The 56,313-nt window shown below is 59.3% G+C and carries 55 protein-coding genes and 1 pseudogene (1 of these 56 cut by a window edge); 35 read left to right on the top strand and 21 right to left on the bottom strand.

Going from position 1 to position 56,313, the window contains the following annotated elements; genetic code table 11:
- Positions 1 to 145: 145 nt before the first annotated feature.
- Genes LRP30_RS41350 through LRP30_RS41335 form a run of 4 tightly spaced genes read right to left on the bottom strand, consistent with a single transcriptional unit; the run spans position 146 to position 4,390 of the window.
- A complete protein-coding gene (locus LRP30_RS41350; RefSeq protein WP_249758540.1) occupies positions 146 to 1,351 on the bottom strand; it encodes an ABC transporter substrate-binding protein in 1,206 nt (401 codons plus the stop codon).
- Positions 1,352 to 1,381: 30 nt separating this feature from the next.
- Positions 1,382 to 2,341 carry a nitronate monooxygenase gene (locus LRP30_RS41345; RefSeq protein ID WP_249758539.1) on the bottom strand — a complete coding sequence of 320 codons (960 nt, stop codon included), beginning with the start codon at positions 2,339 to 2,341 and terminating at the stop codon, positions 1,382 to 1,384.
- Positions 2,342 to 2,344: 3 nt separating this feature from the next.
- Positions 2,345 to 3,577 carry a thiolase family protein gene (locus tag LRP30_RS41340; protein WP_249758538.1) on the bottom strand — a complete coding sequence of 411 codons (1,233 nt, stop codon included), beginning with the start codon at positions 3,575 to 3,577 and terminating at the stop codon, positions 2,345 to 2,347.
- A gap of 24 nt (positions 3,578 to 3,601) precedes the next feature.
- Positions 3,602 to 4,390, bottom strand: a complete 789-nt coding sequence (locus LRP30_RS41335) for an enoyl-CoA hydratase/isomerase family protein (protein WP_249758537.1) — start codon at positions 4,388 to 4,390, stop codon at positions 3,602 to 3,604.
- Between the two features lie 78 nt (positions 4,391 to 4,468).
- Between LRP30_RS41335 and LRP30_RS41330 the strand changes: the two genes are divergently transcribed.
- The 3 genes from LRP30_RS41330 (at position 4,469) to LRP30_RS41320 (ending at position 7,636) form a co-directional block, all read left to right on the top strand.
- Positions 4,469 to 5,254, top strand: a complete 786-nt coding sequence (locus LRP30_RS41330) for an SDR family NAD(P)-dependent oxidoreductase (RefSeq protein WP_249758536.1) — start codon at positions 4,469 to 4,471, stop codon at positions 5,252 to 5,254.
- A gap of 10 nt (positions 5,255 to 5,264) precedes the next feature.
- Positions 5,265 to 5,975, top strand: coding sequence for a TetR/AcrR family transcriptional regulator (locus LRP30_RS41325; protein WP_249758535.1), 711 nt, complete (start codon positions 5,265 to 5,267; stop codon positions 5,973 to 5,975).
- A 107-nt stretch (positions 5,976 to 6,082) separates the two neighbouring features.
- The gene (locus LRP30_RS41320) at positions 6,083 to 7,636 is read left to right on the top strand and encodes an AMP-binding protein (RefSeq protein WP_249758534.1); all 1,554 of its coding nucleotides are present in this window, start codon (positions 6,083 to 6,085) and stop codon (positions 7,634 to 7,636) included.
- Positions 7,637 to 7,750: 114 nt separating this feature from the next.
- Here the strand turns inward: LRP30_RS41320 and LRP30_RS41315 are convergent, their stop codons facing one another.
- Together LRP30_RS41315 and LRP30_RS41310 are read right to left on the bottom strand one after the other, a co-directional pair.
- On the bottom strand, positions 7,751 to 8,062 hold the full coding sequence (locus LRP30_RS41315; protein WP_249758533.1) for a hypothetical protein: 312 nt from the start codon (positions 8,060 to 8,062) through the stop codon (positions 7,751 to 7,753).
- Between the two features lie 307 nt (positions 8,063 to 8,369).
- A complete protein-coding gene (locus tag LRP30_RS41310) occupies positions 8,370 to 8,813 on the bottom strand; it encodes a PD-(D/E)XK nuclease family protein (RefSeq protein ID WP_249758532.1) in 444 nt (147 codons plus the stop codon).
- Between the two features lie 74 nt (positions 8,814 to 8,887).
- On the opposite strand from LRP30_RS41310, the gene LRP30_RS41305 reads away from it, so the two are divergent.
- Positions 8,888 to 9,301, top strand: a complete 414-nt coding sequence (locus tag LRP30_RS41305) for a VRR-NUC domain-containing protein (RefSeq protein ID WP_249758531.1) — start codon at positions 8,888 to 8,890, stop codon at positions 9,299 to 9,301.
- A 67-nt stretch (positions 9,302 to 9,368) separates the two neighbouring features.
- On the opposite strand, the gene LRP30_RS41300 is transcribed toward LRP30_RS41305, so the two are convergent.
- Entirely contained in the window at positions 9,369 to 10,412 is a 1,044-nt protein-coding gene (locus LRP30_RS41300) for a helix-turn-helix domain-containing protein (protein ID WP_346016197.1), read from the bottom strand.
- A gap of 110 nt (positions 10,413 to 10,522) precedes the next feature.
- On the opposite strand from LRP30_RS41300, the gene LRP30_RS41295 reads away from it, so the two are divergent.
- The 4 genes from LRP30_RS41295 (at position 10,523) to LRP30_RS41280 (ending at position 14,320) form a co-directional block, all read left to right on the top strand.
- Positions 10,523 to 11,722 (top strand): adenylate/guanylate cyclase domain-containing protein, encoded by a 1,200-nt coding sequence (locus tag LRP30_RS41295; RefSeq protein ID WP_249758530.1) that lies wholly within the window; start codon positions 10,523 to 10,525, stop codon positions 11,720 to 11,722.
- 308 nt (positions 11,723 to 12,030) lie between these two features.
- A complete protein-coding gene (locus LRP30_RS41290; RefSeq protein ID WP_249758529.1) occupies positions 12,031 to 12,825 on the top strand; it encodes a haloacid dehalogenase type II in 795 nt (264 codons plus the stop codon).
- Positions 12,826 to 12,849: 24 nt separating this feature from the next.
- Positions 12,850 to 13,629, top strand: a complete 780-nt coding sequence (locus LRP30_RS41285; protein WP_249758528.1) for an MOSC domain-containing protein — start codon at positions 12,850 to 12,852, stop codon at positions 13,627 to 13,629.
- 217 nt (positions 13,630 to 13,846) lie between these two features.
- On the top strand, positions 13,847 to 14,320 hold the full coding sequence (locus LRP30_RS41280) for a nuclear transport factor 2 family protein (RefSeq protein ID WP_249758527.1): 474 nt from the start codon (positions 13,847 to 13,849) through the stop codon (positions 14,318 to 14,320).
- A gap of 549 nt (positions 14,321 to 14,869) precedes the next feature.
- Here the strand turns inward: LRP30_RS41280 and LRP30_RS41275 are convergent.
- Entirely contained in the window at positions 14,870 to 15,811 is a 942-nt protein-coding gene (locus tag LRP30_RS41275) for a pyridoxamine 5'-phosphate oxidase family protein (protein WP_249758526.1), read from the bottom strand.
- Positions 15,812 to 15,829: 18 nt separating this feature from the next.
- Here LRP30_RS41275 and LRP30_RS41270 point away from each other — a divergent pair, with 18 nt between their 5' ends.
- The gene (locus tag LRP30_RS41270; protein ID WP_249761946.1) at positions 15,830 to 16,510 is read left to right on the top strand and encodes a TetR/AcrR family transcriptional regulator; all 681 of its coding nucleotides are present in this window, start codon (positions 15,830 to 15,832) and stop codon (positions 16,508 to 16,510) included.
- A 274-nt stretch (positions 16,511 to 16,784) separates the two neighbouring features.
- On the top strand, positions 16,785 to 17,801 hold the full coding sequence (locus LRP30_RS41265) for a D-cysteine desulfhydrase family protein (RefSeq protein ID WP_249761945.1): 1,017 nt from the start codon (positions 16,785 to 16,787) through the stop codon (positions 17,799 to 17,801).
- 358 nt (positions 17,802 to 18,159) lie between these two features.
- Here the strand turns inward: LRP30_RS41265 and LRP30_RS41260 are convergent, their stop codons facing one another.
- Positions 18,160 to 19,059 (bottom strand): LysR family transcriptional regulator, encoded by a 900-nt coding sequence (locus tag LRP30_RS41260; protein ID WP_249758525.1) that lies wholly within the window; start codon positions 19,057 to 19,059, stop codon positions 18,160 to 18,162.
- Positions 19,060 to 19,178: 119 nt separating this feature from the next.
- Here LRP30_RS41260 and LRP30_RS41255 point away from each other — a divergent pair, with 119 nt between their 5' ends.
- From LRP30_RS41255 to LRP30_RS41245, 3 genes are all read left to right on the top strand, one after another.
- A complete protein-coding gene (locus LRP30_RS41255; RefSeq protein ID WP_249758524.1) occupies positions 19,179 to 19,613 on the top strand; it encodes an organic hydroperoxide resistance protein in 435 nt (144 codons plus the stop codon).
- A 67-nt stretch (positions 19,614 to 19,680) separates the two neighbouring features.
- A complete protein-coding gene (locus LRP30_RS41250; protein ID WP_249758523.1) occupies positions 19,681 to 20,400 on the top strand; it encodes an SDR family oxidoreductase in 720 nt (239 codons plus the stop codon).
- Positions 20,394 to 20,858: a RidA family protein gene (locus LRP30_RS41245; protein ID WP_249758522.1), complete on the top strand. Its 465-nt coding sequence runs from the start codon at positions 20,394 to 20,396 to the stop codon at positions 20,856 to 20,858. Before LRP30_RS41250 ends, LRP30_RS41245 begins: the two co-directional genes overlap by 7 nt.
- Before the next feature lie 303 nt (positions 20,859 to 21,161).
- Here the strand turns inward: LRP30_RS41245 and LRP30_RS41240 are convergent, their stop codons facing one another.
- Positions 21,162 to 21,761, bottom strand: a complete 600-nt coding sequence (locus tag LRP30_RS41240; protein ID WP_249758521.1) for a glutathione S-transferase family protein — start codon at positions 21,759 to 21,761, stop codon at positions 21,162 to 21,164.
- A gap of 290 nt (positions 21,762 to 22,051) precedes the next feature.
- Between LRP30_RS41240 and LRP30_RS41235 the strand changes: the two genes are divergently transcribed.
- From LRP30_RS41235 to LRP30_RS41225, 3 genes are all read left to right on the top strand, one after another.
- Complete coding sequence (locus tag LRP30_RS41235) at positions 22,052 to 22,453, top strand: hypothetical protein (protein WP_249758520.1); 402 nt, start codon at positions 22,052 to 22,054, stop codon at positions 22,451 to 22,453.
- On the top strand, positions 22,454 to 24,085 hold the full coding sequence (gene actP, locus LRP30_RS41230; protein WP_249758519.1) for a cation acetate symporter: 1,632 nt from the start codon (positions 22,454 to 22,456) through the stop codon (positions 24,083 to 24,085). It begins immediately after the preceding gene.
- A 725-nt stretch (positions 24,086 to 24,810) separates the two neighbouring features.
- Entirely contained in the window at positions 24,811 to 26,310 is a 1,500-nt protein-coding gene (locus LRP30_RS41225; RefSeq protein WP_276017364.1) for a CoA-acylating methylmalonate-semialdehyde dehydrogenase, read from the top strand.
- A gap of 434 nt (positions 26,311 to 26,744) precedes the next feature.
- Here the strand turns inward: LRP30_RS41225 and LRP30_RS41220 are convergent, their stop codons facing one another.
- The 7 genes and pseudogenes from LRP30_RS41220 to LRP30_RS41195 form a co-directional block, all read right to left on the bottom strand.
- Complete coding sequence (locus LRP30_RS41220) at positions 26,745 to 26,918, bottom strand: helix-turn-helix domain-containing protein (RefSeq protein WP_249758517.1); 174 nt, start codon at positions 26,916 to 26,918, stop codon at positions 26,745 to 26,747.
- A gap of 14 nt (positions 26,919 to 26,932) precedes the next feature.
- Entirely contained in the window at positions 26,933 to 27,064 is a 132-nt protein-coding gene (locus tag LRP30_RS45150) for a hypothetical protein (RefSeq protein ID WP_256477646.1), read from the bottom strand.
- A gap of 188 nt (positions 27,065 to 27,252) precedes the next feature.
- A complete protein-coding gene (locus LRP30_RS41215) occupies positions 27,253 to 28,650 on the bottom strand; it encodes an NAD(P)(+) transhydrogenase (Re/Si-specific) subunit beta (protein ID WP_249758516.1) in 1,398 nt (465 codons plus the stop codon).
- Between the two features lie 39 nt (positions 28,651 to 28,689).
- Complete coding sequence (locus LRP30_RS41210; protein WP_212239004.1) at positions 28,690 to 29,007, bottom strand: proton-translocating transhydrogenase family protein; 318 nt, start codon at positions 29,005 to 29,007, stop codon at positions 28,690 to 28,692.
- An 11-nt stretch (positions 29,008 to 29,018) separates the two neighbouring features.
- Entirely contained in the window at positions 29,019 to 30,146 is a 1,128-nt protein-coding gene (locus tag LRP30_RS41205; RefSeq protein ID WP_249758515.1) for a Re/Si-specific NAD(P)(+) transhydrogenase subunit alpha, read from the bottom strand.
- A 122-nt stretch (positions 30,147 to 30,268) separates the two neighbouring features.
- Positions 30,269 to 30,487 (bottom strand): annotated as a pseudogene (locus LRP30_RS41200) (SDR family NAD(P)-dependent oxidoreductase); the annotation flags it as partial.
- Between the two features lie 24 nt (positions 30,488 to 30,511).
- Complete coding sequence (locus tag LRP30_RS41195; protein WP_249758514.1) at positions 30,512 to 31,687, bottom strand: acetyl-CoA C-acetyltransferase; 1,176 nt, start codon at positions 31,685 to 31,687, stop codon at positions 30,512 to 30,514.
- Positions 31,688 to 32,306: 619 nt separating this feature from the next.
- On the opposite strand from LRP30_RS41195, the gene LRP30_RS41190 reads away from it, so the two are divergent.
- The 8 genes from LRP30_RS41190 (at position 32,307) to LRP30_RS41155 (ending at position 40,102) form a co-directional block, all read left to right on the top strand.
- The gene (locus tag LRP30_RS41190; protein WP_249758513.1) at positions 32,307 to 33,278 is read left to right on the top strand and encodes a LysR family transcriptional regulator; all 972 of its coding nucleotides are present in this window, start codon (positions 32,307 to 32,309) and stop codon (positions 33,276 to 33,278) included.
- Between the two features lie 181 nt (positions 33,279 to 33,459).
- The gene (locus tag LRP30_RS41185; RefSeq protein WP_249758512.1) at positions 33,460 to 34,437 is read left to right on the top strand and encodes a nitronate monooxygenase; all 978 of its coding nucleotides are present in this window, start codon (positions 33,460 to 33,462) and stop codon (positions 34,435 to 34,437) included.
- A 349-nt stretch (positions 34,438 to 34,786) separates the two neighbouring features.
- Entirely contained in the window at positions 34,787 to 35,677 is an 891-nt protein-coding gene (locus LRP30_RS41180) for a LysR family transcriptional regulator (RefSeq protein ID WP_249758511.1), read from the top strand.
- Positions 35,678 to 36,187: 510 nt separating this feature from the next.
- Positions 36,188 to 37,612, top strand: coding sequence for an MmgE/PrpD family protein (locus tag LRP30_RS41175; protein WP_249758510.1), 1,425 nt, complete (start codon positions 36,188 to 36,190; stop codon positions 37,610 to 37,612).
- A gap of 28 nt (positions 37,613 to 37,640) precedes the next feature.
- On the top strand, positions 37,641 to 37,871 hold the full coding sequence (locus tag LRP30_RS41170; protein ID WP_044999827.1) for a tautomerase family protein: 231 nt from the start codon (positions 37,641 to 37,643) through the stop codon (positions 37,869 to 37,871).
- Positions 37,872 to 37,886: 15 nt separating this feature from the next.
- Positions 37,887 to 38,072: a tautomerase family protein gene (locus tag LRP30_RS41165; protein WP_092117106.1), complete on the top strand. Its 186-nt coding sequence runs from the start codon at positions 37,887 to 37,889 to the stop codon at positions 38,070 to 38,072.
- 145 nt (positions 38,073 to 38,217) lie between these two features.
- On the top strand, positions 38,218 to 39,327 hold the full coding sequence (locus LRP30_RS41160) for an enolase C-terminal domain-like protein (protein WP_249758509.1): 1,110 nt from the start codon (positions 38,218 to 38,220) through the stop codon (positions 39,325 to 39,327).
- A gap of 346 nt (positions 39,328 to 39,673) precedes the next feature.
- Positions 39,674 to 40,102 carry an ester cyclase gene (locus tag LRP30_RS41155; protein ID WP_249758508.1) on the top strand — a complete coding sequence of 143 codons (429 nt, stop codon included), beginning with the start codon at positions 39,674 to 39,676 and terminating at the stop codon, positions 40,100 to 40,102.
- Between the two features lie 289 nt (positions 40,103 to 40,391).
- Here the strand turns inward: LRP30_RS41155 and LRP30_RS41150 are convergent, their stop codons facing one another.
- Together LRP30_RS41150 and LRP30_RS41145 are read right to left on the bottom strand one after the other, a co-directional pair.
- Positions 40,392 to 40,781: a tautomerase family protein gene (locus LRP30_RS41150; protein ID WP_249761944.1), complete on the bottom strand. Its 390-nt coding sequence runs from the start codon at positions 40,779 to 40,781 to the stop codon at positions 40,392 to 40,394.
- 147 nt (positions 40,782 to 40,928) lie between these two features.
- Complete coding sequence (locus tag LRP30_RS41145) at positions 40,929 to 42,428, bottom strand: CoA-acylating methylmalonate-semialdehyde dehydrogenase (RefSeq protein ID WP_276017364.1); 1,500 nt, start codon at positions 42,426 to 42,428, stop codon at positions 40,929 to 40,931.
- Positions 42,429 to 43,043: 615 nt separating this feature from the next.
- Here LRP30_RS41145 and LRP30_RS41140 point away from each other — a divergent pair.
- The 7 genes from LRP30_RS41140 to LRP30_RS41110 all read left to right on the top strand — a co-directional run bounded on the left by LRP30_RS41140 (position 43,044) and on the right by LRP30_RS41110 (position 48,590).
- Positions 43,044 to 43,364, top strand: a complete 321-nt coding sequence (locus tag LRP30_RS41140) for an antibiotic biosynthesis monooxygenase (protein ID WP_249758506.1) — start codon at positions 43,044 to 43,046, stop codon at positions 43,362 to 43,364.
- A 126-nt stretch (positions 43,365 to 43,490) separates the two neighbouring features.
- Positions 43,491 to 44,258 carry an alpha/beta hydrolase gene (locus LRP30_RS41135; protein ID WP_249758505.1) on the top strand — a complete coding sequence of 256 codons (768 nt, stop codon included), beginning with the start codon at positions 43,491 to 43,493 and terminating at the stop codon, positions 44,256 to 44,258.
- A gap of 126 nt (positions 44,259 to 44,384) precedes the next feature.
- Complete coding sequence (locus tag LRP30_RS41130) at positions 44,385 to 45,230, top strand: cytochrome b/b6 domain-containing protein (RefSeq protein ID WP_249761943.1); 846 nt, start codon at positions 44,385 to 44,387, stop codon at positions 45,228 to 45,230.
- The gene (locus tag LRP30_RS41125) at positions 45,220 to 46,008 is read left to right on the top strand and encodes a molybdopterin-binding protein (RefSeq protein WP_249758504.1); all 789 of its coding nucleotides are present in this window, start codon (positions 45,220 to 45,222) and stop codon (positions 46,006 to 46,008) included. The genes LRP30_RS41130 and LRP30_RS41125 overlap by 11 nt, the downstream gene beginning before the upstream one ends.
- Positions 46,009 to 46,220: 212 nt before the next feature.
- Positions 46,221 to 47,105: a LysR family transcriptional regulator gene (locus tag LRP30_RS41120; RefSeq protein WP_249761942.1), complete on the top strand. Its 885-nt coding sequence runs from the start codon at positions 46,221 to 46,223 to the stop codon at positions 47,103 to 47,105.
- 285 nt (positions 47,106 to 47,390) lie between these two features.
- Positions 47,391 to 47,648 carry a hypothetical protein gene (locus tag LRP30_RS41115; RefSeq protein ID WP_249758503.1) on the top strand — a complete coding sequence of 86 codons (258 nt, stop codon included), beginning with the start codon at positions 47,391 to 47,393 and terminating at the stop codon, positions 47,646 to 47,648.
- 114 nt (positions 47,649 to 47,762) lie between these two features.
- On the top strand, positions 47,763 to 48,590 hold the full coding sequence (locus LRP30_RS41110; protein ID WP_249758502.1) for a TIM barrel protein: 828 nt from the start codon (positions 47,763 to 47,765) through the stop codon (positions 48,588 to 48,590).
- Between the two features lie 51 nt (positions 48,591 to 48,641).
- On the opposite strand, the gene LRP30_RS41105 is transcribed toward LRP30_RS41110, so the two are convergent.
- Positions 48,642 to 49,946 (bottom strand): adenylate/guanylate cyclase domain-containing protein, encoded by a 1,305-nt coding sequence (locus tag LRP30_RS41105; protein ID WP_249758501.1) that lies wholly within the window; start codon positions 49,944 to 49,946, stop codon positions 48,642 to 48,644.
- Positions 49,947 to 50,498: 552 nt separating this feature from the next.
- On the opposite strand from LRP30_RS41105, the gene LRP30_RS41100 reads away from it, so the two are divergent.
- The 3 genes from LRP30_RS41100 (at position 50,499) to LRP30_RS41090 (ending at position 54,303) form a co-directional block, all read left to right on the top strand.
- Positions 50,499 to 51,626, top strand: coding sequence for an acyl-CoA dehydrogenase family protein (locus LRP30_RS41100; protein ID WP_249758500.1), 1,128 nt, complete (start codon positions 50,499 to 50,501; stop codon positions 51,624 to 51,626).
- A gap of 57 nt (positions 51,627 to 51,683) precedes the next feature.
- The gene (locus LRP30_RS41095) at positions 51,684 to 53,237 is read left to right on the top strand and encodes an AMP-binding protein (protein ID WP_249758499.1); all 1,554 of its coding nucleotides are present in this window, start codon (positions 51,684 to 51,686) and stop codon (positions 53,235 to 53,237) included.
- Between the two features lie 85 nt (positions 53,238 to 53,322).
- Entirely contained in the window at positions 53,323 to 54,303 is a 981-nt protein-coding gene (locus LRP30_RS41090) for a GAF domain-containing protein (protein WP_249758498.1), read from the top strand.
- Between the two features lie 74 nt (positions 54,304 to 54,377).
- On the opposite strand, the gene LRP30_RS41085 is transcribed toward LRP30_RS41090, so the two are convergent.
- Entirely contained in the window at positions 54,378 to 55,685 is a 1,308-nt protein-coding gene (locus LRP30_RS41085; protein WP_249758497.1) for a sorbosone dehydrogenase family protein, read from the bottom strand.
- A 395-nt stretch (positions 55,686 to 56,080) separates the two neighbouring features.
- Between LRP30_RS41085 and LRP30_RS41080 the strand changes: the two genes are divergently transcribed.
- On the top strand, positions 56,081 to 56,313 hold the start of the coding sequence (locus LRP30_RS41080; protein ID WP_249758496.1) for an ABC transporter substrate-binding protein. Its footprint extends 862 nt past the window's final position; the window shows 233 of its 1,095 coding nt (coding positions 1-233); the start codon lies at positions 56,081 to 56,083; its stop codon lies beyond the right edge, outside the window.

The raw sequence follows: 56,313 nt of genomic DNA, 5'->3' as shown, positions 1-56,313 counted from the left end.
GCCGTTTGCTTTCCATCGTAGAATCGGCGGCCTTCCCGCATGAAGCGGCTAACTAAACGGCGATCTTCGACCCCATCCTCGACCGGCCCGTCAACGGTCGACCAATATTTCGCTTAGCGCGGCATGCGACGCTCTCCGCAGTGCCTTACCTCAGCAGCTGGCAAGGACTGGCCAAGACCGGAAACGCTTCTTCTCCCGGCAACGTCTGAAGCAGCTTGTAGTCGTCCCATGAACCCTTCGACTCCAACTTGCGCTTCACTTCAAACAGATAGAAGTCGCGAACCGCCCGCCCATCGGCGCGCAGGCTGACGTCTTTGGAATACATGTCGTTGATTGGGGCCGCCTTCATCGACGCGGCAACAGAAATCCCCTCGGTCTTGCCGACGCTTTCGACCGCCTTCAGATAATGAAGCACCGAGCTGTAAACCGCCGCCTGCAGCATGTTCGGCGCCGCGCCCGTGCGTTCCCTGAACCGTTTTGTCCAAGCTCGGGTGGCGTCGCTCATGTCCCAGTAGAATGACTCGGAGACGACGACGCCCTGCGCAAAATCAAGGCCCAGCGCTTCGATGTCGTTGATCATAGCAAGCAGACCAGCCACCTTGATCGAATTGGTCCCCGACGTAAGGCCAAATTCAGCGGCCTGCTTCAGTGAATTGACTGCATCGGCACCGGCGTTGGCCAGCACGATAACATCTGGCTTGGCTCCCTGAGCCTGCAAAAGAAACGAGGAGAAGTCCGCAGTATTGATCGGGTGTTTCACGGAGCCGACGACGGATCCACCGTTCGCTTCGATGATCTTGGTCGCGTCCGCCTCCAACGCGCGACCTGCGGCGGCGTCGAGAGTCAGAAAGAAGAAGCGCTTTCCGCCGGACTTCATCAGAGACTTGATGCTCGTCGCGACCATCGCATGCGTGTCCCATGCCCAGCTCGAGATCGTTTCGGCACACAACTTTCCAGTTACGTCGGGCGAAACAACGCCGGAAAATGCAACGATCTTGTTGCGTGATTTCGCAATTTCCAGGATCGCCAAAGCAACGGATGAGCCGGCGCCGTCGAAGATGGCATCCACCCCCTCGTTGTCGTACCACTTTCTGGCGATGCTTGCGCCGATGTCAGGCTTTTGCATGTGGTCGGCGACGACGAGCTCGACTGGCCAGCCAAGCGCCTTCCCGCCGAAATCCTCGATCGCGAGCTCTGCCGCGACGACAGACCCCTTGCCGGTTATCGCTGCATAGGGGCCGTTCATATCTGTCAGAACACCGATTTTGACGCGATCATCTGCGGCTTGGACGTGCGCCAACATAGAGAATGTCGCAAGCGCGATTGACGCCAGCAGAACGCGTATTTGCATCGTTGATTCCTCCCCGCGATGATTTGCGTATTATTGCTGGGTGATGAGTTCGCCATGTCCTCCGACTTGGGCTCTGACAAGTCGGGTGACTCCGCTTTGGTATTCGGCCTTGAGCTGCTCGCAGAGAGTGCGGACGGACACGATTTCGGTGATCGCCCCCACGCCCTGACCGGCGGACCAATAGTCCTTCCAGACCTTTGGACTGATTTCCTCGGCCACATTGAATTGAACTGGCCCGCTCTCCGGCGGACGGAATTTCTCGATGGTTTGCTTGAGGAAGCTCGCTCCCATCCCCGAGATCTCATCCGTGAAGACGATATCTTCGATGCATGAGGAGACGATCATTTCCTTCTGGCCGCGGGAAGCCATGCTCTCCTCGGTCGCGACGAACCTCGTTCCAAGCGACACCATGTCGGCCCCCGCGGCGATCGCACCCGCGATCGCCTGCCCACTGCTAATCGCGCCGGCGAGGATGAGAGTCTTCTTCCCGACGATAGGCCGCAGTTCGCCCAGGAAGGCGAATGGATTGTATGTCCCCGCATGACCCCCGGCCCCCTGCGTGACCGCGATGATCCCATCCACGTTCGCTTCCAGCGCCTTGATCGCATGTCTGACCGTCGTCGCATCGTGAAATACAAGACCGCCATAAGCGTGGATCGCATCGACAATATCGCGCGTTATGCCAAGGGTCGTGACGACGATGGGAGCCTGGTACTTGATCGCAAGCGCCAAGTCGGGCGCTTGGCGTGGATTCGTGCGATGAATCCCGAACATGGGGGCAAACAGCGCCGAGCTCTCGTCGGGCAGACGGCGCCGAATTTCGATCAGCCATGCTTCAAACCCTTCGACCTTTCGCTGGTTGAGGGTCGGAAATGCTCCGACGACGCCGGCCTTGCATGCCTCGACGACGAGGTCCGGTCCCGACACCAGAAATAGCGGTGCGGCCATTACCGGCAGCTTCAGTCTTTGACGCAGTTTCTCGGGGATCATCCTTCATCTCCCGAGAATGGTAACAACAGCGGCAGCCTCTTCGACTCCGATGAAGCCGCCGCCGTTTTCAGCGATCGCGAGACGCGCGTCCGCGACCTGCCGGGCGCCGGCCTCGCCGCGGAGCTGCTGCACGAGTTCGTAGATCTGACCGAGTCCGGTGGCGCCGATCGGGTGCCCCTTCGATTCGAGACCTCCAGACGGATTGACCGGAATTCGGCCGCCCAATGCGGTCTCGCCACGCTCCGAAAACGACCCCCCTTCACCGATTTCGCAGAACCTCAAGTTCTCTATCTGGACGACTTCTGCGAACGCTGATGCGTCGTGCACCTCCGCGACTGACATGTCCTGCGGTCCGACACCGGCCTGGTCGTACGCCTTGTCCGCTGCACGTCGACAAATGTGTCCCTCGGCATCGGTCCATTCACGGGAGGATCCGCTGGCGAGAGCGCAACCGATAACGCTGACCGGCCGGACGTTGGAAAGTCGCTGCAGTGCTCGCTTGGTGCAGAGGATCGCTGCCGCGGCGCCGTCGCTGATCGGCGAACACATCGGCAGCGTGAGTGGCCAGGCGATGAGCTTGCCCGCCAACACGTCTTCGACGCTCATGTCGTTCTGGTATTGCGATAGCGGGTTCAGCGTGGAATGCCGGTGGTTCTTGGCGGCGACGGTCGCGAGCTGACGTTCGGTCGTGCCGAATTTGCTCATGTGACCCTTGGCAAGAGACGCGTAAAGCTCCATGAACGGGCTTGCTACCCCTGGCCCGCGCCCCGCCGGCGTCGGGAAGCCGGCCCCGATCGAGACGAGGCGCTCGGCAAGGGCCTTCGACTCGTGCACGTCCCACCCGCCATCGAAGACAGCCGCAGACTTCACTCGGTCTACGTCGTACATCTTCTCCGCGCCTACCACGAGCGCGATTTCAGCAGCGCCCGCACGAAGATGATTGATCGCCTGATAGAAGGCCGTGGAACCGCTGGCGCAGGCATTCTCGACGTTCACGATCGGAATGGATTCGATCCCGATCTCTCGCAAGGCGATCTGACCGCGGATCAGATGCTGCCCCTCGATGATCGACTGGGTCGTATTCGAGAAGAACGCGGCCTCAACGTCCGATGCCTGACAGTTGGCATCTTTAAGCGCCTGAATAACGGCCTCGGCCACAAGCGATTTCAGGGACCGATCCAACCAGCGGCCGAAGCGCGTCATACCAACGCCGACTACAAAGACTTCTTCCTTCATGACATTTGCTCCCTGGAGTGGCTGCTATCGGCCGAGGAAATTCGGCTTGCGGCGTTCGCGGAACGCCGCCAAACCTTCGCTTCGGTCGAAGCTCCTCGTGTGCAAATTGCTTAGAGATTGTTCCAGCGCGAGGCCGGCCGCCTCCGACATGTCGAAGGCGTGCTCGACGAGCTGCTTCATGCGCGAGAGCCCGATCGGACTTTTGGCCGCGATGGCGTCGGCGATTGCATCGGCGCGCGAATGAAGCTCTGCGGGCTCGACGACTTCGTTGACGAGGCCAAACTCCGCCAGTCGCTCGGCAGGCAATAGCTCGCCCGTGAACAGAAGTTGTTTGGCGCGCCCGATTCCGATCCGACGAGGCAAGCGAATGCTGCTGCCGGCACCGGGCACAAGACCGTAGTTGGCGTGACCATCTCCGATCGATACTCCACGTGCCGCGATGATGATGTCGCAGGCCAGCAGTAATTCCAGGCCACCACCGACCGCTATCCCGTTGACCGCGGCAATCGTCGGTTTCGGACTTGCTGCAATTCTCGACATGAGGGTTGTCGCGCTCAGAAGGAACGCTGCGGTAGCTTCATCACGTTCGTGATCAGGCAGTGTTTCAAGGAATTTGAGGTCCGCGCCTGCGCAAAACGCGCGACCAGCGCCCGTGAAGACGATCGCCCGAACTGACTGATCCGCCAGCATCTCGGCGAGGCCAAGATCCAGGGCCTTCAACAAGTTCGGGCTCAGACTGTTCAACTCCTTGGCGCGATTCAGCGTGAACCAGGCAGCCGCAGCGCGTCGTTGAATGGATAGCTCTTCCGTCATTTCGTTCGCTCTCCGCTATTTACTTCAGAGTAAAATAATTGTACAGAAAGTCAACCACGATCTTGAAGGAGCCTACTCATGACCAATATCCTCGACCTCAAGGGACGCATCGCGCTCGTCACCGGTGCAGGACAGGGGGTGGGCCGGCAGGCCGCGCTGCACCTGGCTTCCAGCGGCGCCGGCGGCGTGGTGGTCAACGATTTCCATCTGGATCGGGCGCTGGCTGTTGCCGAAGAGGTTCGCGCGATGGGCGGCTCCGCCATCGCCGTTCAGGCGGATGTCACGGCGCTCGAGTCGGTCGCGGACATGTTCGCGCAGGCGCAGGAGGTTTTTGGTCCTGTCGATGTCCTCGTCAACAATGCCGGCAATGCCGGCCCGACGCAGGATGTTGCGGACATCAAGCCGTTTTGGGAGACCGGCCCGCAAGACTGGGCCACCTGGCTCGGTACCAATTTTTACGGCGTCTTGAACTGTTGCAAAGCGGCTTTGCCGAATATGATGTCGCGACGATATGGGCGGATCACCACAGTAATTTCGGATGCGGGCCGCGTGGGCGAACCCCACCTCGCGGTCTATTCCGGCGCGAAGGCGGGAGCTGCCGGCTTCATGAGAGCGCTTGCCAAGGCCGTTGGACGGTCGGACATCACCGCGAATTGCGTTGCACTGTCGGGAATCCGTACGCCCGGAGTGTCCGGCCTCATCAGTGATGAAGCGGTGGCCCGAATGCTCAAGAGCTATGTCATCCGCCGCCTGGGTGAACCGACCGATGCCGCCAACATGATCCTCTTTCTGAGCTCCGATGCGGCGAGTTGGATCACCGGCCAGACCTATCCGGTCAACGGCGGGTACGCCGTCTCCTCGTGAGGACGCACATATGCACCGGATCGCCCCCCTAGCTGATTGTTTAAGTCAGTCCCTTCTGGTAATCGCGGGACGAAGGGAGACAAAATTGCCTGCACGAAGGGCTGACGCCTGGAAAGACGCTGGTCAGAGTCGCGACGACCAGTTCGCAGCGAAGCGGGCTGCCCTGATCCGGAAGGCTGCCAGAGCCTTCAGTGCGCGCGGCTTTTACAATACCTCGCTCGACGACATCGCGGCAGAACTCGGCGTCACCAAGCCGGCCCTCTACTACTACGTCAAGAACAAGGAAGAGATCCTCTACGCCTGCCACCAGATCTCGAACGAGCTCGGCGCCCAGGCGATGACCTACGCGGAGAGCGTGCCCGGCAACGGGCTCGATCGGGTGGTGGCGCTCGCGCGCCGGTACGTCGAACTCCTGACGGGCGAATTTGGCGCATCCGCGGTGTTGATGGAGTTCGATGCCCTCCAGCCCGAGAACAGGAAGACGATCGTAGCCGGCCGAAACCGCTTTGATCGTCGTTTCCGGGCTCTCATTGCAAAAGGCGTCGACGACGGATCCATCCGCAAAGTCGATCCCAAACTCACTGTCTTTTTCTACATGGGATCGGTGAACTGGATGACCCGCTGGTTTCGACCGGATGGCGCCTTCAGCGGACAAGAAATGGCGGATCGGTTCGCCGACTATCTGCGAGAGTCCATAAGGGCGCGCTCGGACCAAACCTGACATACTAGAACCACAGGCCGCGCTGATTTCGCGCATCACAAAGGCTTGTCGACCATTTTACTTTGAAGTCACTTTATAGCCGACAAAGACAAAACGGGAGGACTGCGATGAACTTGTCGATCCACAGCGGCCTGACCATCGCCGGCCAGACACTTCGCGCCCTGCGCAGATATCCCGACCGGATAGCGTTCTCATCCGAGATCGGGACCCTCAGCTATGCTGGGGCGGTAGACTTGATCGGACGTATTCAGTCGGTGTTTTCGCGCGGTGGGCTTAAGCGAGGCGAGCGCGTCGCCCTGCTCTCCGAGAATTCGGCGGAGAGCTGGTGCACCGCCGTTGCAGCTCAAGGGTTGGGACTAAGCGTCACATGGCTCCATCCGAAGGGTTCACTTGCAGACCATTCCTTCCAAGTGGAGGACAGTGAATCGGCCGCCATCGTCATCTCCACTGCGACGCATTCCGAGCGTGGCAGAGATTTGGCCTCCAAATGCGGGAGCGCTGTCAAACTGTTCTCTTTGGGCGCCTTTGACGCCGCCCCCGACCTGTTGCAACTCGCTGCGGATAGCGGCGCGACCACGGCGGTCGATCTGGCCGAGCCCGATGATATCGCACTTGTCCACTATACCGGCGGCACGACTGGTCGAAGCAAAGGTGCAGTTCGGTCGAATCGAAACGCGGTCGCCTTCGCGTGCGTGAGCGTTCTGGCCGATATCGAATTGCCGGAGCTCCCTCACTATCTGGCTATCGCCCCGAACAGTCATGCAGGCGGAACGATGCTACTTCCTACCTGGCATCGGGGTGGAACCGTTCATACGGTATCAAAGTTCGAAGCCGACCGGGTTTTCAACGCGATTGAAAAGGGACGGATCAACATAACATTCCTGGTACCGACGATGCTGTACGCGTTGCTGGACCACCTCGAACTCGCCCGGAATGACATCGGGTCGCTTCAGTGCATCTATTATGGTGCGGCACCGGCATCGCCGCAAAGGCTGCAGCAGGCGATTGATCGGTTGGGGCCGATTCTGTCACAGGGATACGGTCAAACCGAGTGCTACCCAATTTCAGTGCTCCGGCGCCAGGACCACTTGGTCCCGGAGCTCTTGACGTCTTGCGGATTGCCGGTAGCGAACTGCGAGGTGCGTCTGTTGGACAGCGCGGGTCGAGAGGTCCCGGTTGGCGAGCCCGGCGAGATATGTGCGCGCACTCCGGCGGCGATGGATTTCTACTGGCGTCAACCCGAACTCTCCGCCGAAACACTTCGAGACGGGTGGGTGCATACCGGCGACGTCGCACGCATGGACGAACGCGGGTACATGTTCATCGTCGATCGCAAGAAAGACCTCATCATCTCCGGCGGATTCAATGTCTATCCGCGAGAAGTCGAGGATGCGCTGACCAACTGTCCGGGAGTAAAGATGGCCGCCGTGGTTGGCTTACCAGACAACTATTGGGGCGAAACGGTCGCGGCTGCCGTCATCGTGGAACCGGGATCCGACATCACAAAGGACACGATCGTCGCTCACGTCAAAGCATTGAAAGGAGCGATCCACACACCGAAGCAGGTTCACATCGTTACCGAGTTGCCACTCACCTCGCTCGGCAAGATCGACAAAGTAAGGCTCCGACAAAACCTAATGGCTAACAATGCGGGCCGATAGCACGACACACGCGATCATCAAAGGCAGACGAAAATCCAGTAAAGGCCGAAGACGCCTGTTGGCGAAAGGAAAAGGAGCGGTTGGACGCTGCGCTGCGGCGTGCGCGGGGCTAGTCTAGTCGTGCCCGGCCCGCCAAAGACCGGCGGCCCGTGCAATGGGCTTACTGGGCGAGCACTCGGGACAAGTGTCGCCGATCGACCCCAGCACCTCCAAAATTGCGGCCGAGGCTGCGTCTGGAGAGACCCCTGGCGGGGGCTCTTGGCGCGCGATGGAATTGGCTCGTTCTCGGGCATGTGGATCGGCACGATCTCGCATCCAGCCGTGATCTTCGCACTCCCGAATGGCATGCGCCTCGGCCAGTACATCAATCGCCCATCCGCGCAGTGAGCGGATCTTCGACGGCTTTCTCTTGGCGGGCCCCAGCATCGAAAATCCTTCGTGCAGGACGAATCGATCAAACCCAAATTCGTTCCGGCTACTACTCGATGGGCTCTGTGATCGGAGTTAAGTCTTGGGCTAGGCATCAAACAGGAGAAGAGCATCGAATCCTTCCCAATTGAGCCGCATATTCGATCGGGATGGCCCGAGTAGCTTCCGTGTGGAGTGCAGAAAGTCTCTGTCCGGTGGCCGAACGTCAATCACTCCCCCACAGGACGACCTCATGCCGGGCAACTGTAGCGGGGAGTCAGAGAGCTTCGCGAAGGGCGGGGGAGCCCATCTTCGCGCCGGTTGCCTAATCGGTCGCCCTGATCCAATCGGTGCGGCCCGAAGTCATGTAAACAACCGCACCGCGCTGCGCGCCAAGTACGCGCAGATATTGGCGGAGCTGTTCTCTGTAGGCGGAGCGGTTGCGCTCACTGGGCGCGACGTCACTTTTCCAATCGAACACGACCAGGTCGCCATTGTCCGCTCGGGCGATGGCATCCGCTCGCCCCGAAATCAATTCGCCGGCGCCCGCGGTCGACGCGCAGTACAACGCCACTTCCGAAGCGAACCGATGAATGAATGGCTGCAATTCGGGGAGGGCGAATGTCCCCAGAGCCGTCTCCGCCATCTCAGCGGGATCGGGCTTGCCGCCCGTGGTCGTGTCCGTCGCGAGTTGTTGACAGAGCAGGTGCGCCCGTTCTCTCGCCTCGCCGCCGTTCGTGGCGAGTTCGCTGGTCGCCAGTTCCTCCATAAGCTTATGTAGAATGACGCCGCGCAGGCGACTACCTTCGATCGCCGCTGGAGTGTCGAGCGCACCCCGACCTGATGCACGTGCGCGACGGCAAGGTGTCATTCGTCGAGGTCAAGGCGGAAGGCGACGCCATACGTCGCAACCAACTGATCCGCCTGCGCCAACTGGAGAACGACGGCATCCCGGTTGAGATCGGCCGCGTGGACTACGGGTTAGACCCGGAGCAGGACTACGTGGTCGTCGATATCGAGACTACAGGGGCCTGGTCGTCCGGTGATCGCATCACCGAAATCGGAGCGGTCAAGGTCCGTAACCATCAGGTGGTCGACGAGTGGCACTCTCTCGTCAATCCGCAGCGGCCGATCCCCGCGAAGATCGTCGAACTGACCGGCATCAGCAACCAGATGGTCCGGGACGCGCGAGCTACAAGGCGACAGAACCCCGGTTTGCCTGAGATGTTGTGTGATGTCTGCTGCCCGAAAATGTGACCGTGCAGCATGGGACAATGAACTCGCCCAATTTGGCCGACATGCCAGGCAGGTTGGAGCAATGTCCTCAGAGGTTGCGGCGGATTTCGCGGACGCCGCAACCTAGCCTCCGACGCAGCAGCGCGCGCAGAGTCACGCCTTCAGCATAGCCGACTTCAGCGGCGATCTGGTCGACGCTGGCCTGGCTGGTCTTGAGCAGATGCACGGCGCGCTCCGTCCGCAGGTCCTGGAAGTAAGCGAGGGGCGTCTTGCCCAGTACGCTTTGCATCCGTCGGGCCAGGGTGCGCTTGCTGGTGGCGAGCGCTGCCGCAGCATGGTCGAGCGAGAAGCCCTCGGCCAAGTGTTGCCGCGCCCAGCGCTCGAACTGTTGCACCAGCGGATCGGCGTGAGCCAGGTGGTCGGCGACCGTGTACGCAGCCTGGGAGGTGCGCACATCTGTCACAAGGTATTTCGCGGTGAGGCTGGCCAAGTCGGGGCTGGCGCGCCGGATCAAGGTCAGCGCCAGGTCGAGATGGCTAAGCGCCGCGCCGGCGGTGACTACCGCGTTGGACTGCACGATGATTCGCGACTCATCCAGCCGCACGAGCGGATAGCGCTGTCGGAACAGCGGCGCCAGCCACCATGTGGTGGTGGCCTCCTCGCCATCGAGCAGGGCCGCTTCCGCCAGCACGAACGTGCCAACGCACGCAGCCGCGGTCAGCGCGCCGCGCTCCGACCATTTGCGCAGCATCGCGCCGGCCTCGCGCACCTCGTCGCTGGCCAACGCCTGTACCAGCGGTTCCGGCTTCAAGTGGTTGATGGCGGGCATCAACACCACGTCCGGTGTCTGCGCGCGCGCCGCCGCGGTCACCGGCACGCTCAGGCCATGCGTGGTAGTGATGATCTTGCGCAGGCCCACCACCTTCATCTGGAAGCGCAGCGAGGAAAGGCCGGTCATCTCTGCCAAAGCGTTGGCGGTGCCGAAGGCGTCGAGTGCCGCGGCCAGGCCGGTATCGAACACGCCATTGAGAGCGAGAATGTGAACGCGCATGGCAATTATGATATCAAACTTGGCGAACTTGCCAATACCTAACCAGCGCCGCGGCTGCCTACTTTGCGCATCCCGGTTCACCTCGCCGCGCGGCTGGGTCCAACCGGCGCCGCAGCCCCTCACAAGTAAGGGGATTTGTCGTGACTTCAGGCCGCTCCAAGCGGCTCCAGGTCACCACTCAGGAGTAAGATATGAACGCGCCGTCAAACATCGATGACGTCACAGAGCATGCGGACAGCGACGTTCTGCACTGGCTGACAAACGACACGCGCGACGAGCGCTTCCTCGACAATATTTTCGCTGAGCTGTGCCTTCGGCTCCAGCGAGCGGGCGTTCCGGTCAAACGAGCGACGCTTCATCTCATGATTGTCCATCCGCAGTGGCTCGGCTCCCGGATCATGTGGGCCGACGGGATGCGCGAAGCCGAGCTTAGGAGAGTGGACTACGATGTCAGGGAGCGCTCCGACTACATCGACAGTCCCGCAAACGAACTCCATGACGGGGCCGCCGAGGTGCGCGAGAATCTGGAGCGCGACCCCGCGTTGAGCCGCAAGCACGCCTTCTATGATAGGATGCGGGCGAAAGGCCTCACTGACTATGTGGCGTGGCCGCTGTACCATACATTGGGCAAGCGGCATATTGTGACCTTTGCAACCGGCCAGCCCGGAGGTTTCGACGACGCGCATATCGCCGGCCTGTTACGGCTGTTGCCCGTTCTGGCGCTGGTCAGCGAAATCCGCATGAAGAACCAGCTGGCGCGAACGCTGCTCGAAACCTATGTCGGGTCGCACGCCAGTGAACTCGTTCTGGCTGGCGCCACCAGGCGCGGAAGCGGAACGACCGTACGCGCCGCCATCATGATCTGTGATCTCCGTGATTTCACCCGGATCTCCGACAACTGGCCGCGCGATGACGTGATTGATCTTCTGAATGGCTATTTCGACGCGATGTCGGAGCCGGTTGCGCGACATGGCGGGGAAATACTGAAATTCATGGGAGACGGTCTGCTCGCCATCTTTCCGCTCAGCAACGCGTCGGCCTGCGCAAATCTGCTGCATGCCGTGGCCGAGGCCCGCCAGGCCATGATTAACTTGAACCAAAAGAACGGCGAAACCGGCCGTGAGCCGCTTAATTACGGCATCGGCATCCATGTCGGCGACGTCATGTACGGCAATATCGGGTCACAGACCCGGCTCGACTTCACGGTGATCGGTCCGGCAGTCAACATGGCTTCGCGTCTCGAAACCCTCACCAAACAGCTGGGGCGAACGGTGCTGCTGTCCCGCGCGTTCGCGGACTTCGTCAATAGCGATTTCGACCTCGAACGCGTCGGCGAATATCCGGTGCGCGGCTTCAGTGATCCAATCGACCTGTTTGCGTATCACGGCTGAATTCCGGTCCATTGGTCAATGCCGGAGCGCCCGAGTGGGTTAATCGGCCTAGGGAGCTCGCGGATGCTGATCGGCGGGCGAGAGACCGCTTCGGGAAATGGGTGCTCGCCGGGGAGCGCGCCACATAAACTTTATACTTGAATTGTACCAACTAGTATGTACGATGTTATCGAGCTCTTGAGCTGATCGCGCGCGTATTCGCGTTCAACACCATGAACAACAAGCGAGGCTCAACGGACAGGTGCTCCGACCTACAATCGCTGTGCCCCGCACTGACCTCCAACGACTGAGCAACTATGGAAACTCGGATGATCCGTCAGATTGAGCCCAAAACAACGACCCGCCGTGACTTGTTGCGGATGACCGGCGCGGCCGCTGCAGCAGGGGGAGCCGCGCAGGTGTTTGGCACGGACGCGTTTGCGCAGACGGCGGTGGGTAAAACCAAGGCGATCGGATTCGATGCGTTCACGATATTCAACCCGCTCTCGGTTGACGCGGTAATTGATGAGATCTTTCCCGGCAAAGGTACTCAGTTGGCCAGCGCTTGGCGCACGCGAATCTTCGAGTATTGCTGGCTCAGGACACTCAACCACACTTATGTAGATTTTTGGCACATCCTGGACGATGCGTTGGTGTTCGCGTTCAAGGCTGCGAAGATCGAGCTCAAGCCGGACGCGCGCGACAAATTCATGGATGCCTTCCTTCGCGTGAAACCTTGGCCAGAGGCGGTCGAGGCGCTTAAATCGATGCGGCAAGCAGGGATCCGACTGGCTTACGTCTCGAATCTGACTCCCAAGATGTTAACGGAAATGAGCCAGAGCGCCGGCATCCTCGATCTATTCGAGCACATTTTGAGCACTGATCGCGTGAAGGCTTACAAGCCGGACCCGCGCGCCTATCAGATGGCTGAGGTTGTGTTCAATTTGCCGCGCGAAAGTATCGTGTTTGCGGCGTTCGGGGGGTGGGACGCAGCAGGTGCCAAATCGTTCGGCCTCAATACCTTCTGGGTCAATCACGTGAACGCCCCCATTGAGGAGTTGGGGGTGAGGCCAGATGCTATCGGGACGACGCTCACCGAATTGGCAAGATACGTCACTGCATAGCCCCCCTGCGACGAAGTGGACGTCATGCCAGCTCAGGTTTCAGGATTGTCTAGATACCCGATCAAGGGGCTCTCATACGAGCCCCTCAACTCGGTGACATTGCAAGCCGGTCGAGGTGTGTCAGGCGACAGGGCATTTGCATTGGCGCTGCCTGCGACCGTGTTTGACGAAACAAATCCTCAGCCGCTAAGCAAATTCGAGTTCATGGTGCTGGCACGCCAGGAAGCCTTGGCGCGGTTGAAAACATCTTACGACGGCAGCACCGGATTGTTGTCGGTGATCGACGGCACTGAAAGATTGTCGGAAGACGTCCACTGTGCCGAGGGTCGCGCCGCGATCGAAGCGTTCTTCGCGCGATTTCTTCCCGAAGATCAAAAATCATCGAAGCCGCGACTCGTCACTGCGGCCAATCTTTGCTTCACCGACGTCGGGGTGCACTCGTCCGAGCTCATGCACGCTGTATCGGTGCTTAACCTGGCTTCGGTTAGGGACCTCGAAGCGCGTATCGGTGAGCGGCTCGATCCGCGCAGGTTCCGGGCGAATATTCTCGTCGAGGGACTCGATCCGTGGGTGGAGAACGAGTGGCTAAACCACGAGCTAATGCTGGGTGCCGTTCGGTGTAGGGGCATGCGGCTGACCCGCCGTTGTCCGGCCACTGAGGTCAATCCTGACAGCGCAATCCGGGACATCAATGTCCCCCGTGAGCTAATGCGCTTTTTCGGTCACATTCATCTCGGCATTTATCTTACCGTGATCAAAGGAGGAGTGTTGCGCATCGGCGACACGGTCACTGCGGCCGGTTAGCAACCAGCACGACACGGTGATCCAGTGTCGTGCGCGTCGCGGGTTCATCACGGTCGACCGTGGGCCTGGACGGTGCGCCAGCTGTCCACGGGCCCTTGGTGAAATAGGCCGTACAGGCATAGCAATCATAGCCGCGCAGCGCGTAGGGCCCCTCGCAAGTCTGTCGAGCAAGCTTGCGTCGTTTTGTTCAATCTAAACCTAAAACGAGGAATTCGTCGTGACTGAGACCCGCCCCCCATTTCCACCTTTTACTCGAGAGACTGCTACGCAGAAGGTGCGAGGCGCCGAAGATGGTTGGAATTCCTGCGATCCTGAACGGGTTGCGCTGGTCTACACGCCGGACAGTTACTGGCGAAATCGATCGGAGTTTATCCGAGGTCGCACTGAAATAGTTGCGTTCCTTAGGCGCAAATGGGCGAAGGAGCTCGACTATCGCCTGGTCAAGGAGCTTTGGGCATTCACGGAGAATCGGATCGCTGTGCGGTTTGCCTACGAGTGGCATGACGATAGCGGTAACTGGTTTCGTTCTTACGGGAACGAAAATTGGGAGTTCGCCGCCAATGGATTGATGGAGAAGCGCTTTGCTTGTATCAATGATCTCCCGATCAAGGAATCTGAGCGCAAATTCCACTGGGATCGTTCACGACCGCGCCCCGTAGACCACCCAGGGCTCACAGAGCTCGATCTTTGAAGCTCGGGGACGGGGTGCTTTTGTGTGCTGTCATGGTCGCTGCTCCGTGAAGCAGTTAGCTCTGCTTGAAATGGCCCGCGGCGCATCTCGCGCTTGATGGCAAAGTGCTTGGCTCCGTCGCCATCGCGCGAGATGCAACGGCTCGTGTTGAACAAGAGCGCGCGGCAGCCCGTGTATCTTGGGACGCTCTCAGCAATTGCAGGTGGCGATTAGTTTGCTCTCGGGGTGGGGGCCGTCGAGTCGGGGGTGCATCACGTCGATTCAAGTGAGGTAACTCCGAAACAAACCCACATGATTCAGAGCCTTGTCGCAGCCACCTGGCCAAAGGTCGCGCGAGCGGAAGCGCACATCACATGTTGGCTCCATCGGAGCCTGCAGCCCGAACGCTGCTCCTGCAACTGCTGCCGTCAACAGAGCGTTCCGGCGGGTTAGAGTTAGCATCGCTGTCTCCTTACTTTTTTTGCGAAGACGGCCATTCGCGGTCCGCCGACCGAAGCCGGCATCTCCTGTCAAGCGATCGCAAACCTCCTATAGGGGAATTTTGGCGTCCTAACCCTCCGTCCCCAGATGCGGCGAGTAGCTGACAAAGTCGAACAAATGCGGAAATGCACCCTCGCGGTTCAAGACGCATTGGATGTCGAGAAAGATGAGCCTCTCAATCCCAGCGGACCGCGTCGTCTCCGAAACGTCCCAGCAGATCCTGGCTCTGCCGATGACGTGCAGCATCCGGCCGCTCTGGAAGTCGATGAACAGAAGCCCGGTGCGCGCGTCCGTTTCCAGATTGCCGAGCGTATTGAAGAGCAAGTTGCCGCTATAATCCGGGAAGCTAAGTTCGTTTGACGATATCACCCGCACGAAGCCGGGACGCCCGCCGCGGTGGGAGATGTCGAGACCTTGCGAGGATTCTTGCGGGTCGAGTTGCGGCGACCGAGATGCAATAAAGAAAGTATCGGCCTCGGTAATGAAGCTGACCTCGTCATCGCCCAGATGGGACGCCGTTCGGGTTTCGGGCGGGAGCCTGGAGGAGATCCGCGGCCTTTCGCTACGTGCCTGAATGTATTTCGGGCAATTTCCAAAGCTCTGTTGAACCCTGATCGAGAAACCTTCGCCAATAACGCAATTTTCGATGCGGCCGTTGACCCGATTTCGGCGACGCGTCGAAAGTTCGATTCCGAGGCCCCCGACCGGAACACCATCTCGAATACACGAATGCAAGGGGGCACCCGGATCGGGCCATGACTTGATGGTAAGCAGATTCGCTTCCGAAGAACTCATGAACCCCGGAGGGCCAGACAAAGTGGTGGCCCAGGGGTGCCCGTTCTGATCCGCCATTCCCACAAGCATAAACGGTAGCGCAGCGAAGAACGCCCGGTGCTGCTCCGGCATGTAGTCTCGGATGACTGCACGCCCTTTGAGTTCGATGCGATCACGCACGCCGGCAAGGCTTTGAATCGTTTGCTCGCCAACGTGAAAGGGAGACGTGGCCTTCATCGTAATAGTACCGTGATCATGACCGCACGCCTTGAGAAAACATGGCTGATCCCCGTTATCGACAGTCGTCTTTACATACTAGTAGTTACAGAATACAATCACGTTCAGTTGATTCGATGCGATCATGAGGATGTCATGAAGGCGAAGGGCGAGCTTGTTAAGGCGGCCAAGAAGCTGATGTGGGAGCGCGGCTACGAAGGCGTAAGTCCCCGCGACTTGCTGGAAGAAAGTGGTGCAGGGCAAGGCAGTCTCTATCACCACTTCAAGGGAAAAATGGACCTCGCGTCGGTGGCTCTGGGTGAGGTTTCCGATGAAATGTGTGAATTCGCGCGCGAGACCGTCGGAACAGATGGTTCTGGGTTGGACCGCGTCTTCCGCTTTCTCGACGTTGCTCGCGACGGGCTTAAGGGTTGCAGGATGGGTAGATTTGCTTGCGAGACGTCCATCGCCGAGGTTTCGTTGAGGAAACCGATCGAACGCTATTTCCGCGAACTGCAGCAGCTCCTTGCGGCAGCTCTTCGTGAAGCTCAAGCCAACGGAGAAATCGCGAAACGCCTCGATGCCAACGAGCTTGCGCTGATGCTCATAACTGTCGTGCAGGGCGGCTTCGTCGTTTCGAGGGTTTACCGCGATCGAAACGCCATCAATCAAGCCACTGAGATGGCCAAGTCCTTGCTCAAACCGCTCCCTCGCCGTTGAGCAGGGGGTCGCAATCTTCAGGTTGAAATAGACGCCGGGATCACGGAGGAGATCCCGGCAAGTCTCGGAAAAGGCCTGACCTCCAAGTCGACAGTTACGCAGACCAATCAGCCGGTCGCCTTCGCGGGAACATCGCGATGTAGCTCGTTTTGGCGCGGGTAATTGAGCGGCCTCGACGAACGTTTCACGGAACGGGAGCTCATGATATTGAACGGTTTCTCCCTTTCCCATCACTTTACCCTACGAAGGCGCCTCCGTGACCAAAACACTCGACTTGCATCTTCGGCGTATGCCTCGCGTCGCTCTACTTGATCTAGCGACTCCGATCCAACGGCTTCGACGAATTGAAGCTGCACTAGGGGAGAAGTTGAACGGAATTGGTCTCTTTGCGAAGCGGGATGATGTGATGGGCCTTGGTGGGGGCGGCAACAAGTTGCGGAAGCTCGAATTCCTTTTGGGCGATGCTATTGCACAAGGCGCGGATACCATCATCACCGTTGGTGGGCGACAGTCCAACCACGCGCGGCTGACGGCTGCTGCTGCCGCGCGCTACGGACTGCGTTGTGAATTGGTTCTCGGGCGCGTGGTAGCGCGTGACGACGAAGACTATACGCAGAATGGCAACATCATTCTCGATGACTTGTTCGGCGCGACAATTCACGATGTTGCTGGTAACGCGAGCACGCTTGCCGTCGCCGAGGAGCGCGCAGAAATTCTCCGGGCGAGCGGTCGGAAGGTCTACGTAGCTCCGACTGGAGGGTCGTCCTCAGTAGGGTGTCTTGGCTACGCAGCATGCGCGAGTGAAATTGCGGCACAATCGGCTGCGCAGGACATCCATTTTGGGCACATAATCGTGCCAAATGGCAGTGGCGGGATGCATGCTGGCCTGTCGGCGGGCTTCGCCGCCCTCGGCGCAGGTGCAGCTAAAGTCAAGTCGTTTGCGGTGCTGGCAAGAGTTGAGGACGCTCGCCGAGGGACACTTGAAAAAATCAACGCGACGTTGGGGCTGCTTGAATCTCCCGGTGTTTCCTCGGACGAAGTCAATATTAGCGGTGCACAGCTTGGCGAGGGTTACGGCATTCCGACCGAGGCGATGAAAAAGGCGGTTCGGCTCATGGCTCGCCAGGAGGGCCTTCTCCTTGATCCGGTCTATTCGGGCAAGGCCTTCGCGGGCTTGCTGGACGACATTTCCAATGGAGCCCTCAAGCCCGGACAAAATGTGCTGTTTATCATGTCTGGCGGAACTCCGGCGCTATTCGCCTATCGAAAGGAATTTCGGTCTCACGAGTAAAAAGTACCGTTGAGATTAAGCGAGGAAATAATTACCGAGGCCGGGGTGGTACGTCGTAACCATAGAGAGGTCGGTGCGATCGTATTCGAGTGCACGGATTTGTCGCCGTTTCCGGATGATGTGCGGCGTGCATTGCAGCTACATTTGTAAACTTGGTTCATATTCATTTTCGAATACGGTCGGTCTCTATGGCGACCTCCAGGGGGCGCCGGTTTAGCGATGCAGGACATCGAGAGTTTGGATGTCTTGGCCATTGCTATAGAGCCCGAACCTTTGCACCATGACAGATACTAGAGCTACCGGAGACCGGCAAAGTTCGGTTGCCTTCGCGGCAACGTCGGTATCTAGCTCTTTTCGTCTAAGGTAAAGTCCACAAGGGGCTCTTCCAGGCCCTCAACGCTTCAAGGAATACGTGTAGCCTTGAAGGCAAGAAATTCCTTGTGGGATAGACGGCGTGCACTTCGAGTTGCCTCGAAGCCCAGTCGGGCAGCAACCTCACAAGTTCGCCTTTTTTGATCTTGTCGTTGCAATAGGTCGAGGGCAAAAGACCGATGCCGTGCCCTCGATAGACAAACGTGCTGACCGATTGGAAGTCTCGACTCGAAATAGGCCCCGCTACTCGGATTTCCGCTCGTTTGCGTCCATTCAGTAATTCCCACTCCGCTTCGTTGTTCTTGCCGTTGAGCAGGACACACTGATGTTGCCCGAGGTCGGCGGGCTTGGTTGGAGGCTTGCGATCCTTCAAATATTCAGGGGAGGCGACGACATAGCGAACCTGGCTGCCAAGCTTCTTGACAATCAAGCTCGAGTCTTTCAGTTCGCCAAAGCGAACGCCGACATCGACATTTTCCGCGATCAGATCCAGGAACAGATTGGTGATGAAAAGGTCGACCTTGATCTTTGGATAGAGTTTCAGGAAATCAGAGATAAATTCGAGAAAAGGATCTTGCCCCAAAACCACGGGCACGGAGATCTTGAGTGTACCCTCCGGCTTCCTCTGCGTCTGTGTCAAAACCCGCTCAGCGTCGAACAGGAGGTTCAGTGGTTCACTGCATTCGTGGAAATAATCCTGGCCTTGCGAGGTGAGCGCGAGCTTTCGCGTCGTCCTTTGCAACAGTGTGACACCCAGTTCCGCTTCGAGTGCCGAGACCTTTCGGCTCACGGTGGAAACCGGCATGCCAAGAGCGTGTGAAGCACGGCTAAAGCTTCCGAGCTGCGCAACCTTCACAAATACAGCTATGTCATTCAGATCAGCCATTTTGGCAATTTTCCCATAAATGGAAATGTAATTCCAGATATTTCCGCCTAATCAATCCGGCCGGCTGCGCCCATTCTCGTCCCACCAGCGAACGACAAGCCCATGAAGAGGAGAAAGCCATGCCAACCAATGTCTTATACAGAACTAATGCCACAGCGACGGGAGGCCGTGTCGGTCATGCGGCGACGCCCGACGGAAACCTGAAGGTCAGCCTGACCCGGCCCAAGGAGCTCGGTGGCGACGGTGCCCCGGGCACCAATCCGGAGCAGCTGTTTGCCGCGGGTTATGCCGCTTGCTTTCTGAGCTCGATGCAGTTCGTCGCGACACAAGGTGGCCCGAAAGTGCCGGCCGATACTACCGTCAAAGCGACCGTGGGAATTGGTCCGCGCGCCGAGGGCGGTTTCGGCCTTGAGGTCGGCCTCGCGGTTTATCTGCCCGGGCTGGCAAAGGCTGATGCTGAGACGCTGGTGCAGAAGGCCCACCAGACCTGCCCCTACTCGAACGCAACGCGGAACAGCCTCGACGTGCGCGTAGACATCGTCGCAGCGCAGTGAAGTTTCGAGCGGAAGGGTTCAGCCGACTGACCTTCCGACGATCAACCCAAAAACAACGGAGAATATCATGAGCAAGACAGTTATCGTAACAGGTGCTTCCCAGGGCATCGGTGCCGGCGCCGTGAAGGCGTTCCTCGACAAGGGCTACAACGTCGTCGCGACATCGCGCAGCGTGAGCAAGTCGAAGGAACTGCCAACGTCCCCCAGGCTCGCGCTGGTTGACGGCGATATCGGTGATGCATCAGTGGCCGCGAAGGTTGCCCAGACCGCAATCAGCAAGTTCGGTTCGATCGACGCGCTGGTCAACAATGCCGGCATCTTCTTCCCCAAGGCATTTACCGATTACACTGGTGAAGATCTGAAGAAGCTGTCGTCAACGAACCTGGAAGGCTATCTTTACATCACGCAGCATGCCGTGAAGCAGATGCTGGCCCAGAAGTCGGGCGGCAGTGTCGTCGGCGTCACCTCGTCGCTGGTCGAAAACCCGATCGCAGGCCTAACCGTTTCGGTGCCGATGATCACCAAAGGCGGCCTGGAGGCCATGACCCGCAACTTGGCAGTCGAATATGCGAAGCAGGGCATTCGCTTCAACACGGTCGCGCCCGGCATGGTGGACACCCCCCTGCACAAGGACGATCCGCACGAGTTCCTGAAGACTCTCGCCCCGTTGGGCACGGTCTCCAGCGTCAAGGATATCGTCGATGCGATCGTCTATCTGACGGAAGCGCAGAATGTTACCGGGGAATCGCTGCACGTTGATGGCGGCGCGCATTCCGGAAGATGGTAAGCGCGGAAGTCAGCCTGCGGGAGTTGGGTATCCAACTCCCGCAGGCACCCAAGCCTTTCGGCGCGTACGTCGAGGCAGTGCAGACAGGCAATCTGCTGTTCCTCACCGGCATGCTACCTGTCGAAAACCAGAAGCCGAAGTTTGTTGGACGTGTCGGCAAGGAACTGGACGGCGCGGCAGGCCGGGAGGCGGCACGGCTGGCGGCCCTCAATGCCCTGGCCGTTGCCAGAGAGCGCCTGGGATCGCTCGACAACGTGAGCCGCGTGGTCAGGCTCGGTATCTATATCGCAACTTCAGGAGATCTTGTTGATCAGCCAAAGGTAGCGGACGGCGCCTCTGAACTGTTCAACCAAGTATTTGGCCCAAACAAGATGTCGGCCCGGCTTGTGATGGGCGTTGCGAGGTTGCCGATGGACATGCCGATCGAGTTAGAGGTTATCCTGGAAACGAAGCCGTAACCTATGGACCGGCTGGTATGTCATTCAATCAGCACCAAGGGCTATCAGCCATCGATCGACCGCGATGGGAACGCCATCGACCGAACGACAGCGACGGCAAAATCTCAGCTCGGATCGCTGCCGCGGATATAAAAAAGCGCCGGGACCTCCAAGGAGATCCCGGCGAGTCTGGGAGAGGGCGCCGAAGGGCGTCTCTTTGCCGGTCAAGACAGACCGGTTCCTCCGACGGGAGGCGGATTGCGTGTGGCAAGCCTGGGCAATTGCACGGCGGCTAACGGGCATGCCGATGCACTAGAACTTTGGTCACTGAGGATGCTTTGTGCTTGTCATGCTTGGCCGCAAGGCAAATTGCTCCTGCCAGGCAGTCAGTCGCGGCCGTCGTGATCGCCAGGGGCGGTCACCGAAGCGAAAGTCTAGATATTCGAGGGCGCAACCGACGGTGATGGAGCCGAGGTCAGGATCGAGTGCAGGTGCATTGGCGTCAAGGACGTCGAGGACCTTGCCGATCCGATCAAACTGAGCATCGACCCATCCGCTCCAGCGGTAGCTTTCAGGCCGTAGGGTTTCTTGGCGGCAGACCACAGCGCGGTCCATAATGTCCAGGCCAAACAGTTCGAGCTTGAGCACTTGCCGTCGGGCTGGCCCAAGCATCGGCAGCAGTCCACCGTCTGAGAATTCATCCAGGTACTCACAGATTAAGCTGCTATCGAAAAGAACCTCCCCTGTATTCAATTGAAGCGTCGGTATGCGGGTCACCGGATTAAGCGCCGAAAGCTCCGGGTTCTCTTTGGTCGGCATTGCAGATGTCTCAATGAGTTTGACACGATCGTCGATCCGCAGCTCCTTGGTAACCACCACAACCTTTCGAGCGTAAGGGGAGTTCGGCGACCAATAGAGCTTCATGAGAAATCTCCCGGGTGAGCCTGTGGGTTGATGCTGACAAACACGACGTGTCCTTTTAGTGGACACGCCGATCGTCCTTCGGCGGCGTATTCACTGCTCGCCGTCGCTAGATGTCTTCCAGTTCGGCTTGCCAAATGAGCCTATGAACTTGGTGTGTCCGGGCGAAGCGATTTGAACTGAACGCGGTATCTGTCACGCCGATAAGACGGAGGCCAGAGCCTGCGACCGGTCGATTGGTCGCGCTGAATTGCTCTGGCGGAGCCATGCGAAGCAATCGATAGACCCTGCGAATGCAAGATGAGCCATCCGGCAATCTCAGGAGAAGATATGGCTATCTCGAAAAAACGTTTGATGGTTGCGCCAGCGGTTGCCTAGCGTTGAACCAACATGATCGCAGAATAAGCGGCGCACACTCAACTCTAGACAGGGAGGGCAATTTGCACAGAACAGATGAGGTGCATCCGTTGCGCGTCGCCGCCAACAGGCCAGACACGCTCCGTGTCCGGTTGATGATCGCGATGATCCTTGCATACCTGGCGATGATGGCCTTCGTCATCTATAGCGCACGGCACCCGGCGCCCGCCACTATTGCCTCAATAACCTTTAGTCCAGCGATGATCGCGTTGGCCAGCTGCATGGCTTTCAGCGTCATCTTGACCGGTTTATTCGTGTTCATGCGGCACGGAGATTGAATGATGCGTAAGTCACGGAATGGCATGAGCCTCTTGCTCGCGATTGCATATACGTTCGGGGTTAGCGGATCGGCGTACTCGGCGCAGCCCGAGGCTCAAGTACGCCAGGCGGACGTTTCGACCATCTTATTCTTCGTGGTCTTCGCGGTGCTTACGCTGCTCATCAGCTTCTGGACGGCGCGCCGCGCAACCAGTTCATCGGAATATCTTACGGCTGGAAGCTCGATCTCGTCAGGACAAAATGGCCTTGCAATAGCGGGCGACTACATGTCCGCCGGCGCTTTCCTCGGTCTGTCGGGCGCGATCTATGCTTCAGGCTTGGATGGAATGTTCCTCGCCGCCAGCTATTTGGCCAGCTGGCCTATTGTACTATTTCTCGTTGCGGAGCCACTGCGCCGCCTTGGGAAGTATTCCTTCGCAGACGTGCTAACTCATAAGTTGAGAGAACGGCCGGTTCGCATCCTGGCGGGTTCTTCCACCCTCGTAATCGTGAGCTTCTACCTCGTGGCACAAATGGTCGGCGCGGGGGAGTTAATTTCCTTGCTGTTCGGAATCGGCTACGCGCCGGCGATCATCATGGTTGGAATGCTCATGATTGTGTTTTCGACCCTCGGCGGCATGCGGGCCGCTACGTGGGTTCAGATCATCAAGGCCGTCCTGATGATCGGCGGGAGCTGCATAATCGCGGTGCTGGTCTTGGTCAGGTTCGGATTCAGTATGTCGGATCTCTTTAAGACGGCGGTGAGCAATCATCCAATCGGTGACAGGATTTTGGATATTCGTAGTTTCGCCCAAGACGGAGTCGCCACGTTGTCGATTGGCGTCGGAGTCCTGTTCGGCACGGCTGGGCTGCCTCATATCCTCATGCGTTTCTTCACGGTTAGCGACGAGCGGGCAGCGCGTCTGTCAGTGTTCTACGCGACCTGCCTGATCTGCTTGTTCTTCGTGATGCTGTTCTTTATCGGATATGGCAGTATCGCGCTCCTCCGTGGGGATGCCACCTACGCCAGTGCCAGTGGCGCGCTCTTTGGCGGGAACAATCTGGCTCCCATCCATCTGGCGAGGGCCGTGGGCGGAAGCATCTTGGCTGGTTTCATCTCTGCGGTTGCGTTTGCGACGATCCTGGCGGTTGTCTCTGGATTGCTCATAGCGGGTGCCTCGTCGGCTGCCAACGATCTCGTCGTAGGTTTGTCCGGACGGCAACTCACTGAGCGGACGCGCCTCCAGATATCGCGGATCTCCTCGGTTGCATTGGGAGTGCTCGGCATATTGCTCGGACTGGCATGCGAGGGCCAGAATGTGGCTTACCTGCTCGCGCTTGCCACGGCGATCGCAGCCAGCGCCAACTTCCCTTTGCTGATCCTGGCAATCTACTGGGACGGCCTGACGACGCGTGGTGCGGTCATCGGAGGCACCTTCGGCCTTATCTCATCGGTTGTTCTGACGGCTATGGGCCCGACGATCTGGTCAAAGGTGCTGGGTCTTGGCCCCGCGATCTTTCCGTACGACTCTCCGGCGCTCTTCACCTTGCCGCTGACGCTGCTTGTCTGCTGGCTGGTATCAATCACCAAGGCAGAACCTGAGGGGGATTGGCGCCTAACGGAGCCATCCGTTGCCCGATACGTGGAATAGATCGATGTCCGAGCCCGATCTGAACGAGCAGTCGGTGGAATGCGTCCGCCTGGAATTCGATAACTAACCGGTTCAACTGAGGGAAGTCCGATGCTGATGATTTCTTGCGGCATGCGGTGCGGCCGTTCGGAAGAGGAAAAGCGCGCTCGATCAGCCGGCCTGCTACTCGTCGTCATCGGGGCGACCGTCGAGCCCCTGAGAATCATCAGGGAGGGAGCGGCATCAATTTTGTGGAACACGGGCAACATCTAACCGAGTTCGTCGAGGGTAGCGCGCACGACAAGGAGCTGATCGCACGTTTGAAGTGAGAGCGGAGATAGCTATGCCCTATATCGAGTGTCATATCGCCGCCGGTCGCACGAAGGCCCGTAAGACGCAGCTCATCCGCGACATTGTCAAAGTCACCCACGAGTCGATCGGGTCCCAAGATTATCAATGTTCTGCTGTTCGAGCATACGCCCGATAACATGAGCATTTCGGGACGCATTCACGGCGAGAAGCCAACATAATTCGCGGGAGAAATGCGCAGCGAGCGTGGTCAATCGTAGGCTGACCGTGGAGCGCGGGCGGAGGGACGAGCACGGCGATCCTTGAGGCTCTGCAGCCGCTATCTGCCGATGTCTTCGACGGTAGCGGCCCAACCGGCATAAGCTTGTGCGTCACCGGTGTTTGGGATGGGTTGCCAACTCTTCGCATTGATCATTGAGGAAACAAGGAGGTTCATCGTGGTTACGCAAGTTCAGCATTATATCAATGGCCAGCGCGTCGCTGGCCGCAACGGGCGGTCATCGTTCGTGTTCAATCCTGCAACAGGCGAACAGGCCGCATCGGTGCCGATCGCGAACGCCGCGGATGTGGCGGATGCAGTCGCGGCGGCAGTGAAAGCTGCACCTGGATGGGCGGCGACGACGCCGCTGCGGCGGGCCAGGATCCTCAACCGGTTCCTCAGAATTCTCGAGGAACGCACCAGCCAGTTGGCAGACGTCATCGTCGCCGAGCATGGGAAGGTCCATTCCGACGCGGTCGGCGAGATTCAGCGCGGCATGGAGGTCGTCGAGTTCGCGACGGCCGCCCCGCAGCTTCTGAAGGGCGAGATCACCGAGAATGTTGGGACGCGCGTCGATAGCTACTCGATGCGCCAGCCTCTCGGCGTGGTCGCCGGCATTACGCCGTTCAATTTCCCCGCCATGGTGCCGATGTGGATGTTTCCGGTGGCCCTGGCCTGCGGCAACGCCTTCATCCTGAAGCCCTCCGAGCGCGATCCATCGGCATCCGTCATCGTCGCGGAGTGGCTCAAGGAAGCGGGCCTGCCCGACGGCGTCTTCGGGGTGGTCCATGGCGACAAGGAGACCGTCGACGCGCTGCTGCATCATCCCGACATCTCGGCGATCAGCTTTGTAGGATCCACGCCGATCGCAAAGTACATCTACGAGACGTCTGCCAGCACCGGAAAGCGCTGCCAGGCGCTGGGCGGTGCCAAGAACCACATGATCATCATGCCGGACGCCGACATGGACCAGGCAGTCGATGCCCTGATGGGCGCTGCCTTTGGCTCGGCCGGCGAGCGTTGCATGGCGATCTCCGTCGCGGTGCCGGTCGGCGAGACAACCGCGAACCGGTTGATCTCCGCGCTGGAGCCGAAGATCCGCAGCCTCAAGATCGGGCCCGGTACGGATCCGGAGGCCGAAATGGGCCCGCTGGTCACCAAGCAGCATCTGGACAAGGTCCGCGGCTATATCGACGCCGGCGTCGCAGAGGGTGCCAAACTGCTGGTCGACGGCCGCGGCTTCAACATGCAGGGCTACGAAGACGGTTACTTCATCGGCGGGTCGTTGTTCGATCACGTCACGCCCAACATGAAGATCTACAAGGAAGAGATCTTCGGCCCCGTCCTATCCGTCGCCCGTGCGCCCGACTACGACACCGCCGCACGCATGATCAACGAGCACGAGTTCGGCAACGGCACCTCGATCTTCACGCGCGACGGCGACGCGGCGCGGGAGTTCGCGCACAAGATCAAGATCGGCATGGTCGGCATCAACGTGCCGATCCCGGTGCCGATGGCGTTCCATTCCTTCGGTGGATGGAAGGCGTCGATCTTCGGCGACCATCATATGCATGGCCCGGAAGGCGTCCGCTTCTATACCCGGATGAAGACGATCACGAGCCGCTGGCCAACCGGCATTCGCGCCGGCGCCGAGTTCGTGATGCCCACCATGTCCTGATCGTAATACCCGGCCCGCTGCAGAAGAAGGCGGCGGGCCGGCCCGGAAAACTGGACTATAGCCTTTCCCGAGGCAAGCCGGCTTACGAACAGTTCTCAGCTCCTTCGCAAGGCGCCGAACGCAAGGGTGATCGGCTACCCATTTCGTGTACTCGGATGATGCCGCTCACATGCACACGTGGCTCTCTCTCCATGAAACCTATATGGCCGGCTACTTCGCTGGCCTTCAAGGGGAAGATGGATTTCCAAATCTTGCTTTTACTCTTCATTGGTGGTGTTGGCACACTGGCAATTTCGTCGGTCATCACACCATGTGCTCGCAGCTTGAGGCTATATTACTCGTCTACGGGCAGGACTGATAAAATGCTCGCGGCATTTGCGGCCTTTCAGTATTTGTTCCGAGCGAGGCCGTTTTGGAGACTGTGCGCCCGCTAGTCAGTCGCGCTGGTTTTCCAGGCGTTTCTCGAGCCGATAGCCGACGCCCCACTCGGTGATGAGCAGGCGTGGCTGATTTGGGTCCGGCTCGATCTTCTGGCGGACCTTACGCACCAATACACGAAGGTACTGGATGTTATCCCACTGGCTACCAATCCAAATTTCCTTGAGCAACTGATCGTGGGTGACTACGAGCCGGACATGCGTTGCCAGAGGTCGGGCAGTCTGAACGCTGCGGTCTTCAGGTCGTCAGCGGCAATCTCCGCTTCGACGACCGAAAAGCTATGGATCTCGAAGCCGGAACGCAGGAAGCTCTGCACCTTCGGTTCGCCTTCGATCAAAGGACGACGCTATCCGCCTTACCGATCATGGCAGGCGCTAATTAGGTTCGGAAAGGCTGTTGCGGATGGCGAGGAGCCGGGTTGCCGAAACCCATCGCTATCTCCGAGGTGGTTTGAACAATACGTAAGCGAGGTGGTAGATACCTTCGTATCCAGAGCTGGCTCCCTTACATCGCCTTAACGATGTTCTCGGTGACCTTCTTGGCGTCGCCCAGCAGCATCATGGTGTTGTCGCGGTAGAACAGCGGATTGTCGATACCGGCATAGCCCGAGGCGAGCGAGCGCTTGATGAACATCACTGTCCCGGCCTTCCAGACCTGGAGCACAGGCATGCCGTAGATCGGCGAGGTCTTGTCCTCTTCGGCCGCCGGGTTGGTGACGTCGTTGGCACCGATCACGAAGGCAATGTCGGCCTGCGCGAATTCGGAGTTGATGTCCTCGAGCTCGAACACCTCGTCATAGGGCACGTTGGCCTCGGCCAGCAGCACGTTCATGTGGCCGGGCATGCGGCCCGCGACCGGGTGGATGGCGTATTTCACCTCGACGCCTTCCTTCTTCAGCAGGTCGGCCATTTCCCGCAGCGCGTGCTGGGCCTGCGCCACCGCCATGCCGTAGCCGGGCACGATTATGACCTTGGAGGCGTTCTTCATGATGAAGGCCGCATCGTCAGCCGAGCCGAGCTTGGCCGGCTTCTGCTCGCCCGTACCGCCGCCGGCCGCAGCCGTTTCACCGCCGAAGCCGCCGAGGATGACCGAGATGAAGGACCGGTTCATCGCGTGGCACATGATATACGACAGGATCGCGCCGGAGGAGCCGACCAGCGCGCCGGTGATGATCAGCGCCGAATTGCCGAGCGTGAAACCGATGCCGGCCGCGGCCCATCCCGAATAGGAGTTCAGCATCGAGATCACGACCGGCATGTCGGCGCCACCGATCGGAATGATCATGAGCACGCCGAGCGCCAGCGCCAGTATGACGATCATCCAGAAGTCGAACGCGCTGCCGGAGATCACGAGCCCAACGATGAAGAATACCAACGCGACGGCGAGCGCGATGTTGATGATGTGGCGGAACGGTAAGATGATGGGCGCGCCGCTCATCCGCGCGGACAGTTTCAGGAACGCGATCACCGAGCCGGTGAAGGTCAGCGCGCCGATGGCGACGCCAAGGGACATTTCAACAAGGCTCTGGCCATGGATATTGCCGGGCGTGCCAATGTCGAACGCTTCAGGCGCGTAGAACGCGCCGGCGGCGACCAGCACCGCGGCCATGCCGACCAACGAGTGGAAGGCAGCGACCAGTTCCGGCATCGAGGTCATCGGCACGCGGCGGGCGATGACCGCGCCGATGGCGCCACCGATGGCGATGCCGACGATCACCAGCACCCAGGCGAGGCCGTCCGCCGGCGGATGGTTGGCGAGCGTGGTGGCGACCGCGATCGCCATGCCGATCATGCCGAACAGATTGCCTTGGCGCGACGACGCCGGGCTCGACAGCCCGCGCAGCGACAGGATGAACAGCACCCCCGCCACGAGATACAAGAATGCAGAGAGATTGGCGCTCATCTCAGGTCCCCATTGATCCCATCAGCCCGAGGTGGCCGCTCACTTCGACTTCTTCTTGTACATCCCGAGCATGCGCTGAGTGACAAGAAAGCCGCCGAAGATATTGATGCAGGCAAAGATCAGCGCCACGAAGCCGAAGGCGCGGGCCCAGCCCGAGCCGCTCGAAACATTCGCGACGCCGCCGGCGAGCAGCGCGCCGACCACGATCACCGAGGAGATCGCGTTGGTGACGCTCATCAGCGGCGTGTGCAGCGCCGGCGTCACCGACCACACCACGAAATACCCGACGAACACGGCGAGGACGAAAATCGACAGCCGGAAGACGAAGGGGTCGACGACCTGTGCAGCATGCTCCATAGCGGTTCTCCTTAGACCTTCGGCTGGAAGTTCGGGTGGATCACGGCGCCGTCCTTGGTCAGCGCGGTGGCCTTGACGAGCTCGTCGTCCCAGTTGACGGCGAGCTTCTTCTCTTTCTTGTCGACCATGGTCTCGATGAAGGAGAACAGATTGCGGGCATAAAGGCTGGAGGCCGAAGCCGCGACGCGGCCGGCGACGTTGGTGTAGCCGACGATCTTGATGCCATCGAGATCGACGACCTCGCCGGGCCTCGCGCCCTCGACATTGCCGCCGCGCTCGACGGCGAGATCGACCAGCACCGAACCGGGCTTCATCGACTTGACCATCTCGCCGGAGACGAGCTTCGGCGCGGGCCGGCCCGGGATCAGCGCGGTGGTGATGACGATATCCTGCTTCTTGATGTGCTCGGCGGTCAGCGCGGCCTGCTTGGCCTGATACTCTTTCGACATTTCCTTGGCGTAGCCGCCGGCGGTCTGCGCGTTCTTGAACTCCTCGTCCTCGACGGCGAGGAATTTTGCGCCGAGCGATTCGACCTGCTCCTTTGTCGCCGGCCGAACGTCGGTCGCGGTCACGACGGCGCCCAGGCGCCGCGCGGTCGCGATCGCCTGGAGGCCGGCAACGCCGACGCCCATCACGAACACCTTTGCAGCGGGCACGGTGCCGGCGGCCGTCATCATCATCGGGAAGGCGCGGCCGAAGGCCTCGGCACCCTCGATCACGGCGCGGTAGCCGGCAAGGTTCGCCTGCGACGACAGCACGTCCATCACCTGCGCGCGGGTGATGCGCGGCATCAATTCCATCGCGAAGGCGGAGACGCCGGCATCGGCCATCGTCTTCAGCGCGGTCTCGTTGCCGTAGGGATCCATGATCGCGATGACGAGCGCGCCGCGCTTGTACTGCGAAAGCTCCGAGGCCTCGGGGCGCTTCACCTTGATGATGATGTCGGCGTCTTTGAGCGCGTCGGCGCTGACGGTGGCGCCGGCCGCGGCGAATTCGGAATCCGGTAGGCCCGATTTGAGGCCCGCGCCCGGCTCAACGGCGATCTCGGCGCCTAACGCCTTGAACTTCTTCACCGTATCGGGCGAAGCGGCGACGCGCGGCTCCGACGGGTCGATTTCTTTGGGAATGGCGATCTTCATATCCAACCTGTGAATTCAAATGGTGAATTGGGCGCACGCATTCGCATTCGGAAGCTGCGCATCGCATACGAACTGCAGCACATTCAACTCAGATATTGGCCGCCATGGATAATCAGCGTCGAACCGAGCTCAGCCTCGGCCTTCCTCACGCCGTCTGCGCATGCCTCGAACGAGGCGACGTCCCATTTGTATACGGAAATATTGGTCTCGGCCTTCTTCTCTGCCGCAGCGTCACTCCCCGCGTAGCTCGCCGCCCCCATGTAGCCTACCGCTTTCAGCGCCCGGCCGATCGCTGCCCCAATGCCCCACATTGCGCCTGTCACCAATGCAAAGCGCATCATCTCGAATCCTCCCGCTAAGCAGGTTCAGTTGCGTGCAACGCACATGGCGATGCCCATACCGCCGCCGATGCACAGCGTGGCGAGGCCCTTCTTAACGTCGCGCTTCTGCATCTCATGCAGCAGCGTCACCAGCACGCGCGCGCCCGCTGCGCCGATCGGATGACCAATCGCGATCGCTCCGCCATTGACATTGACCTTGGCCGGATCCCAGCCGAGATCCTTGTTGACCGCGCAGGCCTGCGCTGCGAACGCCTCGTTGGCCTCGATCAGGTCGAGGTCGGCGATATTCCAGCCGGCCTTCTTCAGTGCGGCGCGGGAGGCGGGGATCGGACCGGTGCCCATGATCTTGGGATCGACGCCGGCCTGGCCCCACGAAACGATGCGGGCCAGCGGCTTCTTGCCCTGGCGGGCGGCTTCCTTGGCGGTCATCAGCACGAGCGCGGCGGCGCCGTCATTGATGCCCGAGGCGTTCCCGGCGGTCACGGTGCCATCCTTCTCGAAGGCCGCGCGGAGCTTGCCCATCGCATCGAGGGTGGCGCCGTGGCGGGGATACTCGTCGGTATCGACCACGACGTCGCTCTTACGCGACTTGATGGTGACCGGGACGATCTCGTCCTTCTTGCCGGCCTTCTGCGCGGCCTCGGCCTTGTTCTGCGAAGCGACGGCGAACTCGTCCTGCTGCGCGCGGGTGATCTGGTACTGTTTGGCGACGTTCTCGGCGGTATTACCCATGTGGTAGCCATTAAAGACGTCCCACAGGCCGTCCTCAATCATAGTGTCGATCAGCTCAAAGCCGCCCATCTTGACACTGCTGCGCAGATATTGCGCGTGCGGCGCCATGCTCATGGATTCCTGGCCGCCCGCGACGACGATCGAAGAGTCACCGTTGAGCAGCGCCTGATAGCCGAGTGCCACCGAGCGGAGGCCTGAGCCGCAGAGCTGGTTGACGCCCCAGGCTGGGCTTTCCACCGGAACGCCCGCCGCGATCGAGGCCTGCCGAGCCGGGTTTTGGCCCTGCGCTGCCGCAAGGACTTGGCCCATGATGACTTCGGAGACCTGGCCCGGTTCGATCCCGGCGCGCTCAAGCGCTGCCTTTATGACGACTGCGCCAAGGTCATGTGCCGGGGTAGTAGCGAAGGCTCCGTTGAAGCTGCCGACGGGGGTGCGGGCGGCACTGACTATAACGATTTCGCTGGACATCAAGATTTCATCCCTTTGAGTGCGATTTTGTAGAGCGGCCCGCTTGCGTAGCCGACTAGTTCGATTTCTCTTTTACGTAACGACCGGATGCGGGCCATCGGATTCCGGCGCGAGAATGGTTCCGGCCTCGTTCTCTTCCATGACCGCTACGGCAAACTCCGTAACCGCGCACTAAGGCCCGAATGTTTTCGCGTCGAAACGCTGTCTGGGCTGATCGACATCAAGGGTAGCTCGCAAAGCGAGTCTATGAACTTGGTGTGTCCAAGCGAAGCGATTTGAACTGAAGGCGGTATCTGCCGCGCCGATAGGACTGGCGGCGATGATCAAGGGCCGATCGATAAGCGGTGATGAATAGCTTCGATGGGCCGTGCGAGGTTACCAGTAGAGCGGGCGGAATCCCATGTACGCCCCCCCGCCAATCTCCTGAAAAGATAGGGCTATCTCGAAAAAGCGTTTGATGGTAGCGCCAGCGGCTGCCTAGCCTCAATCAATGTCGTCGCAGAAGCTGCGGCGGACAGTGCGGGAAAGAGTTCACGATTTGCCCGGGATTTGTCGAGCTGAGCATACCTCGTTCGCACACTTAGGCGCTGATTGACATCAAGTTTCAAGTGGTGGGTAAGTGGACCGTATCGACGCTATGAAGATCTTCGTTGCCGCCCTCGATGAAGGAGGCTTGAGGAAAGCGGGACGCAAGCTGGGACGATCGCCTGCTGCGATAAGCCGGGCGCTCGCCTCTCTTGAGGCTCACGTAGGCGTTACGCTCCTTCACCGTACGACGCGCTCGTTCAAGCTAAGCGAAGCGGGCGAGCGCTATGCGATCGTATGCCGCCGCGTTATTGCAGATCTCGAGGAGGCCGATCTCGTCGCGGCGGGTGAACGGTCAACCCCGCGTGGTATATTGACGATAACCGCTCCGGTCGCGGCGGGGGAAGATATCCTGCGTCCGGTATTGGACGAATTCATGGACATCTATCCAACCGTCTCCGTCAGACTATTTTTGCTGGATAGACCGGTCAAGCTTATCGATGAAGGCATGGATATCGCCTTACGCATTGGCAATTTGACAGATTCCACGCTCGTCGCGATCCGGTTAGGAGAAGTTAAGCGTGTTGTAGCGGCATCGCCCCGCTATTTGTCAATGCATCCGAAAATCGAAGAGATCGGTGATCTCGCAAAGCACAAGATCATTGCAATGACGCACTTCGGAATCGATTCGTGGACCTTTCCACCGGCGAAAGGATCGTCGATACCGCGTTCGGTTCATTTCACGCCGCGCTTCGTGGTGAATAGTGTTCGTGGCGCCATTGCCCCGGCCGTCGAGGGGCGAGGTATCACCCGGCTCTTCTCGTATCACATTGCGGAGCAACTTTCGCAAAATAGGCTACAAGTCCTGCTCAGGCAGGATGATGCTTCCGCGATCCCTCTGCATCTGATTTCGCCACAGGGGCGGCTTGCCGTCCCCAAAGTGCGGGCTTTCGTCGATTTTGCGGTACCTCGTCTCAAAGCGCAATTCTCCCGCCTCTCGACCGATGCCGTGGTTCAACAGGGCGGCACTCGTGCGTGCCGCGAAAGAGTGTTTTCCGACCAGTGAGTATTGGCGACGTCAGGCATCTACGAAACAATCCAGCGAGTGTCGGTGCCGGGCGGTTGCTCAGGCGACGAACGTCTGAAGAGGAGACGCTAGTGACTGTTTCGGGGGACCGGGTGGACGAGAAGTCAAATGGCAGAGGACGCCAAAGCTTAGCCGGCCTAACAGTCGAAAGGATGGGACGATGATCCGTACCCGGTTGACGAAGTTGTTTGGTATTGAGCACCCAATCATCCTTGCGCCGATGACGCCTGCCGCGGGCGCAGACCTGTCCAGCGCGGTTGCGGCCGCCGGCGGGCTCGGCCTGCTTGGCGGCGGTTATGGCGACCGCGCCTGGTTCGAGACGGAGTCAGCGAAGATCACGCGCCACGATGTGGGATGCGGCTTCATCACTTGGTCAGTTGCAAAACAGCCGGAATTGCTGGACTTCGCAATAGAGCGCCATCCACGCGCGATCATGTTGTCCTTTGCTGATCCGGCACCATTCGCGAAGCGCATCAAACAGGCCCGGGTACCACTCATTTGCCAAGTTCACACGGTCGATCAAGCGCGGCGAGCCGCCGATGTCGGAGCCGATGTCGTCGTAGCGCAAGGCACGGAAGCAGGCGGCCACGGCCAAACAGCCCGATCGACGTTGCCGTTCGTCCCGACGGTGGTAGACGCTCTGAGCAAACACGCTCCTGACGTCGTCGTTGTTGCCGCGGGCGGGATCGCTGATGGTCGAGGTCTTGCTGCGGCTCTAATGCTTGGTGCCGAAGGCGCTCTGATGGGGAGCCGTTTTTGGGCAACAAAGGAGGCCCTTATCCATCCGAATGCCAAGGCCAAGGTGGTGGCGGCTTCGGGCGATGAGACAATACGAACCAGCGTGTACGATATCGTAAGGCAGAGAGCCTGGCCGGAAGGATACACTGGGCGGTTGATGAAGAATGAGTTCATCGAAAAGTGGCATGGCCGCGAAGAAAAGTTAAAGGCTCTACAGGCCGATGAATTGGAGAAGGTGGAGGAGGCGTCGCGCGTCGGCGATTTCGATGTGGCGAACGTGACTGTCGGGGAGTCAATCGGTATGATTCATGACTTGCCCGCGGCAGGTGACGTAGTGCGCCGTGTCGTTGCCGAGGCCCAAGAGAGGCTCGCCAAGTACGCCGGTGCATCATTGGAGTGACCGAATGGGGTGGGCTGACGCGCCCCCTCCAACGCAGCGAAGCCGTTAGGACCCTTCGCGGTGCACTCGTTTCGTTGTGGGGCCAGCACCGTTGCGATCTGCGCCCAGCTGCTTGATGGAGGACGAATCCTTAGAAGAGGGCCTCGACGGTAATCGTTGTCATCGTACCGATATCTGTTTTTGAGATATCGGTATTATTTCTAGTGATAGCTTGTCGCAGCCGGTCTGTGTTCGAAAACAGGCATAAGCGTTCGGATTCGGCCTTGTAAAACGGGTGGCTTGGATCAAGATAATCACTCGACCAAGCGCGTTGATGCCGAACCGTTCGCTTTAGAAGATAGGGCTTGTTATGGACGCAACCGACCTAAGGGTTTTTGAGGCAGTTGCCCGGCACGGCAGTATGAACCGAGCGGCGGCTGAGCTGAACACTGTCCAATCTAACGTCACTGCGCGCGTAAGAGCGTTGGAGCTTGAGCTTGGTATTCAGCTATTCCAGCGGCATGCACGCGGCGTGAAGGTCACGCCGGCCGGGCGCCGCATGCTCCCCTTTTCGGCACGCATAACCAAGCTTCTCAGCGACGCCAAGGCGGCCGCAAGGGATGACGGCACCCCAAGTGGCGTCCTTGAAATCGGCACTCTCGAAACGACCGCGGCGATTCGGCTTCCATCCGTGCTTGCGAGCTTCACCAAAGCTTACCCAAAGGTTCGTCCAGTAGTGACGACCGGGACGACCTGCAGTCTCATCGAGGACGTTGTCGAATGCAGACTGGAGGGGGCGTTTGTCGCAGGGCCGGTCGATCATCCAGATTTGCAACAGGAGTGCCTATTTCGGGAAGAACTCGTCTTGGTAACGCCTCGCTCAATTCGAGCCATCGAAGACCTTTCCTTGATCAACGAACTGAAAACAATCGTCTTTCGTGTTGGTTGCTCCTATCGAATAAGGCTTGAGAATCTATTGACCAAGGCGGGAATACTTGTGGCGCAGCCTTTGGAATTCGGCTCGATAGACGCCATCCTCGGCTGCGTGGGGGCGGGCGTTGGAGTTACACTGCTGCCCAAGGGAGTGGTTGTTGCGGCGTGGCGAGACGGCCAAGTCGCCGTGCATGAACTGGAGTCTGAATTTTCCGAAGTGCAGACCGTCTTCATTCGGCGCACAGATGCCTACGTCTCTAGTGCACTCTCTGCCTTTCTTCAGATTGTGCGGCCGGGCACCGAGTTGCATGTGGCGGCTGCCGAATGACCCGGTTCGTTGCGAGGCGCCGAGTTCCAAACGGAGATCGTCCGGGCGTTTTGCATTCTGGTCATTGTTGCCTGGGACCGAGACGACGGCCAGCCGCGCGCTGACGAAGTAGGGTCGATCTTCTCGCAAAACTTCGATGCTTGCTTTAGGCCCGGAATCCGCGAGCTACATTTAGTCGGCAAGATGGTATTTCATCGTGGCAGGTGTGAGCGACGTGCCCGGCCGTTGCCGATTGTCGCGGTACGCGGATCTGATGTGTTCGTGCCTGAGCAGCAACGATAAGAGATTGCTCGATCGCCGGAATTGATGGCGTTGTTTCCTGGGCGGTACCACCCTGCTCAATTCCGTTGCCTGATGCGGGCCCCTTTAACCAACGAGCTCTGCACCTCGACGAGCAATCTGCGGTGCAGATTGCCTTCTCGAATCTATTCGTTTGCTGATCTCAAATGAGGAAGGCACGCTCCACCAAAGACCAGTTCAATCGTGTGGGACTCCGCCAAGGACGTTTACATGTTGATGAAAAATGCGACTTCCGTATCCACAGTAAACGCCATCGCCGGCTTTGCCGACCGGGCTGCTGCGACATCTCTAAAACCTGACGCGCGCAAGCTCTACAAACGAAATATTCTGGATAGCTTGGGATGCGCGATCTCCGCGCTGCCGGGGGCGCCGTTCGCGGCGCTCCGCGAGCAGTTTGCCGAGTACCGGTCCGGCGGATCGTGCACGCTGATCGGCGGCGGTAAGACCGCTCCGGACCAGGCCGCCCTATATAACTCTGGGTTGGTGCGATATGTCGACCTGCTTGACAGCTACATGTCGCCGGGTGGACTCTGTCATCCCAGCGACAATTTCGGCGCGATTCTGGCTGCTGCGGAGCACGCCAAGGCATCCGGCGAAGACTTCATGCTCGCCCTTGCGGTAGCATACGAAATCCAATGCCGATTTACCGCCGTTGTCCCCGTCATGGCGAAGGGGTTTAATCATGCAATTCAGCTCGCAATATCCGCTGCCGCTGGAGCAGGAAAGCTGTTCGGGCTGAACGCCGAGCAGATCGCGCATGCAATCTCGATCGCGACTGTTGACAACATTTCTCTCACTTGCGTTCACGTCGAGCCGGTATCACAGTGGAAGGGTTTCTCTCCCGGAATGACCGGGATGCGTGCAGTCTATTCCGCATCGCTCGCTAAGCGCGGCTTCACTGGTCCATCCGGGCTGTTTGAGGGACCGAACGGCTTGCTGCGAATGTTTGATCAAAAGATCGACGTTGATTGGTCGGATGACTCGCTCGAGATCATCAAGCTTACGATCATGAAGAAATTCTGTTCGCTCATTCACGGTCAGCCGGTTCTCGAAGCCGTGCTCAAGTTGAAACGGGACAATAAGTTGGCGGCCGGCGATATCGAGGCCGTCCGTTGCGACATCTTTCAGTCAGGTTTTGACATCGCGGGCGGCGGCGCATTTGGCTCAAAAGACAGACCGCAGACCAAGGAGCAGGCGGATTATAACCTGAAGTACCTGATTGCGGCTGCGCTTTTGGACGATGAAGTCGGGCCTGCGCAGCTCGAGCAGGCGCGTGTCCAGGCTGACGACGCGCAAGCCCTATTGAGCAGGGTAACGATAGCTCCGGACGATGCCTTCACCGCCAGATATCCGCACGAGCTGAACACCCGGATCGCTATCAAAGCCAAAGACGGTCGTACCTTCGATCGCGAGCAGCTTGGATACGAAGGCGGCCTCGGCAACCCAATGTCATGGGAACGCACGGTCGAGAAGTTTAATTGGCTGAGCGAGCCATTTGCGGATGCAGCACTACGCAACAGCATCATCAAGGCGGTCGAAAAGATCGACGAGCGGCCGATCTCTGATTTGATGGATATCCTCGGAAAAGTGAACCCCAAGGCGGTCCACCCTGCGATCCACCCCGGAATTCAATAATCATTCTCGTCAACGAAGGAGTAGCACGATGTCAATGATTTCTTGCGACATGCGGTATGGCCGCTCGGATGAGCAAAAACGCGCTCTTTCGGCCGGCCTGCTGCGTGTCGTTAGCGAAGCCACCGGTGAACCGGCCAACAACATCTTCTTTGTCATCAGAGAGGGGCGAGGCATCAACTTCGTCGAGCACGGGCAACACCTACCCGAGTTTGTCGAAGGCAATGCCAACGACAAAGAGCTCATTGCTCGCCTGAAATAGGAAAGGGAGGCAACTATGCCCTACATTGAATGTCATATCGCAGCGGGTCTCACCAAGACCCGTAAGACGCAGTTGATCCGTGACATCGTGAAGGTTACCCACGAATCGATCGGCTCCGATCCGAAGATCATCAATGTTCTCCTGTTTGAGCATCCCGCCGACAACATGAGCATTTCCGGAAGGATTCACGGCGAGGAATAGCTTAACTGGCAGGAAGCGGTTTCGAGCGGCCTCGCCAGCACAGCCCAGGCTAAGCGCAGCAGCCCGGGTAAGATAGGTGCGGGCTGCCGAGTGGGGGGCGCCTCGCTTGTCGGTCCGATATCCCGAAACGTAGTGAAAGATCAAAATGACGAACGGCGTGAGTACCGCAGGGCAACGAATTCGCTCGGTAACGACCCGCGGAGTGATGGTCCCGCTGAAGTTTACGCTGGGAACGAGCGCGGCCGTTGTGAGGGCAGTGCCGCTGTTGCTCGTCGATTTGCTGAACGAAGATGGCGTAACGGGCAAGGCCTACACGTTTTGCTACCGGCCCTCGGGCGCGACTGCCATATCCTCACATCTGAACGAGGCGGTCGAACTCCTCAAGGGCAAGAACGCCACACCTTTTGAGGCATCGCAGACGCTCGCGCGCCAATTTGCACTACTCGGCGTGACCGGTGCCGTGCGGATGGCTCTTTCACTGCTCGATATGGCCATGTGGGACGCGGCTGCGCAGATGCATCGTGCTCCGCTGTCCGCGCTACTCGGGTCAGGGCCTAAATCGCTACGCGCGTACGACAGCCGCGGGCTTGGGCTGATGGAGCCGGATAGCCTTGCCAAAGAGGTGAGGACGCTTCTGGAGAGCGGTTTAGGAGCGGTTAAGGTCCGGCTCGGATACCCCACGCTTTTTGAGGACTTGGCCGCGTTGGGGGCTGTCCGCAAGAGCGTTTCCGGCGCAGATATTGCGATCATGGTGGACTACAATCAGGCCCTGTCACCCGCGGAAGCAGTTCTTCGTGGACGAGAGCTGGAAAAAGAGGGGATCTACTGGCTCGAAGAGCCGATAGCCCACGATGACTATGTGGCGAGCGCCGCACTGGCGCGTGAACTGAAGGTTCCGGTCCAGATCGGCGAAAACCTCAACGGCCCGGATGCTCTGTTGCGTGCCGTCACGACCGGCGCGAGCGACTACGTCATGGTCGACGTCGCGCGGATTGGCGGTGTAACCGGCTGGCTGCATGCGGCCGGCATCGCTGCAGCCCAGGGTATCGAAATGTCGTCGCATCTGATGCCGGAGGTCAGCACGCATCTTCTTTGCGCTACGCCCACCGCCCATTGGCTTGAGTATGTTGATTGGGCAGATGCGATCGTCGAAGAACCATTGAAAATTCGCGACGGAATGGTTCTCACGCCGGAGAGTGTCGGCAGCGGGATCTCATGGGACGAGGCCAAGCTAAAGCGCCTTGCTGCAATCTGAGTCCGGCTAAAGAAGACCCCTAACGCCATGGCTCCCGAAACGCACGAGTTGTTGCGGAGCGTATCAGTCGGACGGATACTAGATCGTCAGTAAGAGCTCTAAGCAGTGAGGTTCGAGCGATCGTTTCGCCTGATATCGGCTCTCTGAAAGACTCGTCGGCTACAACAAAAAGTGGTTTGGCCACCAGGAGATATAAGTGCCAGTTTGCCGCGCGTTCCGCTCCTACATTCGACGGCGGGAAATGTGATGATCAGATCGGGGAAACGTTATGGATCGAAGGAATCTCTTGAAGACGGTTACGTTGGCGGGATCGGCACTTGCCTTGCCGGCACTTGTCGCGCCGGCCATGGCGGACAAGAAGAGCGCAGCCGCACCGTTGATTGAAAAGTTTGCAGCGACTTTGAGCGCGCACGACCTCACGGCGTTCGCCGCGCTGTTCTCTGATAATTACGTCAACCACCAGCTCAGCGCGGCCGCACCGCCGCCGCCGCAGGGTAAGTCGCCGAAGCAGGGGACGGTGGCAGTTTTTACTGCGCGGCTGGCGGGAATACCGGACCTCAAGGTGGAGATCGAGGCCACGGTCGCGTCGGGCGATCGTGCGGCCGCAAGCTTCGTCTATAGCGGCAGCCATAACGGCCCGCTTTCGGGAGTTGCGCCGACCGGTCGCGCGCTCCGATTCACCTCCTGCGATATCTTCAGGGTTCAAGGCGGCCTTATTGTCGAGCATTGGGGCATGGGCGATATCGCCGGAGTCCTGGCGCAGTTGAAGGCCTGACCAGCAACTGTTCAAGCCTTCGCCTCAGTGTTTGCGAGAGTCACATCTCCTCAGGTCACGCCCGGCTAAAACGGGCTATTTCAACCAGCGGGATTGTGATCCTAAATTCAGCACCGCTGGGGACTTCAAGGGCCAGTTTTCAGCGCCGTCGGGACACTCGATTTCGTGCCCGACGGCGTAATTTTTTTGATGATCGGCAGACAGGTGCCGCGAGCGGCGTCATCCGGCCGCTGGCAAGCCAAAAATTGATCCCAAGTTCCTTTTGGGCCAACCGTTGGGCTTCGACAGGTTAGAGCTCACCCGTGAGAAACTGGGCACGTCCCAGCCCAAATGACCAATCCTCATCGGTGTTCGTTACGAACGTCACGACAACGTCGCTTGGCGAAATACCGCATTGATCGGCAAGCCGTTCCACCAACGAACTATAGAATATTTGCTTCATCACGCGGCTGCGAGGGCGAGTCGTGACTTGAAGGACAAGCATGTTGGGTGTGCGCTTGATATCGAGTCCCGTGTCCTCGATGATCATTCTTGAAGGCGGGTGCTCCCTCACGATTTGATAGCGGTCGCGATGAGGTACGTTGAATGTGTCGACCAACACCTCATGGGTGACGTCTAGTATCTTTTTGAGCTGCCGTTCCGAACGTCCCTCAACAAGATCGAAGCACAAAAGGGGCATCATCCATTCTCCGTGTCGCTATGGGTTGTCGCTTCGTCTTCGAGAGCGCGATCGCGGCTGTAGATCGAGTGTTGAAACCGACGAGCTTTCGCCGCCGTTTTCCGGGCCGGCCCGCCGCCTTCTTCTGCAGCGGGCCGGGTATTACGATCAGGACATGGTGGGCATCACGAACTCGGCGCCGGCGCGAATGCCGGTTGGCCAGCGGCTCGTGATCGTCTTCATCCGGGTATAGAAGCGGACGCCTTCCGGGCCATGCATATGATGGTCGCCGAAGATCGACGCCTTCCATCCACCGAAGGAATGGAACGCCATCGGCACCGGGATCGGCACGTTGATGCCGACCATGCCGATCTTGATCTTGTGCGCGAACTCCCGCGCCGCGTCGCCGTCGCGCGTGAAGATCGAGGTGCCGTTGCCGAACTCGTGCTCGTTGATCATGCGTGCGGCGGTGTCGTAGTCGGGCGCACGGGCGACGGATAGGACGGGGCCGAAGATCTCTTCCTTGTAGATCTTCATGTTGGGCGTGACGTGATCGAACAACGACCCGCCGATGAAGTAACCGTCTTCGTAGCCCTGCATGTTGAAGCCGCGGCCGTCGACCAGCAGTTTGGCACCCTCTGCGACGCCGGCGTCGATATAGCCGCGGACCTTGTCCAGATGCTGCTTGGTGACCAGCGGGCCCATTTCGGCCTCCGGATCCGTACCGGGCCCGATCTTGAGGCTGCGGATCTTCGGCTCCAGCGCGGAGATCAACCGGTTCGCGGTTGTCTCGCCGACCGGCACCGCGACGGAGATCGCCATGCAACGCTCGCCGGCCGAGCCAAAGGCAGCGCCCATCAGGGCATCGACTGCCTGGTCCATGTCGGCGTCCGGCATGATGATCATGTGGTTCTTGGCACCGCCCAGCGCCTGGCAGCGCTTTCCGGTGCTGGCAGACGTCTCGTAGATGTACTTTGCGATCGGCGTGGATCCTACAAAGCTGATCGCCGAGATGTCGGGATGATGCAGCAGCGCGTCGACGGTCTCCTTGTCGCCATGGACCACCCCGAAGACGCCGTCGGGCAGGCCCGCTTCCTTGAGCCACTCCGCGACGATGACGGATGCCGATGGATCGCGCTCGGAGGGCTTCAGGATGAAGGCGTTGCCGCAGGCCAGGGCCACCGGAAACATCCACATCGGCACCATGGCGGGGAAATTGAACGGCGTAATGCCGGCGACCACGCCGAGAGGCTGGCGCATCGAGTAGCTATCGACGCGCGTCCCAACATTCTCGGTGATCTCGCCCTTCAGAAGCTGCGGGGCGGCCGTCGCGAACTCGACGACCTCCATGCCGCGCTGAATCTCGCCGACCGCGTCGGAATGGACCTTCCCATGCTCGGCGACGATGACGTCTGCCAACTGGCTGGTGCGTTCCTCGAGAATTCTGAGGAACCGGTTGAGGATCCTGGCCCGCCGCAGCGGCGTCGTCGCCGCCCATCCAGGTGCAGCTTTCACTGCCGCCGCGACTGCATCCGCCACATCCGCGGCGTTCGCGATCGGCACCGATGCGGCCTGTTCGCCTGTTGCAGGATTGAACACGAACGATGACCGCCCGTTGCGGCCAGCGACGCGCTGGCCATTGATATAATGCTGAACTTGCGTAACCACGATGAACCTCCTTGTTACCCGCAAGCGCCATATGAAGCGCTCAAGTCTGCACATCAACGAGAACTATCGCGCATTCGTTGTGCAGAAATTCAAGTCGGGGAGCGCGTAATCAGCAGTGATTCGGCATTTGCGTGGATCGTCACGGTAGGCACTCGGATCACATCGACGAAAACCAGCCATTGTTTCGAATTCAGCAACACTTATTACCGCCCGACGAGGATTTATCGGCCAAGTCAAAAAGACCAACCGACCTATCGAGTGGCGGTCGCTAAGATAAGCTGACGGCGTTGTCGATCGTTTGGACCCAACTTGAGACGTTGCCCGCGCTAGACTCGCACCGGGCGGCGCATTCAATCTGCTTCGCTTCGCACTGGCATGGCAGATTGTAGGCAGGTGCACGGCCCGCTCGATCCGCAAATCCTGGAGATATTCGAGCGGAGAGTTGCCCAGCACGCTCGGCATTCGGCGCGCCAGCGTACGCCTCCTGGTGGCGAGCTCCGCGGCGCCTGATCCGGTTTGGCATAATCCGTATCGAAAATGGCAATCCTGCCAATACGCGCCGAACCACTTATCTCATAAGGATGCGTCCACTTTGGAGTTTTTGGCGATCAACGAATGGAGAAAAACATGCCGCTCAAGTGCGGATTATTCGTCCGGTTGGAAGCCAAGCCCGGCAAGGAACGGGCCGTGAAAGATTTTCTTGTCAGCGGCCTTGATCTGACAAATCAAGAGGCGGGCACGCCAGTCTGGTTTGCTCTGCAGCTCTCGCTGACGACGTTCGGCGTGTTCGATGCCTTTACCAGCGAAGAAGATCGTCAGGCACATCTTGCTGGCAATATGGCCAAGGCCCTGATGTCGCGGGTCGAGGAAATGCTGGCAAAGCCGCCGTCAGTCGAACCTGTTGACGTTCTGGCCGTCAAGAATCAGCCGGCCTGATCCTCGCGTCTGCCAAGCCGGACGCGGACTCGGCCTCTATCAACCCTGATTAGCCATCACCGGACACCGCCCGGCACCGAGATGGCCCTGCGAAGCGGGCAAATTGAGACTTACCAGGAGACTCCAATGTCCTTACTACGAAAGACTTCCGCGCTCGCGCTCGTGCTTGCCATGACTGGTGCGGTCGCCCACGCCGAGACGAAACCGGCTGCGAAGGACGTCGTCATCGTCCATGGCGCACTGGCGGATGGCTCCGGCTGGCGCGCCGTCTACGACATCCTAACCAAGGATGGCTTCCATGTGACGATCGTGCAGGAGCCGCTCACCAGCCTCGCCGAGGACGTCGATGCCACCAAGCGCGTCATTGATCAGCAGACCGGTCCCGTCGTGCTGGTCGGTCACAGCTATGGCGGGTCGGTGATCACGGAAGCCGGCGCCGACCCTAAGGTCAGCGCCCTGGTCTATGTGGCCGCCTTGCAGCCCGACAAGGGAGAGGCCAGCGGCGCGCTGATGTCGAAGTTCGCCGCGCCGAACGATGCCATGCGGGTCTCCGTCAACAAGGCTACACCGGACAATAAGTATTTCTTCATCCCGGCGGCGAAGTTCCGGGAAACCTATGCCCAGGACGTCCCGGCGGAGCAAGCTCAGTTCATGGCCGACTCGGAGCAGCAGCTTGCCCAGAAGGCCATGGGTGCACCACTCTCGGTGGCGGCCTGGCATAACAAGCCCAGCTACGCCATTCTGACCACTGAGGACCATGTGATCAGCCCTGAGCTTCAGCGCTGGATGTACAAGCGTTCGGGCGCCAAGGTCACCGAAGTGCCCGCAAGCCACGCTGTTTTCGTCTCGCAGCCTGCCGCGATCGCCCGCGTGATCGAGGACGCAGCGAAGTAAATGAAGAAACTGGCGACCACGCCGCTGATCGCCTCATTTCGCCCAGAGTGCGCATACTTTGTGGTCGACCGACACGCGAAGTATGTGCGCCGAGCAGGCAGCGCGTCCGAACCGTCGGAGCATGATATGGCCCCCGTTCCCAGCACTAATCGGCCCGTCGCCGAGCGCTGGTACCTCCGCCATGCCGCGCTGGTACGTATCACGCATTGGATCAACGCGGTCTGCTTCACACTGCTCCTGATGAGCGGACTGCAGATCTTTAATGCCCACCCGGCGCTCTATTTAGGCGAGCGATCGGACTTTGACCATCCAGCCATGTCGATCCAGGCGCGCCTGTCCGAGGACGGCCTCGTCGGAGAGACAATGATCGCTGGCCATTCCTTCGATACGTCAGGCGTACTTGGCATCTCGAGCGAGGACGGCCAAATCTCACGGCGCGCCTTTCCAAGCTGGATCACTATCCCGAGCAACCAGGATCTGGCGACTGGCCGGCGTTGGCATTTTTTCTTTGCCTGGCTGCTGGTTCTGAATGGTCTCGTCTATTTTGCCTGGGGCACCGTAAGGCGGCACTTTGACCGAGATCTTCTTCCCAGCCGCCGAGAACTCAGCCATGTCGGGAGGGAGGTCCTTGAGCATCTGCGCCTGCGCTTCCCACGCGGTGAGGCAGCGAAGCGGTACAATGTGCTGCAGCAGCTCAGTTATCTCCTGGTTGTCCTCGTCCTCTTCCCGTTGATGATCCTCACGGGCCTCACCATGTCGCCCGGATTAGACAGCGCTGTGCCGCAACTGCTCACGATTTTCGGCGGGCGCCAGACGGCGCGGCTGATTCACTTTGCCGCCGCATCAAGCCTCGCGCTCTTCGTCATTGTGCATCTCGTGATGGTGTTGGTCTCAGGTGTCCTGAACAATCTGCGCTCCATGATCACCGGCTGGTACGATCTCGGCAGTCCGAGGACGCCCGATGTCACATGAACATCCGCGGCGCCGCGATTTGTTGAGGGCATTCGCAGCAATCGGCGGCCTCGCTTTGTCGGGCTGTGACGGCGTCGCCGCCGGACCGCGCTTCCGCTCCGTCCTCAATGTCGCAAGCAGCCTCACCTATAAAGTGCAGCGCTTCCTCATTGGGGCTCATCGGCTCGCGCCCGAATATAGTGAGGCCGACATCTCCCCGACGTTTCGCCCCAATGGTTCAATTGATCCGCAGGACGAGGACTACCTCAAGCTCGTCGGCAATCATTTCACCGATTGGCGCCTGAAGGTTCATGGTCTCGTTGAACGCGAACTGTCGCTGTCGCTTGAGCAATTGCGTGCCCTGCCCACACGGACCCAGATCACACGGCATGATTGCGTGGAGGGCTGGAGCTGCATCGCCAAATGGACCGGCGTACCGCTCAAGGAACTTCTGTTGCGTGCTGGCGTAAGGTCAGAAGCGCGCTTTGCCGTATTCCATTGTGCGGACAACTTGGACGATGGCAGCGAGTCTGTCGATCCCGAGAAGACCCGCTACTATGAGAGCATCGATCTGATCGATGCCGCGCATCCGCAGACGATTGTCGCATATGATATGAACGGCGCGCCGCTGACCGTCCGCCACGGTGCACCGCTACGACTGCGCGTCGAGCGGCAGCTCGGCTATAAGATGGCGAAATACATCATGCGTATCGAGCTGGTGCAAAGCCTCTCCGGCCTGCATGGCGGCCAAGGCGGCTATTGGGAAGATCGCGGCTATGAGTGGTATGCGGGAATCTGAGCAACTCCTCATAAGCCGCCCGAATCCTAGTCTGCTTCCCGCCGGCAAAGCCAGAGGTCGGCACTGGACGTCGCGGCGAGCAAGCGGCTATCACCTTTCGCTTTTGGCGCCGAAGGCGTAGCCCTGCTTGTTTCCACAGATTCGATATGGAATGCTGAAATCTGCAATCATTGAGAATAGTTCTTGGTGTACCTTGCGAAAACTTGAACCCGATGGATTGGGACCGCATCCGCATATTCCTGGAGGTCGCCCGCACGGGGCAAATTCTCGGTGCCGCCCGGCGGTTGAGTGTGAATCACGCGACCGTCGCCCGGCAACTCACCGCGCTTGAGCAGGAACTTAAAACCCGGTTGGTCGAACGGCGTACAACTGGCTGTGTCCTGACAAGCGCAGGCGAGGCCCTCGTCGCCGCGGCGGAGCGTGCCGAATCCGAATTCCTTCAGGTCGGCACGCAGCTTGGCGGCTCGGCGGACGCCATCTCAGGTACGGTCCGTGTCGGCGCCCCAGATGGATTGGGCAACTACTTTCTAGCCAGCCAGCTCGGTGCGCTTGCCGCGCAGCACCCCGACCTGCTCATTCAGCTAGTTCCGCTGCCGCGGACATTCTCGCTGTCGAGGCGGGAGGCCGACATTGCGATCACCTTGGATCGTCCGAAGCAAGGGCGACTGATTGTCAAAAAGCTTACGGACTATACGCTTAGTGTTTACGGTGCAGAGAGCTATTTGAAGCGCTTGGGACCAATCCGAAAGCAAGCCGATCTCGCCGGCCATCTTTTCGTGACGCACGTCGAGGATTTTGTCTACAGCCGAGCGCTCGACTACGCGTCTTCGCTCGGAAAAGTCATGACCAGGCACTACGAATGCGGGAGCGTCGTGGCGCAGATGGAGGCGGTGAGGGGCGGTCACGGCGTCGGTATACTACACGACTACGCTGCGCGACGGTTTCCGGAGCTCAAGCGACTACTGCCGGAGATCAGCTTTGTACGGAGCTATTGGCTGATTTCGCATCCCGACACTCACCATACCCGCAGAGTGTCGGAGGTTCACGCGCACATCGTGGCGAGGGTGCGCGCGGCCCGCCGGGAATTCACGAATTGAACAGGTTACCTCTCCCCACATTGTGTGATTCCTCACTGTTTCGCTTTCCGGAATAGAAGTTTCCGCCCAACGACCGTCCGAACATAAACGGGGGCGGTATATTTGGTGCGCCGGACACCAAGTCAATAATATCAGGAGATTATCTGAATGCTGGATGATGCTCCTTGACGATCGGCATCGATCACGTTGGACTTACCGTGAGAGACGTCGCGCTCTCGCGGGGCTTCTTTTGCGAGTGCCTCGGCTGGAGAGTGTTCGGAGAAAATCAAGGCTACCCGGGGTATTGTGACGCTCTGGCAGGTCGATGATCCGGCGAACTGCGTGCCGTTCGACCGTCGCGGCAATGTCGGTTTACATCACCTCGCATTGAAGGTTGTGAACCTCAGTGCGCTTGAAACACTGCACACACGTGCGTTAGCGTGGCCCGGCACCGTGATTGAATTTGCGCCGCAAAGATCGAGCAAGGGTACCAAGATGCGCTTCATGGTACGTGAGCCAGATGGTACGCGGATCGAATTCGCCTGCATCTCTTCTGCCCAATAACGGTTTCAGTTACTCCGTAGCTCAATGTTTGCAGTAGCCACCGCAACGGTCATACTGTTCGATATGCCGCGGATCCAGAATGCAGCGTACCAACTCCAATTGGAGAGAATTGCCATGCCGCGTTTCGCTGCCAATCTCCACTATCTCTTCAACGAGGTACCGTTCCTCGACCGGTTTGCCGCTGCTGCCCGCGCCGGGTTCCGAGGGGTGGAGTTTCAGGTGCCCTATCAATGGCCTGCTGCTGAACTTGCGTCCCTGCTTAGCGAATATCGGTTGGAGCTCGCTTTAATCGATACTCCTCAGGGAAACTGGGATGCCGGCGAACGCGGTCTGGCTGCATTGCCGGGCCGGGAAGACGAATTTCGCGCCGGGGTCGAGCTCGCTGCCGATTATGCGCAGGCGATGCAATGCGGTGCGGTCCATCTTATTGCCGGCATTGTACCACCTGAAACGGATCCCGAAGCTGCGAAAGCGACGTACCTGAAAAATCTGGCGCACGGTGCGCAGGTTCTCGGGAAGCGAGGTATCGCCGCTGTTATCGAACCAATAAACCCGCTGCAAGGCGATATCGATGGCGGAGAGACGTACACGACCTATGGCATGCGCGGATTCTATTTAACGCGCACCGAACAAGCTCTACGAGCGATCGAGGCGGTAGGTGACCACAACCTTCATCTCCATCTTGACGTCTACCACATGCAGCTCACGGAAGGACACCTCGCCGATACGATTACCCGGAACATCCGGCGCATCAAGCACCTCCAAATCGCAGGCGTACCCGGACGTAACGAACCGAGCCGCGGTGAAATCAACTATCCGTACCTGTTCGATCTGATCGACAGGCTCGAATTCAGCGGTTGGGTAGGGTGTGAATATCGTCCATTCGGCGAGACCATGGCAGGCCTCGGCTGGGCGGCGGCATACGGTATCGGACGTCCATAGCCTCGCCGGATCCAGGCGCTCCATCTTCGGTGCGGCGGCGGTTTCTGCTCTTTACGCACTGGCTGCAAAGAGGTCCCATCGGCCGGGAAGGCCTTTGAACTCATGCGCGCCTCGTTGGTCGAACCTTAGTCCTGCTCCCGCTACAAGATCCGAGACCACGCGGGATACGAGGACTTCGTCCGGCGCGGAATTAGCCATGACGCGGGACGCTGCGTGAACGGCGATGCCACCGATGTCGCGGCCTCTGACCTCGATTTCTCCCGTGTGCAGGCCCGAACGCAGGGGCAAGCCCATCTGCCTAGCTGCGGCCGAAAACGCCAGCGCACAGCGTACGGCACGGCCAGGTCCGTCGAAGGTGGCGAGAATGCCGTCGCCGGTGCTCTTGATCAGGTTGCCGCGGTGCCTTTCGATCATCAGGCGCGCGAGCCGATCATGTTCGTCCAATAGCCGACGCCAGTTCTGATCGCCCATTTCGGCAGCGCGGCGGGTTGAATCGACGATGTCCGTGAACATTACGGTCGCCAGGATCCGCTCCAGGTCGGCCGATTCGGTCTCGCGATGGCCGATGATGAACTCCTCTATGTCCCCGAGCAAGGCCTCGACGTCGCCTGACCAGAAGGCATGATCGCTGCCGGGATATTCTGTATATGCGGCATCTGGAATATGTGCCGCGAAATCGCGTCCTTTCTGGACCGGGACCAGCGCATCGTTCGTCCGGTGCAGGACGAGTGTTGGAGTACGCACGGTTGGCAGGATATCGCTCACGTCGATCTGCAAATTCAACAGTTGGAGGGCTTTCATTGCCCCGGGACTGGCTGACAGGCGCTCGAACTTGGCAAACTTCGCAACCGCTTCAGGATCGGATGCCCTGCTGGCCATTACCTCTCTCATCAGTGCCCCGGTTCCCCAATACTTCATCCGCTCCTGAACGACCAACTGTGGGTCAGCGTCGGGGAAAAGCTCGGTATAGCGGACAAACGCTCCAAACAGAACGAGGTGTGAAACGCGCTCGGGATAGGATGCCGCAAAGACGGCGCTCATTGCGCAACCTTCAGAAAATCCCAGCAGGGCAGCGCGCTGTACGCCAACGGAGTCCAGAACGGCGCGAACGTCGTCCATGCGCTCATCGAGCGTGGGAGCGCCAGATATTTTGTCCGAAAGCCCCTGGCCACGCTTGTCAAACGTGATGACGCGCGAAAATTTTGAAAGACGCTGCAAGAATGCCGTGTATCCGGGCATTTCATGCATGAATTCGACATGCGAAACGATTCCAGGAATTGCGATGATGTTTATAGGACCGTCTCCCATGGTCTGGTACGCGACGCTTACGTCCCCGCTCATCGCGTAACGCGTCATGGGCAGTTCCAAGTAGCTCATCGGGGTGGGCGTCTCCGCGCGCATGTCTTCAACGGATGCATGGTAACACCGCTGGAATCGCTGCGCGAGTTCCGTTCGTATCATTCGCGTGCTTGTGAGCGCGAAGGTGCTCGTAGCCTCAAACGCAAAGACCCGCGATGGACGATAACCCAGCGGAGCCGATCGACTTCGAAAGTTTGTCAGTTCCGGCTCGCGCTCCCGTGGATGGCGCGGTCAAACAAACGGACGGTGTCAGCTCTCGACATATCTCAAATAGAGATACGGCTATCTCAAAAATGCGCTTGATGGCGACGCCGGTGACTGCCTAGCCTGAACGGGGCCGGTCGCAAATTTTGCGAGAACGAAGGGTACCGCTCAAGATAGCGGGATCTAATAGGTACCCGATGGGAGTTCGAACGCACCGGTAAATTCCGCACCCAGCATGCACGCCACCAGGCTGCCTACGTATTGCGGCTGAATGTCGTTCAAAAACCTCAAGCGCCAACCCGACCAGCGGACGTGACCAGGCCCGCAGCTTCCTATGGAAGATTGATGAACATAACAACGATCGCGGAGGAGTTCGCTCGGACGAGGATCTTGTCGAGAGCCCCAGTTTGGGAGAAGTCGCGCGCGATGGCCACGGCCGAAATCCGTGAAGCGATCAATGCGGGGATTGGATCAATCAGAATCGGTGCTGACTATGGCGGCCTGGGTCTCGATTATTCCTCCACAGGAGCCGTCCTGCGAATCCTAGCCTCCGCTGACTTCGCGTTCGCGTTCAGCTTAGCGGTTCACAGCTCGGTTGCCGGTTCGATATCGGAGCACGGATCGCCTGCTCAGATCGCTCGATACCTTCGCTCTGTACAGTCCGGAGAGTTGATCCTGTCCGTGTGCATAACCGAACCCTCTGCAGGCTCTGATGCCGCCGCCATGCGAACGACAGCGACGCCTGATAAAGGCGGCTGGCGCATAAGTGGATCTAAGGCATGGATTACCAACGCCACGTCTGCCGATCTATTTCTTGTGTACGCCCAGACCGCCCCGGAAGCCGGACCAGCAGGCATTGGGGCGTTTCTCATCGAGCGGAATTGTCCCGGCCTTTCAATCACAGCCGCCTATGATCTTGTCGGATGCCATTCTATGGGTCTTGCCGGCGTCGAACTCGCCGGCTGCTACGTTCCGAATGAAGCGCTGTTTGCCCCTCCTGGTGAGGGGTTCAAGCGGGCAATGAGCGGGATTGATGTGGCGCGCACGTTGGTCAGCGCCATGTGTTGCGGCATGATGGAAGCAAGCCTCGCATTCGCAATAGAGGCAACGGCCGAGCGTTCAGCTTTTGGTTCAAGGACGATCGACTTTCAAGGGGTGCAATGGATGTTGGCCGACGTCGCCACAGATCTTTCGGCCTCGGAGCTGCTCTTCAAGGCTGCTGCATCGAAGCTTGATCGAGGGGAGCGGGCGACGATTGATGCTGCGCACGCTAAGAAGTTTTCTACAAAAGTAGCGTTGAGCGCAGTCACTCAATGTATGCAGCTTAGTGGTGCGCGTGGGCTATTGGCCGAGACACCCATCTCGCGCCATCTCGCTGGCGCTAAAGCTGCCCAGTACCTGGATGGAACAACAGAGATACAGAATGTTGTCATCGCAAGGTCTCTTCGGCCGCGCGTAAATCAAGCTTTGTAGGTTTCAATGGAGCTTCCGCGCCGGATAGCGCAAAGGCTGGTCGTGGGGAGGTAGTGCGTGGCTCGTTCGCTTAGTATCGATGACATCATCGCGGAGTTGCCGCGTCGTCTTCACTTGGCGGTAGATAACCAAGCGGCCATTGCGCCGAAGCAACCCGCCGTCATTGATCATGCGAATGCATTGACATTTGAGGAGCTAAGGCGATCCTCGTTGGATACGGCTACGCGATTGGGCGAACTGGGGGTACGCGCTGGTGATCGCGTGATGATTGTCAGCGAGAACTGTGTCGCGGCCGCCGTCCTTTTACTGGCCATGAGCCGGCTCGATGCTTGGGCAATAATTGTCAACCCGCGGCTTTCGCAACGGGAACTGGAGCAAATCCGAGAGCACAGCGGCGCGCGCTTGGTTCTGTTCGCCTCCGGAGTGTCTCCTGAGGCTGCAACACACGCGGTGTCTTACAACGCAAAGTCCGCCGGTATCGTTGGTTTTTCCGAGATCGCTGCGTCCGAAATCAACCCGGCCGCGCGTCCGGAGCGCGTCGAGGAGGACGGGCATAAGCAAGTTGCTATTCTCGTTTACACATCGGGCACCACGGGAGCTCCAAAAGGAGTTATGCTCACGCACCAGAACCTTCTCTTTAGCGCGCGAACAAACGCTTTGTATGAGGCCCGAGGGAGCGGCCACCAGTTCTATATTGTTCTTCCAATCTCTCACATTGCCGGGTTCACGTTTCTGCTAATGTCCATGATGATGGGCGCGACTGGCCGCCTAGTCCGAAGATTCGAGCCGGCGCTTGTTTCAAAAGCAATATCAAGTGGGGAGGTATCAATACTCGGCGGGGTTCCCGCGACGTATCAAAGATTGCTGGAATACGAAGATGCCTTCGGTGCTACGCGCGATGATTGCGGCGTCCTCGAGCACTTGATGGTGGCCGGCGCACCGTTGGATCTCACACTGAAATCGCGCATCGAAGAGAGATACCGAGTCCCGCTTTTGAACTGCTACGGGATAACGGAGTGCTCACCGACGATCTCAAGCGTTCGTCCTCAAGAGCCGAAAAGTGATCAGACCGTGGGCTCGTTCGTTGCGGGCGTGGAAGGGCGTATCGTCAGATTGGATGGCTCGCTTGCAGCTGCGGGCGAGGTCGGCGAGCTGCACGTCCGCGGGCCGAACGTCATGCTGGGTTATTATCACGCACCCGAGCTGACCGCCGCGGCCATCGACGGTGGGGGGTGGTTCAAGACGGGCGACCTTGGTCGTATCGACGATGCCTGCCTGTATATCGTGGGGCGGTTGAAGGAAATGATCATTCGATCGGGCTTCAATGTATACCCAGCCGAAGTAGAGGCGGTTCTAAACTCCCACCCAGCGGTCATTCAGTCTGCGGTTGTGGGAAAGCCGGTTCCGGGCAATGAGGAAGTCGTAGCGTTCGTACAGCTGCAATCGGACGCGAAAACGACCGTCGATGACTTGGCGGAGTATCTAAATCCTCTTTTGACGTCCTATAAGCGGCCGTCGCAGATCATCAAGCTCGAGAGCCTACCGGCAACGGCCACGGGAAAGATTCTGAAAAGCAAGTTGGCTGCCTCGGTTCGTCAGGCCAAGCAGTAGACGTCGAAGAAGCTATCTCGGTCATCCGCGTGGATTTGGCAACATCGGTCATTGGATTTCGAGCCGCTATGAAAAGAAGAGATAGATGACTTACGATATCGATATGCATGCGCGACGTGTCAGGACCGCTGTAAAGTCGAATGGTGCGGCTCGCTCGCAGGTCGTAGCGTCGTGGCGGCGCTGTATTGTTGGTTATGGGCTGGATCCGAGCGCTAAACTGCCGCGACGGATGCTGTCGGCTATCGAACTGAGAGAGGCGACCCAGCGTCTCGAACCGCTACTCTTTGCGGCTGGAGCAACACTCGAGAGATTGCAGGCGGCGCTCGCTAGAATGAGTTGCTGTGCCCTTGTTGCAGGCGTCGATGGTGTGGCAGTCCATAGGCGCGGCAGAGAAGTGGATGTCGAGCATCTTCGTCGCTTCGGGCTCTGGCCGGGAGTCGATTGGAGCGAGCGAAGCGAAGGGACCAATGGCATCGGCACCTGTCTTGCCGAAAAACGAGATGTGACAATCCACGGGGCGGATCATTTTCTTGCCCGTAACACCGACCTAAGCTGTAGTGTTGCCCCCATCTTCGATCATCAGGGAGAACTGGCCGGAGCCCTTGATGTTACTTACTACGGGAAAGCCGTCTCGGAAGAGGTGATGGGCTTGCTCGCACTCACGGCGCGAGAAGCTGCGTCGCAAATAGAGAGAGCCAACTTCCTGGCCTTCTTTGGCGACGCGAGGATCATTTACATTCACGATCGTGCGCGCGCCTGCGTGGGACTCATGGCGGTTGACGATGATGACATCGTACTTGGAGCCACGCGAGCGGCCCGTTCGCTGCTTGGCATCACCGACGCCGGTTTGCGTAACGGAATTCCCGCCATGGATCTTCAACAGCTGGCAACTTATTCCGAGGACACCATGGCTCGCGCGGAACGAGGGACCATCCGTCGGGCGCTTGCCCGCACAAGCGGAAATGTGTCTGCGTCGGCCAAGGCTCTCGAAATCAGTCGGGCGACTATGAAACGCAAGCTGAAGAAGCTTAATCTCCGTAGGCGAGGAGAACTTCGTGCGGATTGAGGAGTGCTTGGGGCGCGCCTCCCTGCTGGAAAGGCAATAGTGCGCCTCGTCAGAGGTCGCCACGACGCAGGCGATCAGTCGCGCGCACCCGTGACGCGCCAGATCACATCGCCCACATCGTCCGCCACCAGCAGCGAGCCGTCAGGTCCGAGCGCAACGCCAACAGGCCGTCCGTAGGAGACCCGCTCGTCTGACGCAAGGAAGCCGGACAGAATATCGCGCGGCGGTCCGACCGGGCGTCCATTTCGGAATGGGATGAAGACGACCTTGTAGCCGCTCAGCGTGCTGCGGTTCCAGGATCCATGCTGGCCGATGACCATGCCGTCCGGAAATCCCGGAAGGGTACCGGCCGGCAACCAGCAGAGCCCGAGCGACGCGGTGTGCCCACCGAGCGCGTAATCCGGTGTGATTGCCGTTGCAACTGCGGCCGGGTCCTGCGGGACGCGATCGTCCACTATCCGCCCCCAGTACGAGTACGGCCAACCGTAGAACCCTCCGTCGCGCACCGAAGTCAGATAGTCAGGAGGCGTTTCGTCGCCAAGACCATCGCGCTCATTGACGACGGTCCAGAGCGCGCCGGTCTGTGGCTCCCAAGCCATGCCAACCGGGTTGCGCAAACCGCTGGCGAATATCCGGCTTTTTCCGCTCTCAAGATCGAGTTCGTAGATTGCGGCCCGGCCTTTCTCTGCGTCCATGCCGTTCTCGTCGATATTGCCGAGTGAGCCGACGCCGGCAAAGAGTTTCTTGCCATCGGGGCTCGGCAATAGGCTTCGGGTCCAATGTCCGCCAGGCTTGAATGTGGTGAGTCTCCGCCCTGGCGCCGAGATGCGGTCCGCGCCCCTCACGTACGGAAAGGCTATCACACCATCGGTGTTACCGACGTAGAAGGCGTCGCCGAGTTGCGCCATGCCGAACGGTTGGTTCAGCTTCTCCATAAAAGTGTGGCGCCATTCGGCGACACCGTCGCCGTCCCGGTCACGCAATAGCGTGATGCGATTCGCGCTGACCCCGAGGGCCGCGGCGCGTCGCATCGTCGCTTGCATTGCATAGTCAAACACACTGCTAACGGGGCCGGCGATCTGCGTTGCTTCGGCCACGAGGACGTCGCCACTGGAGAGCGCAAGAATCCAGCGCGGATGCTTCAAATCGCTTGCAAATGCATTGACTGCAAGCCCCGGCGCCGCCGTGGGCTTCCGCCCGTCGGCCCACCCCCGTGCCGTCGGCATCTTCAGCGTCGGGATACTGCCCTGCGGCTTCGCCGCTGGGACGACGGGGGCGCTGCCCCAGGCCGGCTCATGCGAGGCGCCCTGAAGCCGGCGCCAGAGCAGCGCGACGCCGCCGATTATCGCAACCAATCGCGCAAAAATCCTCGAAAAGCTCATGGCGCTCCTCTCATCCGCACATACTGTCCGCGCCGTTAGACAGTCGATCACGCAGCGTCAACGCAATGGATCAAGAATCTTCCACGAGATGTACCAAATCTGACCTAGTTCGCTGCCGAGATGTGAACGGCTGTTGCCAGTCGACGATTACCGCACTCGACCGTCGTCGCCTCTGCGCGCAAACTTCAATATGAAGGCGCAAGCACAGGACGCGTCATCAGTCCTGTGAAGCGATCAATCCCACAGATATCTCGGCGTCAGCACAGATAGCTCAAGCGCATTCAGCGGGGGGAACCGAATTGGCTCATGGATGAGCCATTCCGACCGTCGTCGATGATTGCCCTGGATGACAATCGAAATCACCGACCGCATGGTCCGCTCGTTAAGAACACTTCATGGATGAGGGAGTAAACATGCTACATTTGTTGAGCGGCCTCCAAACCGCTGTCACTGCCGCCGCGGTGACGACGGTTTTGACGCTATCGACTGTTGCCATGGCGGCCAATGACAAGACAATTGGCGTGGTCGTTCCGACGCTCGACGCCCAGTTTTGGAACAGGGACATTGCCTTTCTGACGAAGGGAGCCGAAGAGCTGGGCGTCAAGCTGATTGTGCTAAACGCCGACAA

The organism is Bradyrhizobium sp. C-145, assembly GCF_023375135.1.
GTDB lineage: Bacteria > Pseudomonadota > Alphaproteobacteria > Rhizobiales > Xanthobacteraceae > Bradyrhizobium > Bradyrhizobium zhanjiangense.
Note: the sequence above shows the minus strand (reverse complement) of the source record. Positions and strands in the feature narration are given on the sequence as shown.

Coding starts and splice junctions, on each gene's coding strand:
- LRP30_RS41205 (WP_249758515.1), bottom strand. CDS start 30,146: ATGAAGATCGCCATTCCCAAAGAAATCGACCCGTCGGAGCCGCGCGTC.
- LRP30_RS41125 (WP_249758504.1), top strand. CDS start 45,220: ATGTCACATGAACATCCGCGGCGCCGCGATTTGTTGAGGGCATTCGCA.
- LRP30_RS41165 (WP_092117106.1), top strand. CDS start 37,887: ATGCCCTACATTGAATGTCATATCGCAGCGGGTCTCACCAAGACCCGT.
- LRP30_RS41130 (WP_249761943.1), top strand. CDS start 44,385: ATGGCCCCCGTTCCCAGCACTAATCGGCCCGTCGCCGAGCGCTGGTAC.
- LRP30_RS41325 (WP_249758535.1), top strand. CDS start 5,265: ATGCACCGGATCGCCCCCCTAGCTGATTGTTTAAGTCAGTCCCTTCTG.
- actP (WP_249758519.1), top strand. CDS start 22,454: ATGATGCGTAAGTCACGGAATGGCATGAGCCTCTTGCTCGCGATTGCA.
- LRP30_RS41175 (WP_249758510.1), top strand. CDS start 36,188: ATGTTGATGAAAAATGCGACTTCCGTATCCACAGTAAACGCCATCGCC.
- LRP30_RS41210 (WP_212239004.1), bottom strand. CDS start 29,007: ATGGAGCATGCTGCACAGGTCGTCGACCCCTTCGTCTTCCGGCTGTCG.
- LRP30_RS41235 (WP_249758520.1), top strand. CDS start 22,052: ATGCAAGATGAGCCATCCGGCAATCTCAGGAGAAGATATGGCTATCTC.
- LRP30_RS41100 (WP_249758500.1), top strand. CDS start 50,499: ATGAACATAACAACGATCGCGGAGGAGTTCGCTCGGACGAGGATCTTG.
- LRP30_RS41135 (WP_249758505.1), top strand. CDS start 43,491: ATGTCCTTACTACGAAAGACTTCCGCGCTCGCGCTCGTGCTTGCCATG.
- LRP30_RS41275 (WP_249758526.1), bottom strand. CDS start 15,811: ATGAAGGCCACGTCTCCCTTTCACGTTGGCGAGCAAACGATTCAAAGC.
- LRP30_RS41295 (WP_249758530.1), top strand. CDS start 10,523: ATGAACGCGCCGTCAAACATCGATGACGTCACAGAGCATGCGGACAGC.
- LRP30_RS41250 (WP_249758523.1), top strand. CDS start 19,681: ATGAGCAAGACAGTTATCGTAACAGGTGCTTCCCAGGGCATCGGTGCC.
- LRP30_RS41150 (WP_249761944.1), bottom strand. CDS start 40,781: ATGCCCCTTTTGTGCTTCGATCTTGTTGAGGGACGTTCGGAACGGCAG.
- LRP30_RS41085 (WP_249758497.1), bottom strand. CDS start 55,685: ATGAGCTTTTCGAGGATTTTTGCGCGATTGGTTGCGATAATCGGCGGC.
- LRP30_RS41350 (WP_249758540.1), bottom strand. CDS start 1,351: ATGCAAATACGCGTTCTGCTGGCGTCAATCGCGCTTGCGACATTCTCT.
- LRP30_RS41120 (WP_249761942.1), top strand. CDS start 46,221: ATGGATTGGGACCGCATCCGCATATTCCTGGAGGTCGCCCGCACGGGG.
- LRP30_RS41245 (WP_249758522.1), top strand. CDS start 20,394: ATGGTAAGCGCGGAAGTCAGCCTGCGGGAGTTGGGTATCCAACTCCCG.
- LRP30_RS41105 (WP_249758501.1), bottom strand. CDS start 49,946: ATGACGCGTTACGCGATGAGCGGGGACGTAAGCGTCGCGTACCAGACC.
- LRP30_RS41305 (WP_249758531.1), top strand. CDS start 8,888: ATGCACGTGCGCGACGGCAAGGTGTCATTCGTCGAGGTCAAGGCGGAA.
- LRP30_RS41140 (WP_249758506.1), top strand. CDS start 43,044: ATGGAGAAAAACATGCCGCTCAAGTGCGGATTATTCGTCCGGTTGGAA.
- LRP30_RS41185 (WP_249758512.1), top strand. CDS start 33,460: ATGATCCGTACCCGGTTGACGAAGTTGTTTGGTATTGAGCACCCAATC.
- LRP30_RS41310 (WP_249758532.1), bottom strand. CDS start 8,813: ATGGAGGAACTGGCGACCAGCGAACTCGCCACGAACGGCGGCGAGGCG.
- LRP30_RS41170 (WP_044999827.1), top strand. CDS start 37,641: ATGTCAATGATTTCTTGCGACATGCGGTATGGCCGCTCGGATGAGCAA.
- LRP30_RS41290 (WP_249758529.1), top strand. CDS start 12,031: ATGATCCGTCAGATTGAGCCCAAAACAACGACCCGCCGTGACTTGTTG.
- LRP30_RS41215 (WP_249758516.1), bottom strand. CDS start 28,650: ATGAGCGCCAATCTCTCTGCATTCTTGTATCTCGTGGCGGGGGTGCTG.
- LRP30_RS41320 (WP_249758534.1), top strand. CDS start 6,083: ATGAACTTGTCGATCCACAGCGGCCTGACCATCGCCGGCCAGACACTT.
- LRP30_RS41090 (WP_249758498.1), top strand. CDS start 53,323: ATGACTTACGATATCGATATGCATGCGCGACGTGTCAGGACCGCTGTA.
- LRP30_RS41160 (WP_249758509.1), top strand. CDS start 38,218: ATGACGAACGGCGTGAGTACCGCAGGGCAACGAATTCGCTCGGTAACG.
- LRP30_RS41255 (WP_249758524.1), top strand. CDS start 19,179: ATGCCAACCAATGTCTTATACAGAACTAATGCCACAGCGACGGGAGGC.
- LRP30_RS41155 (WP_249758508.1), top strand. CDS start 39,674: ATGGCGGACAAGAAGAGCGCAGCCGCACCGTTGATTGAAAAGTTTGCA.
- LRP30_RS41345 (WP_249758539.1), bottom strand. CDS start 2,341: ATGATCCCCGAGAAACTGCGTCAAAGACTGAAGCTGCCGGTAATGGCC.
- LRP30_RS41110 (WP_249758502.1), top strand. CDS start 47,763: ATGCCGCGTTTCGCTGCCAATCTCCACTATCTCTTCAACGAGGTACCG.
- LRP30_RS41240 (WP_249758521.1), bottom strand. CDS start 21,761: ATGAAGCTCTATTGGTCGCCGAACTCCCCTTACGCTCGAAAGGTTGTG.
- LRP30_RS41330 (WP_249758536.1), top strand. CDS start 4,469: ATGACCAATATCCTCGACCTCAAGGGACGCATCGCGCTCGTCACCGGT.
- LRP30_RS41270 (WP_249761946.1), top strand. CDS start 15,830: ATGACCGCACGCCTTGAGAAAACATGGCTGATCCCCGTTATCGACAGT.
- LRP30_RS41315 (WP_249758533.1), bottom strand. CDS start 8,062: ATGCTGGGGCCCGCCAAGAGAAAGCCGTCGAAGATCCGCTCACTGCGC.
- LRP30_RS41335 (WP_249758537.1), bottom strand. CDS start 4,390: ATGACGGAAGAGCTATCCATTCAACGACGCGCTGCGGCTGCCTGGTTC.
- LRP30_RS41195 (WP_249758514.1), bottom strand. CDS start 31,687: ATGTCCAGCGAAATCGTTATAGTCAGTGCCGCCCGCACCCCCGTCGGC.
- LRP30_RS41340 (WP_249758538.1), bottom strand. CDS start 3,577: ATGAAGGAAGAAGTCTTTGTAGTCGGCGTTGGTATGACGCGCTTCGGC.
- LRP30_RS41260 (WP_249758525.1), bottom strand. CDS start 19,059: ATGGCTGATCTGAATGACATAGCTGTATTTGTGAAGGTTGCGCAGCTC.
- LRP30_RS41285 (WP_249758528.1), top strand. CDS start 12,850: ATGCCAGCTCAGGTTTCAGGATTGTCTAGATACCCGATCAAGGGGCTC.
- LRP30_RS41180 (WP_249758511.1), top strand. CDS start 34,787: ATGGACGCAACCGACCTAAGGGTTTTTGAGGCAGTTGCCCGGCACGGC.